Source organism: Pseudomonas sp. GW822-FHT02D10 (assembly GCF_058802345.1).
This window is the reverse complement of sequence record NZ_JBXAOB010000004.1, coordinates 114840-172510: the sequence shown is the minus strand read 5'-3', so window position 1 is coordinate 172510 and position 57671 is coordinate 114840. Positions and strand designations below refer to the sequence as shown.

Below are 57671 nucleotides of genomic sequence, written 5' to 3'. Positions count from 1 at the left end.
GCAGTCGGCTTGCGATCCAGTTGCAGGCGGGCCTGATCCAGCGTGGTGCCAAAACCCGTGAGTTTGTCGACCTTGAAGTCTGCGCCGCTGAGCAGTTGCTTGGCGCTACCGCCAAGATCCTGTCCGGCGTAGCGGTCAATCAGGGCTTTCCATGGCTCGACATCCAGCTCCGACAGCACGCCACGAATGCGCAGGCCTTTATCGCCAGGCAACAGCGCATTGCCTTTACCCAGGAACAACTCGCCACGGCCATCGGCAAAATTTCCGCTCGGTGCCGCAAAGGTGAAGTCCGCGAGATCACCATAGTCGAACCAGTAACGCCGTTCCGGTCCTTGCAGGGTCATGCGTAGCACCGTGTCGCGACCTTGCGCGGCGGACATGCCGAACGGTGCTGGCAAATCGACTGCAACGCCCTTGAGGTTGGAACTGACCATCAACTGGCTGTCGGCACCGTCGAGGTTGAGCTGCAACTGATAAGGAATATTCCCGGAAACCGGCAGCGACTGAGTGACGCTCAGCCACTCGGCGAGTTTTTTCACCGTTACCTGGCCGTTGGCGGTTACCCGGGTGTTGAATTTTCCGGGGCTGCCATCGGCATAAATCTGTGCACTGACCGGCCGTTCAAAGGCCTGTGCCGTAATGTTCTGGCCACTGAGTCCCTTGGCACTGTCGAAGCGGAAATCACCTTTGAGCTGCGTCAGTTCAAGCACAGGGTCGCTCAGCTTCAGACGCGATTTGGCGGTTTTGAAGTCAACCACAATCTTCGGATCTTCGCTCTTGGCCAAGGGGATATCCAGTTTCAGATTGCCTTGCAACTCACCTTCACCCTGCCAACCGGCGAAGGTCGAGCCGGTGCCGATCGGTGCGTCCTGAAGAATCTTCAGGCCATCCCCCAGACCACCGGCGAAAGTGCCGTCGAGGAACAGGTGCGGGTTCTGTCCAGCGGGCGCATGGGGGATGTTGACGTAGATATCGCGAACCTGGGTATCGAGCAACTGGCCCTTGCTGGCCAGAATGCGCACGCCACTGTCCTCGATGAACACATCGCCGCTGACCTTGCCGACATGTGGCCAGCCCGGCTGGAAGGCCAGTTCGGCGTCATGCACTTTGAAGAACAGACTGATACTGCGCGCCGCATCGATGGCATCGTGGTTCAGCGACCCCTGATACTGGAAGAAACCTTCATCCACCGCGCCCTTGAGAATCGCCGTACGCAGCCATTCATCGAGCGCGGGGCTCAAGACCTTGGGCAGGTACTTGGCGGTGTAGCGTCCATCACCTTCCAGCAGACCGACCCGCAGGTCCATGTAGTCTTCCTGGGTCTGATCGAAATGCAGGCGAATCAGGAAGTCGCCGGCAATCTTGCCCTCTTCGCCCAGTACCTTCAGGTACGGAGCGATCAGGGTGAAACCTTGTTGATCGAGTTTCCAGGTCAGCCGGGCATTGGCCTGAATGTACTGCCATGGCTTGGCAAAAATCGGGTCCAGGTGCAAGGAAAAATCCTTGCTGTCCATGCGCAACTCACCCTGGCCGAGGTCACCGCTGATGCTTCCGGAAACGTTACGCGCCGCCGGAGCACCGTGATAAGCATCGAACCCGACACGCTCAAGATTGGCGGCGAAGCTGAATTTGCTGTCATCGGTAGCCTCGGGCCGGAGGTCGATCAGCACGTTGCGCAACGTACCGGTGACCTTGAGCCGCTCGACCACCGTGGCGAAGTCTTTGGGCAGTGGCCCCAGCGCATTCAGCAACGGTGTGATCGGGGTGAGGTCGAAATGATCGGCTTGCAGATGCCAGAGCTCGGAGGTTGTTTCAGTGGTCGCGGTCTGCTGAAGTTGCAGACGGGTTTCCCAGCGGGTTTCCCCCAGGCTCATGGCCAGAGAATCGAAAGACACCTGGAACCCTTGGGTATTGCGCTGAAAATACCCGTTGAGCGCCAGATTGTTGATCTGGATCGGCTTGCGCTCGGCGTAGGCACCGTTGAGTTGCGGCGCGTTGAGACGAATGGCTGCGCTTTGCAGGACCCCCTTGCTCCAGTTCGCCCACAGTTCGCCACCCGCCTTGATCTCGGAAAAATTCCATTGCCCGGTCAGGCTCTCGGGCAACCATTTCGACCAATCACTTTGCGGCAAGCTCAGATAGGCATCGACTTCGGCCTCTTTCCACTGATCGGCACGAATCCGGCTGCGCAGGCTCATGGCCAGCGGCTGGCCATCAGGTAAGGTCAACCGGGCATCGAGGCGCTGCTGGCTGATACCGGTTTTAAGGTTCAGGCCGACATAGGTCAAAGTCAGCGGCACGTGGCCGATCGGCAGCAAGGTGATCTGACTGTCGAGCACCGACAACTGCGCCACCCTCTGCAGACGGTTGAGCAGTTGTTCGGGGTTCAGCGGCTGATCCTGCTGCACCGGCAGGCCTTCGAGCGCCCATTGCCCCCGCGGGCCTTCCTTGAGGCTGATCTTCAGGCCGTTGAGTTCCAGGTGTGCGATCCGCACCGCGCGCGCCAGTAAGCTGGCCCAGATATCCGGCACCACCCGCACCTGATCCAGGTGCAAGGCATTGGCACCGTCACCGACCACCACGTCATGGGCCAGCAGAATCGGCGCCATGCCACTCCAGCGGCCTTCCAGGCTGCCGATGTGCAACGGCATACCCAGCGCTTCGCGGGCCTTGGCTTCGACCTCCGCACGATACTCGGCCACCAGCGGAATAAACTCGCGACCGAGGCTGCCGTACAGCGCCGCCAGCACCAGCAATAACGCACAAAGCCCGAGCGCCCAGCGGATCGATGCGGTGAAAAGGCGGATCAGACGGTCCATGTCAGTTGGCTCCCATGGCGAAATCGTGCAGCAAGCTGAGGCCAGCCGTTAGTAATGAAACACAGCGGATCAGAGCAGCACCACGTCGTATTGTTCCTGGGAGTACATGGTTTCTACCTGAAAACGAATAGTTCGTCCGATAAAACCTTCAAGTTCCGCGACATTGCCTGACTCTTCGTCGAGCAACCGGTCGACCACTTTCTGATTGGCCAACACACGATAGCCTTCAGCCTGATAGGCGCGGGCTTCACGCAAGATCTCCCGGAAGATTTCATAACACACGGTTTCCGGGGTCTTGAGCTTGCCACGGCCCTGGCAACTGCTGCACGGCTCGCAGAGCACCTGCTCGAGACTTTCGCGCGTGCGCTTGCGCGTCATCTGCACCAGGCCCAACTCGGTGATGCCGATGATGTTGGTCTTGGCGTGATCGCGCTCCAGCTGTTTCTCAAGCGTACGCAGCACCTGGCGCTGATGCTCCTCATCTTCCATGTCAATGAAGTCGATGATGATGATCCCGCCCAGATTGCGCAGGCGTAGCTGCCGGGCAATCGCGGTGGCCGCTTCCAGGTTGGTTTTGAAGATAGTCTCTTCAAGATTGCGGTGCCCGACGAAAGCGCCCGTGTTCACATCAATGGTGCTCATGGCCTCTGCCGGATCGACCACCAGATAGCCGCCGGACTTGAGCGGCACTTTGCGCTCCAGGGCTTTTTGAATTTCGTCCTCGACGCCATACAGATCGAAAATCGGCCGCTCGCCCGGATAGTGTTCCAGACGGTCAGCGATTTCCGGCATCAGCTCGGCAACGAACTGCGTGGTTCTCTGGAAGGTTTCCCGCGAGTCGATGCGGATTTTCTCGATCTTCGGGCTGACCAGATCGCGCAAGGTGCGCAGGGCCAGGCCGAGGTCTTCGTAGATCACGCTCGGTGCGCTGACCGTCTTGATCTGCGCGCCAATCTGATCCCAGAGGCGCCGCAGGTAGCGGATGTCCATCAGGATTTCATCGGCACCGGCGCCTTCAGCGGCAGTGCGCAGAATAAAACCGCCCGCCTCCTTGATGCCTTCCTTCGCGACACAATCGGTGACCACCTGTTTGAGGCGTTCGCGCTCGGTTTCATCCTCGATTTTCAGCGAAATACCGACGTGAGCCGTGCGCGGCATGTACACCAGATAGCGCGAGGGAATCGACAGTTGGGTCGTCAGACGCGCGCCTTTGGAACCGATCGGATCCTTGGTGACTTGCACCACCAGGCTCTGGCCTTCATGCACCAGTGCACTGATGCTTTCCACCGCGGGGCCTTCACGCAGGGAGATTTCCGAGGCGTGGATAAAGGCTGCCCGGTCCAGACCGATATCGACGAATGCCGCCTGCATACCTGGCAGAACGCGAACGACCTTGCCTTTATAGATGTTGCCGACAATCCCGCGACGCTGGGTGCGCTCGACATGAACCTCTTGCAGGACACCGTTTTCGACCACCGCCACGCGCGATTCCATCGGCGTGATGTTGATCAGAATCTCTTCACTCATGGCAAGGTCTCGTTCAGGCATATTCACGATTATGGCCGCATCAAGTCAGTACGACGCTGGGTGCGCGATAAGGTTTTGCCAACAGGGTATGCCGAAATGGCCGAGTAGCTCGAAGGTTTCGCACAGCGGCAGGCCGACCACGGCGGAGTAACTGCCGGTGAGTTCTGCGACAAACACCGCGCCGAGGCCTTGAATTCCGTAGCCGCCAGCCTTGTCCCGTGGCTCGCCGCTGGCCCAGTAGGCCGCTGCCTCTTTATGACTGATGAAGCGAAAACGCACCAGGCTGCGCACCACGCGTGATTCGCAGTATTGGCCATCAAGCACGGCGATGGCGGTCAGCACTTCATGTTCACGCCCCGACAGGCTCATCAACATGCTCAGCGCTTGCGCTTCGTCGAGCGGTTTGCCAAGAATCTGCCCATCGAGCACCACGGCGGTATCGGCACCCAACACACAAACGGGTGCACCCGGTTCGCTAACCGCCAACTGTGCACGACCGGCCTCGGCCTTGACGCGCGCCAGACGCTCGACATAGGCCGCAGGGGACTCGTCAGTCAAAGGGGTTTCATCGATGTCCGCGCTGATGGCGGTGAACGGCACGCCGATCTGCGTGAGCAGTTCACGCCGACGCGGCGAACCTGAGGCGAGGTAAAGCGGATTCATCAAGACATCTCCCTGTCGAGGTGCGGGCTAATGCCTGACCGATTCAGTTGATTTTGTAGCGGCGGCTCAACCCACGCAATCCGAAGCTGACCCAAGGCCAGAGCAAGGCGCTGATCAGCGCAGGCAACAGCACGGCCAGCGTCTGACGGTTACCGGTCAAGGCGCTGAGCCACAGTTGCAGCAGTTGCGCGAGACCCAGGATCACCAGGATCACCAGGCTTTGCTGCCACATCGGAAACATCCGCAAACGCGGTCGCAGCGTCATGATCAAAAAGGTGATCAGGGTCAGAATCAGCGCGTTGTGTCCCAACAAGGTGCCGAACAGCACGTCTTGCGCCATGCCCAGACACCAGGCCGTAAGCATCCCGACTTTCTGCGGCACTTCCAATGCCCAATACGCCAATGGCAGCGCAAGAAACATTGGACGCAGGATCTCGACGTGCGGGAACGGTACGATACTGAGCAACAAGGCGATGACAAACGTCAGCCAGATCATCCAGCCATTACGAGGTCGGGTACTGGCCATTATTCTCTACCCTGAGTGGTGGCTTCAGGCGGTTTGGCCGCTGCCGGCTTGACGACCGCCGCGGGTGGTTTGGCTGCTGCGGGATGCGCAGCTGGCTTGGCCGGGGTCGAAGGCTTGCTCGCCGGCTTGGCCGCTGCGGGTGTTGCCGTTGCTGGCACAGCTGCTGTGGCAGCTGGCACCGGGACAACAGTGGCGGCAGGTTTAGGCACGGTGGCAGGCACGATGGCCGCGCCGGGATGCTGATCCGCATCCTGGGCCTGAGCCGCTTCGTTGGCGCGCTCTTCCGGGGTACGGCCATCGCTGAACACCAGCAACATGTAACGACTGCGGTTGAGTGCAGCGGTCGGCACCGCGCGCACGATGGCGAACGGCTGGCCAGAGTCGTGGATGACTTCCTTGACGGTCGCCACCGGGTAACCGGCCGGGAAGCGCTGGCCGAGGCCGGAGCTGACCAACAGATCGCCTTCTTTAATGTCAGCCGTGTCCGCAACGTGACGCAACTCCAGACGTTCCGGGTTGCCGGTGCCACTGGCAATCGCCCGCAAGCCGTTACGGTTCACTTGCACGGGAATGCTGTGGGTGGTGTCGGTCAGCAACAATACACGCGAGGTGTAAGGCATCAGTTCGACCACCTGGCCCATCAGACCCCGGGCATCGAGCACCGGTTGACCGAGTACCACGCCGTCGCGCTCACCTTTGTTGATGATGATGCGATGGGTGAAGGGGTTGGGATCGACGCCGATCAACTCGGCCACTTCGACCTTCTCGTTGACCAGTGCGGACGAGTTGAGCAACTCGCGCAACCGAACGTTCTGCTCGGTCAAGGCCGCAAGCTTCTGCATGCGCCCCTGCAGCAGCAGGTTTTCAGTCTTGAGTTTTTCGTTTTCGGCTACCAGCTCGGTACGGCTGCCAAATTGACTGCTCACACCCTGCCACAACCGCTCCGGCAGGTCGGTGATCCAATAGGCGTCCATCAAGACCAGCGACATCTGACTGCGCGCAGGCTTGAGCACTTCAAAGCGGGCATCGACCACCATCAGCGCGACCGATAGCACGGCCAGCACCAGAAAGCGCACGCCCATTGAGGGACCTTTGGCGAAAAGCGGTTTAATAAGCCGCTCCTCCCAGGCAAATGTTCTCTTTATTCATACGGCATCAAACCGGCCTGGATGCAGACTGACAGAAGATAAACGCCAACAGGCAGCACTGCAAAGTGCTGCCTGCGCGCGAACAGCATAGAAGCATCCGGCGAAATTATTCGCTCGAGAGCAGGTCCATGGTGTGTTTATCCATCATTTCCAATGCACGGCCACCGCCGCGAGCAACGCAGGTCAGCGGGTCTTCGGCAACGATCACCGGCAGACCGGTTTCCTGGGCCAGCAACTTGTCGAGGTCACGCAGCAAGGCGCCACCACCGGTCAGTACCAGGCCACGCTCGGCGATATCCGACGCCAGTTCCGGCGGCGACTGCTCCAATGCGCTTTTCACGGCCTGAACGATGGTTGCCAGGGACTCTTGCAGAGCTTCCAGCACTTCATTGGAGTTCAGGGTGAATGCACGTGGAACGCCTTCAGCCAGGTTACGGCCGCGAACGTCGACTTCGCGAATTTCACCGCCCGGGTAGGCCGTACCGATTTCCTGCTTGATGCGCTCGGCGGTGGATTCGCCGATCAGGCTGCCGTAGTTGCGACGCACGTACGTGATGATCGCTTCATCGAAGCGGTCGCCGCCAACCCGTACGGATTCGGCATAAACCACACCATTGAGGGAGATCAGCGCGATTTCAGTGGTACCACCACCGATATCGACGACCATCGAACCGCGAGCTTCTTCTACCGGTAGGCCGGCGCCGATCGCAGCAGCCATTGGCTCTTCGATCAGGAACACTTCACGGGCACCGGCACCCAGCGCCGATTCACGGATGGCACGACGCTCAACCTGAGTGGACTTGCATGGAACGCAGATCAGCACACGAGGGCTAGGCTGCAGAAAACTGTTTTCGTGAACCTTGTTGATAAAGTACTGCAGCATCTTTTCGCAGACGCTGAAGTCGGCGATGACGCCGTCCTTCATCGGACGAATGGCAGCAATGTTGCCCGGTGTACGGCCGAGCATGCGCTTGGCCTCGGTGCCGACAGCAACGACACTTTTCTGATTACCGTGGGTCCGAATGGCCACAACCGATGGTTCATTCAGGACGATACCGCGCTCGCGCACGTAAATAAGGGTGTTGGCAGTGCCCAGGTCAATGGAAAGATCGCTGGAAAACATGCCACGCAGTTTCTTGAACATGGGAAAGGGACCCTAGGCAACGCGTGGGTAAAAAAGTGCGGCAAACTCTAACAACGACAGGGATTTTGGGCAAGGCGCCAATATGTTAAATTGGCCGCTTTTCTGTGCACCAACCCCCACAATCGCGGCCTTATGACCGTAGAAATGCGGTAGTGTTCCGACAATCTAACACACGGACAGCGTCCGTTCTGTTTTCCACTGGAGAATCCCATGGTGCTTGAACGCTCCGACGTGGAAAAAATCGCTCATCTGGCCGGCCTTGGCCTCAATGATGCCGATCTTCCACACATCACTTCCGCCCTGAACAGCATTCTCGGGCTGGTTGACGAAATGCAGGCGGTCAATACCGACGGTATCGAGCCGCTGGCCCACCCACTGGAAGCCAGTCAGCGCCTGCGTGCAGACGTCGTGACCGAGTCCAATCACCGCGAGGCCTATCAGTCCATCGCACCAGCGGTCGAAAACGGCCTGTATCTGGTTCCGAAAGTCATCGACTAAAGGGAAAGAGCCTGCAATGCATCAATTGACTCTGGCCGAGATCGCCCGCGGACTCGCCGACAAAAAGTTTTCCTCCGAAGAGCTGACCAAAGTGCTGCTGGCGCGTATCGCCCAGCTCGACCCTCAGCTCAACAGTTTCATCAGCGTCACCGAAGAGCTCGCACTGACGCAGGCGAAAGCCGCTGACGTACGCCGGGCCAACGGTGAGAGCGGCGCCCTGCTCGGCGCGCCGATCGCCCACAAGGACCTGTTCTGCACCCAGGGCATTCGCACCAGCTGCGGCTCGAAGATGCTCGACAACTTCAAGGCCCCGTATGACGCCACTGTGGTCGCCAAGCTGGCCGCTGCCGGGGCCGTGACCCTGGGCAAGACCAACATGGACGAATTCGCCATGGGCTCGGCCAACGAGTCGAGCTACTACGGCGCAGTGAAAAACCCGTGGAACCTGGAACACGTTCCAGGCGGTTCGTCCGGCGGTTCGGCGGCAGCGGTTGCCGCTCGTCTGTTACCTGCGGCGACCGGCACCGACACCGGCGGCTCGATCCGACAGCCGGCAGCGCTGACCAACCTCACCGGCCTGAAACCGACGTACGGTCGTGTTTCGCGCTGGGGCATGATCGCTTACGCCTCCAGCCTCGATCAGGGCGGCCCGTTGGCGCGTACCGCTGAAGACTGCGCGATCCTGCTGCAAGGCATGGCCGGTTTCGACCCGCAGGATTCCACCAGCATCGACGAACCCGTGCCGGATTACAGCACCAGCCTCAATGGCTCGCTGCAAGGCCTGCGCATCGGCGTGCCGAAGGAATACTTCAGCGCCGGTCTTGACCCGCGCATCGCCGAATTGATCCACAACAGCGTCAAAGAGCTGGAAAAGCTCGGTGCGGTGGTCAAGGAAATCAGCCTGCCGAACATGCAGCACGCAATTCCTGCGTACTACGTGATTGCCCCGGCCGAAGCCTCTTCCAACCTGTCGCGTTTCGACGGCGTACGTTTCGGCTACCGCTGCGAAGACCCGAAAGACCTGACCGATCTGTACAAACGTTCGCGCGGCGAAGGTTTCGGCCCGGAAGTGCAGCGCCGGATCATGGTTGGCGCCTACGCGCTGTCGGCCGGTTACTACGACGCCTACTACCTGAAGGCACAAAAGATCCGTCGCCTGATCAAGAACGACTTCATGGCTGCCTTCAATGAGGTCGACATCATCCTCGGCCCAACCACGCCGAACCCAGCCTGGAAACTCGGCGCCAAGAGCAGCGACCCGGTCGCTGCGTACCTGGAAGACGTCTACACCATCACCGCCAACCTTGCGGGCCTGCCGGGCTTGTCGATGCCAGCCGGTTTCGTCGATGGTTTGCCGGTCGGCGTGCAATTGCTCGCCCCGTATTTCCAGGAAGGCCGTCTGTTGAACGTCGCCCACCAGTATCAGCTCAACACTGACTGGCACACCCGCACCCCGACAGGCTTCTGAGGAGAAACACATGCAATGGGAAGTCGTGATCGGGCTGGAGATTCATACCCAGCTCGCCACCCAATCGAAGATTTTCTCCGGTAGCGCCACCACGTTTGGCGCAGATCCGAACACCCAGGCCAGCCTGGTAGACCTGGGCATGCCCGGCGTACTGCCGGTACTGAACCAGGAAGCGGTGCGCATGGCGGTGATGTTCGGCCTGGCGATTGACGCCGAAATCGGCCAGCACAACGTGTTCGCCCGTAAAAACTACTTCTATCCGGACCTGCCGAAGGGCTACCAGATCAGCCAGATGGAATTGCCGATCGTCGGCAAGGGCCACCTGGACATCCCGTTGGAAGACGGCACGGTCAAACGCGTCGGCATCACCCGCGCGCACCTGGAAGAAGACGCCGGTAAAAGCCTGCACGAAGAATTCCACGGCGCCACCGGCATCGACCTGAACCGTGCCGGCACGCCGCTGCTGGAAATCGTTTCCGAGCCGGACATGCGCAGCGCCAAGGAAGCCGTGGCCTACGTCAAAGCGATCCACGCCTTGGTGCGTTATCTGGGCATCTGCGACGGCAACATGGCCGAAGGCTCGCTGCGTTGCGACTGCAACGTATCAATCCGTCCAAAAGGCCAGGTTGAGTTCGGCACGCGTTGCGAGATCAAGAACGTCAACTCGTTCCGTTTCATCGAGAAGGCGATCAACACCGAAGTGCGTCGTCAGATCGAGCTGATCGAAGACGGCGGCAAGGTGATCCAGCAGACGCGCCTGTACGACCCGAACAAAGACGAAACCCGCGCCATGCGCAGCAAAGAGGAAGCCAACGACTACCGTTACTTCCCCGATCCGGACCTGTTGCCAGTGGTGATCGAAGACTCGTTCCTCGATGACATCCGCGCCACCCTGCCGGAACTGCCACCGCAAAAACGCGAACGCTTCCAGGAGCAGTTCGGCCTGTCGGTCTACGATGCCAGCGTCCTGGCGTCGAGCCGCGAGCAAGCGGATTACTTCGAAAAAGTCGTGAGCATCGCCAGTGACGCCAAACTGGCGGCCAACTGGGTCATGGTCGAACTGGGCAGCCTGCTGAACAAGCAAGGCCTGGAAATCGATGAGGCACCGGTGTCGGCCGAGCAGTTGGGCGGCATGCTGTTGCGCATCAAGGACAACACCATCTCCGGCAAAATCGCCAAGACCGTGTTCGAAGCCATGGCCAGCGGCGAAGGCAGCGCAGACGAGATCATCGACAAGCGCGGCTTGAAGCAAGTCACCGACAGCGGCGCGATCTCTGCCGTACTCGATGAAATGCTCGCAGCCAACGCCGAACAGGTTGAACAGTATCGCGCGGCAGACGAAGCCAAACGCGGCAAGATGTTCGGCTTCTTCGTCGGTCAGGCAATGAAAGCCTCCAAAGGCAAAGCCAACCCGCAACAAGTCAACGAACTGCTGAAAAGCAAGCTCGAAGGCTGACCGGAATGGAGCCAGATTTAAAGCCTGGCTCAAATTCCTGTGGGAGAGAGCCTGCTCGCGATGACGGTTCGGCACTCAATGCAAAGTTGACTGTCAGAATGCATTCGCGAGCAAACGGAGCGCCGCCCGGCCCTCTCCCACATTTGTTTCAGGGAAGCCTTTTATGAAACGTCTACTTGGCGCGTGCGCCCTGCTTTCTCTGCTGGCCGGTTGCGCCAGCACGGATGTCATCGATCCACACGGCTACGACAAGACCGGCGTGGCCTCGTACTACGGCGCCAAACACCAAGGTAAACGCACCGCCAGTGGCGAGCGTTTCAACCAGCATTCCCTGACCGCTGCCCATCGCCAGTTACCATTTGGCACCCGGGTGAAGGTCACCAACCTGAACAACGATAAATCCTGTGTAGTGCGTATCAACGATCGCGGACCGCACACCCGTGGGCGCCTGATCGACCTGTCTCACGAAGCGGCCGCGCGATTGGGCATGCTGGGCAGCGGCACCGCACCGGTTCGTGTGCAATCCCTCGACAACTGACAGACGGAGCACCGATCATTTTCGGACTTGCCGACTTGCCACTGCTCAGCGTGCTTCAACTGCTCAGTGGTCTGGTACTGCTGATCGCCGGCGCCGAGTTGCTGGTCCGCGCCGCCGCGCGCCTGGCCGCACACTTGCAGGTGCGCCCGCTGATCATCGGCCTGACCGTCGTGGCTCTGGGCAGCAGTGCGCCGCAAATGGCGGTGAGCCTGCAAGCGACCCTTATGCAAAACACCGACATCGCCGTCGGTAGCGTCATTGGCAGCAACATCTTCAACATCCTCGTCACCCTCGGACTCTCGGCGCTGATCATCCCGTTGCGGGTCTCCCGGCAATTGGTACGCCTGGACATCCCGGTGATGATTGGCGCCAGCCTGCTGGTGTTCGCCCTGGCCTGGAATGAACGACTGACACCGCTCGACGGCACGATTCTGTTAGCCGCGCTGGTGCTTTACCTCGGGTTGCTGCTGCGCCAGTCGCGGCACTCGGTGCGCCCGCACAGCACGAAGGCTGACGACGGCAGCCAATCCCGCGCTCCGTGGTTGAGCAGCGTGTTGCTGATGCTCGCCGGTCTGGCGCTGCTGGTGTTTGCCGGGCATCTGCTACTCAGCGCAGCGGTCGAGGTGGCAACCGAACTCGGCTTGTCGGAACGGATCATCGGCCTGACCATCATTGCCGTCAGCACGTCGCTGCCGGAACTGGCGACCTCGCTGATCGCCGCCCTGCGTGGTCAGCGCGACATCGCGGTGGGTAACGTGATTGGCAGCAACCTGTTCAACTTGCTGGGTGTGCTGGGCTTCACCGCGTTGGTTGCGCCGACACCGCTGTCGGTATCACCCAATGCGCTGGATTTCGACTTGCCGGTGATGCTCGCTGTCAGCGTGCTGTGTTTGCCGGTGTTCTATTCAGGCTATCGAATTACCCGCGCCGAAGGCCTGCTGTTTCTGGCCTTGTACCTGGCGTATGGGCTGCATGTCGTGTCGTTTACCACAGGCATGCCGCTGGCCGGCAAACTTGAACACCTGATGCTGTTTTTCGTCCTGCCGGCGCTGGTGGCGTTTTTGCTGTTTACGTCACTGCGCGCCTGGCGCCTCCAACACCACAAGAGGGAATCGCCATGACCGACAAACCCGGCTCCAGCAAACCGACCGGCATTGAAGTGCGCCGCCAGGTCATGGGCGACGCCTTCGTCGACCGTTCCATGGGCAATGCCACCGAGCTGACCCGGTCGTTTCAGGAGTTCGTCAACGAACACGCCTGGGGTGCGGTGTGGAACCGTGACGGTCTTGCGCTGAAAACCCGCAGCCTGATCACCCTCGCGGCCCTGACCTCGCTCAAGTGCCCGCAAGAACTCAAAGGCCACGTGCGTGGCGCACTGAACAATGGCTGCACGGTCGACGAGATCCGCGAAACACTGATGCACTGCGCGGTCTACGCCGGCGTGCCAGCGGCGATGGAGGCGTTCCGCGCGGCGCAGGAAGTGATCGATAGTTACCAGAAGCCCGAGTAAGACGCCGGCATCTGGGGTGCCTGCAAGATTGCTATCGCGAGCAAGCTCGCTCCCACAGTGGATTTTTGGTGTACGCAGATTTTGTGTTCCACACAGATCAAATGTGGGAGCGAGCTTGCTCGCGATTGGACCTGAAGGGCAATGAAGATCTATCGGCTAAATCCACCCGCCCCACTGCAACACAAAGATCCCGAGGTTGGTGGTGACCGCCGCCATCAACGTGGTGATGACGATGATCGCCGCCGCCAGTTCATGGTTGCCATTGGCCGCCCGGGCCATGACAAAACTGGCGGCGGCGGTCGGGCTGCCGAAGTACAGGAACAAAATCCCCAACTCTGCCCCGCGAAAACCCCAGAACCAGGCCCCGAGCGTGGCCAGAATCGGCAAGCCGACCATCTTCACCAGGCTTGAACTCAACGCCAGATCACCGCTCTTGCGCAACGCCGCCAGCGACAGCGTGCCGCCAATGCAGATCAACGCCAGCGGCAAGGTCATCTGCGCCAGGTAGCTGCCGGAAGTCTCCAGCCAGCCGGGCAAGCCAATCCGGAAATAGGCGAACGGCGCGGCTGAAAGCACGCTGAGGATCAACGGATTGCTGAGCACACTTTTGAAGATGCTCCACGGATCGGATTTGATCACCGGGCTGTACACCGCCAGAACGATGGTCGACAGCGTGTTGTAAAACAGGATCACCAGCGCCGCGAGAATCGCCCCGAGGGAAATCCCATAAGCGCCGTACATGCTCGCCGCCAGCGCCAGACCGATCACCCCGTTGTTGCCGCGAAACGCGCCTTGGGTGTAGATCCCTCGATCCTCTCGCGGGCACCGCCAGATCGCCCACCCCCAGGCAATGGCGAAACACACCAGGGTCGCCAGCGAGAAATAGATCAGCAGCGCCGGTTTCAAGGCCGCGTGCAGGTCGGCGTGCGTAATCCCGAGAAACAGCAGCGCCGGCATGGTGACGTTGAACACCAGCGACGAGGCGGTGTGGATAAAGTCGTCATTGATCCAGTGGATGCGCTTGAGCAGCACGCCCAAAAACAACATGGCAAAGACTGGCGCGGTGATGGTCAGCGTTTCGAGAAAAATTGCCAGCATGCCGGGTGAACCTTGAGGGGCGTCGTTAGGGGGCTAATGATAAGCCAGTGCTGACCTTTTAAGATCAAAAGATCGCAGCCTTCGGCAGCTCCTACGGGATGTGCGCCGATCCAATGTAGGAGCTGCCGAAGGCTGCGATCTTTTCCCTGACGACTCGATCTCAGGTAATCGGCGCCGGATTGAACAAGGTAATGTCGTTATGCAGTTTGTGCTGCTCCGCCCACGTCTGCTTCCTGCCGCTGGCCACGTCCAGATAGAAGTGGAACAACTCCCAGCCCAACTCCTCGATGGAAGCGCGCCCCGTGGCAATCCGCCCGGCATCGATGTCGATCAGATCCGGCCAACGTTGCGCCAACTCGGTTCGGGTCGAGACCTTGACCACCGGCGCCATCGCCAGACCATAGGGCGTGCCACGCCCGGTGGTGAACACATGCAGGTTCATCCCGGCCGCCAGTTGCAAGGTGCCGCAGACAAAATCACTGGCCGGCGTCGCACAGAAAATCAGCCCTTTGCGCTTGAACCGTTCGCCGGGACCGAGCACGCCATTGATCGCGCTGTTGCCGGATTTGACGATCGAGCCCAGAGATTTCTCGACAATGTTCGACAACCCGCCCTTCTTGTTACCCGGCGTGGTGTTGGCACTGCGGTCCGCTTCGCCCTTGGCCAGGTAACGGTCGTACCAATCCATTTCGCGCACCAGTTCCTGGGCGACTTCCTTGGTTTCCGCCCGCGAGGTCAGCAAGTAGATCGCGTCGCGCACTTCGGTGACTTCGGAAAACATCACCGTCGCCCCGGCCCGGAGCAGCAAATCCGAGGCAAAGCCCAGCGCCGGGTTGGCGGTGATTCCGGAAAACGCATCGCTGCCGCCGCACTGCATACCGAGGATCAACTCGGACGCCGGCACGGTTTCGCGGCGGCGCTGGTCAAGTTTCTTCAGGCGGACTTCAGCCAGCGCCATGATCTGCTCGATCATCTCGCTGAAACCGTGACTGGAATCCTGCAAGCGATACAGCCACGGCTCGCTGAGATCCACCGAACGGTCGTTCTCGTGCATCACCTGCCCGGCCTGCAATTTCTCGCAGCCCAGACTGATCACCAACGCTTCGCCACCCAGGTTCGGGTTGCGCGCCAGGTTGCGCACGGTGCGGATCGGGATGTAGGCGTCGGTGGCGGTGATCGCCACGCCGCAGCCGTAGCTGTGAGTCAGCGCGATCACGTCATCGACGTGCGGGTACCTGGGCAGCAACTCGTCCTTGATGCGCTTGACCGCATGGTCGAGCACACCGGTGACGCATTGCACGGTGGTGGTGATCCCCAGAATATTGCGCGTACCAACGGTGCCGTCGGCGTTGCGATAGCCCTCGAACGTGAAGCCTTCCAAGGGTGCTTGTGCGGCCGGCACCTCGGTGGACAGCGGCAGGCTGTCCAGCGGTGGCGCGGTAGGCATGCGCAGTTGATCTTCCTTGACCCAGCTCCCCCGCGGGATCGGCTGCAAGGCGTAACCGATGGTCTGGCCGTAGCGAATCACCTGACCGCCTTCGGGGATGTCTTCCAGCGTCACCTTGTGGCTCTGCGGCACGAACTCCACGGTCACCAAGCCGTCCGGGAATTCAGTGCCGGCCGGTACGCCCTGGTCATTGACCACGATCACCACGTTATCGCGCTCGTGCAGCCGGATGTAGCGCGGCGAGTCGGAATGTTCAATCAACTGCATGACGCCGCTCCTCAGGAATGCGCTTGAGACAATTTGTTAGTCAGTTCGGAGCCATTGGCGGGTGGCTCTTTGAGCACCACGCGTTTGATCGGTCCGACGATCACCAGGTAACTGAACACCGCGACCAGTGCATTGCAGCCGACAAACACCAGAGCCCATTTGAACGACCCGGTGGTACTGATGATGTAGCCAATCACGATCGGTGTAGTGATCGAAGCGATGTTGCCGAACATGTTGAACAGGCCGCCACTCAAGCCCGCGATCTGTTTTGGCGACGTGTCGGAAACCACCGCCCAACCCAATGCGCCCACACCTTTGCCGAAGAATGCGAGGGCCATGAAGCCCACGACGATCCATTCAATGTCCACGTAGTTGCAGGCCACGATGCTGGTCGACAGCAACAACCCACCGATGATCGGCGCCTTGCGGGCGAAGGTCAGCGAGTGGCCCGTACGCAGCAGGTAGTCGGAAATGATCCCGCCCAAGACACCACCGATGAAGCCGCAGATTGCCGGCAGCGAAGCAATGAAACCGGCCTTGAGAATGGTCATGCCGCGCTCCTGCACCAGGTACACCGGGAACCAGGTCAGGAAGAAATAGGTGATGCCGTTGATGCAGTACTGGCCCAGGTACACGCCGAGCATCATGCGGTTGCTCAGCAGTTGGCGCACGTAATCCCACTTCGGACCGTCGACGCGTTTGCCCTTGTCCTGATCCATATCGACCAGGCCGCCGTTGTCGGCGATGTGCTTGAACTCGGCGTCGTTGATCATCGGGTGCTGGCGCGGGCTGTGGATAACTTTCAGCCAGACCAGCGAAAACACCATGCCGATCCCGCCCATCACCATAAACACATGCTGCCAACCGAAGCTGTAGACAATCCAGCCCATCAGCGGCGCAAAGATCACGGTGGCGAAGTACTGCGCCGAGTTGAAAATCGCCGAAGCAGTACCGCGCTCGGCGGTCGGGAACCAGGCCGCAACAATGCGTGCGTTACCGGGAAAGGACGGCGCCTCGGCCAGGCCCACCAGAAAGCGCAGCATGAACAGCGCGACGATCGCGGTGGAGACGCCGAACTCACCGACATAGCCTTGCAGCACGGTGAACAGCGACCAGGTGAAGATGCTCAGGGCATAGACTTTTTTCGAACCGAAGCGGTCGAGCAGCCAGCCGCCGGGGATCTGACCGGCCACGTAGGCCCAACCGAATGCGGAGAAAATGTAGCCGAGGGTGACGGCGTCGATGCCCAGGTCCTTTTGCAGGCTGGAGCCCGCAATGGCGATGGTGGCACGGTCGGCGTAGTTGATCGTGGTCACCAGAAACAGCATGAGCAGGATTAAATAGCGGACGTGGGTCGGCTTGGTCGCTTGCATGTAGATGTACTCCCACTGATTATTTTTATGCGCGGGTGAATCTTTTATATCCGCGTAGGAGCTGCCGCAGGCTGCGATCTTTTGATCTTGATTCCTGGCGTCCTTGAGGACGCTGAAGATCAAAAGATCGCAGCCTTCGGCAGCTCCTACATCGGTTGGCGGTATCCGGCAGCGGTGTTGCGTGTTACGAACCGATGTAGGCAGTTTTCACCACGGTGTAGAACTCCTGCGCGTAGCGACCTTGCTCCCGCGACCCATAGGATGAACCTTTTCGACCACCAAAGGGCACGTGGTAATCGACGCCGGCGGTCGGCAGATTGACCATCACCATCCCGGCCTGGGAGTGGCGCTTGAAGTGGTTGGCGTACTTCAGCGAAGTGGTGGCGATGCCCGCCGACAAGCCGAATTCGGTGTCATTGGCCATGGCCAGCGCCGCGTCGTAATCGGCCACCCGAACAATGTTCGCCACCGGACCGAAGATCTCTTCGCGGCTGATACGCATCGCAGCTTCGCTGTCGGCAAACAGCGTAGGCGCGAGGAAATAGCCTTCGGTATCGCAGGTCACCAGGCCACCACCGCTGACCAGTCGTGCGCCTTCGGACTGGCCGATGTCGATGTACTTCAGGTCCTGTTCCAGCTGCGCTTGCGAGACCACCGGACCGATATCGGTACCGGTTCTCAAAGCATGACCGACCTTGATCGACTTCATCCGCTCGGCCATGGCCTCGACGAATTTGTCGTGAATCCCGGCGGTGACAATCAAGCGGCTCGAGGCCGTGCAACGCTGGCCGGTGGAGTAGAACGCGCTCTGCACCGACAGCTCGACAGCTTGTTTGAGATCGGCATCGTCGAGAATGATCTGCGGGTTCTTACCGCCCATTTCCAACTGCACCTTGGCCTGACGCGACACGCAGTTGACCGCGATCTGCCGACCCACGCCAACGGAACCGGTGAAGCTGATGCCGTCGACTTTCGGGCTGTTGACCATGGCGTCGCCGATCACTCGACCACTGCCCATCACCAGGTTGAACACCCCGGCCGGGAAACCGGCGCGGGAAATGATTTCGGCCAAGGCCCAGGCGCAACCGGGCACCAGTTCCGCCGGCTTGAGCACCACGCAGTTGCCGTAGGCCAACGCCGGGGCGATCTTCCACGCAGGAATGGCAATCGGGAAGTTCCACGGAGTGATCAGACCCACTACGCCAAGGGCTTCGCGGGTGACTTCAACGTTGACGCCCGGACGCACCGACGGCAGGTAATCGCCGGACAGGCGCAGGCATTCACCGGCGAAAAACTTGAAGATGTTGCCGGCACGGGACACTTCGCCGATGGCTTCGGGCAGGGTCTTGCCCTCCTCCCGCGCCAGCAAGGTGCCGAGCTCTTCGCGACGCGCGAGGATTTCGCTGCCGACTTTATCCAGCGCATCGCTGCGCGCCTGAATGCCTGAGGTCGACCAGGCCGGGAAGGCGGCGCGAGCGGCGTCGATGGCGGCGTTCACCTGGGCCAGGTCAGCCTTGGCGTATTCGCCAATGACATCGGACAACTCGGACGGGTTGATATTGGTCGAGTAGTCGGCACCCGCGACCCATTGGCCGCCGATGAAGTTGTCGAATCGTTTTACGTCTGCCACGAAGCCTCTCCTTACGCAGAAGGCCGCTGACTGCTCAACGGCCCAGGTTGATTCAGCGGGTTATTGCGCACCTTGCTTGTCGATCAACGCGGCCAGCGCTTCGTACTCGTCTGGCAGCAGATCGGTCAGCGGGGCGCGTACAGGACCTGCGTCGTAGCCGACGATTTTTGCCCCGGCCTTGACGATACTCACCGCGTAACCGGCCTTGCGATTGCGGATGTCCAGGTACGGCAGGAAGAAGTCGTCGATCAGTTTGCCAACGGTAGCGTGATCGTCACGGGCAATCGCCTGGTAGAAATCCATCGCGGTTTTCGGGATGAAGTTAAACACCGCCGAGGAGTAAACCGGTACACCCAACGCCTTGTACGCAGCGGCGTAAACCTCTGCGGTCGGCAGACCACCGAGGTAGCTGAAGCGATCACCGAGGCGGCGACGGATCGACACCATCAACTCGATATCACCCAGGCCATCCTTGTAGCCGATCAGGTTCGGGCAGCGCTCGGCCAGACGTTCCAGCAGCGGCGCGGTCAGGCGGCAGACGTTGCGGTTGTAAACCACCACGCCGATCTTCACCGATTTGCACACGGCTTCAACGTGGGCGGCAACGCCGTCCTGGCTGGCTTCGGTCAGGTAATGCGGCAGGAGCAACAGGCCTTTGGCGCCCAAACGCTCGGCTTCCTGTGCGTATTCGATAGCCTGACGCGTAGAACCGCCGACACCGGCAAGGATCGGCACGCTGCTGGCGCAGGTGTCGACCGCAGTCTTGATGATTTCCGAGTATTCACTGGCCGCCAGGGAGAAGAACTCACCGGTGCCGCCTGCGGCGAACAAGGCCGAAGCGCCGTACGGCGCCAGCCATTCGAGACGCTTGATGTAGCCCGCGCGATGAAAATCGCCCTGAGCATTGAAATCGGTGACCGGGAAGGACAGCAAGCCGGAGGAGAGGATGGACTTCAGTTCTTGTGGATTCATTATTCGAACACCCTGGGACGCACGTTGTGATGAGAAAACCCGTTCAGCCTTGGCCGAAGTTGTAAGTCATCGTACAACTTAAAATACAATCGTCAACTGCAATTCATCTTTTTTAGGCGAACCACTTTCCCTAAACGTGCGGACTCAGGACGGATGGGGGCTGGTGAGCTACAGCGCAACGATCACCGGGGAGCCGGGAAACTGGCGGTGAGGGTGGATCGTTCGATTCTCAAGACTGGCTGAAGTTATAGCGAACAGGCTGCCGACCCCATCGCGAGCAAGCTCGCTCCCACATTTGATCTCCGGTGTTCACAAATAATGTGTTCACAGAAAATCTCATGTGGGAGCGAGCTTGCTCGCGATAGCAGTCTGTCGGGCGACAAATTCCTTGCGCCTGGACCTCCAAACCTACCCCCGCTGCGCCTCTGCCTCTTCATGGGCTTGGCGCAGTCGTTCGCGGCTGTTGGTCAGGTGCAAACGCATGGCTGCGCGGGCGGCGTCCGAATCCTGGCGGGCGATGGCGTCGTAGATTTCTTCATGCTCGCGAGCCAGGCGATTCATGTAGTGCTGATGGTCGTCATGGGCCAGACGCGCGGAATTGAGCCGGGTGCGCGGAATGATGCTGGTGCCCAGGTGGGTCATGATGTCGGTGAAGTAGCGGTTGCCGGTGGCCAGGGCAATCTGCAAATGGAACTGGAAGTCCGACGCCACCGCATCGCCTGCGTGGGCTGCGCTTTCGTTCAAGGCGTCCAGTGCCGCACGCATCAAGGCCAACTGCTCGGGGCTGCGGCGTTGTGCGGCGAGGCCGGCAGACTCGACTTCGAGGCTGATGCGCAACTCCAGAATCGCCAGCACATCACGCAGGGTCACCACGGTGGCCGGGTCGATGCGAAAACCGCTTGGGCTCGGCGTGTCGAGCACAAACGTGCCGATGCCGTGACGGGTTTCAACCTGCCCTGCCGCCTGTAAACGCGAGATCGCTTCGCGCACCACGGTGCGGCTGACGCCGTGAGCCTCCATGATCGCCGACTCGGTGGGCAACTTGTCGCCACGTTTGAGCAGGCCGTCGCGAATCTGCTCGGACAGCACCGTCACCAGCTCCTGCGCGAGGCTGCGGCGCTTGCGCGGGAGACGGGGGGCGTCGATCGGATTTTCCATGGTAAACGTCTATCTCAAGCAAACGGTTGAGAACGCATCATAGCGCAGCGCAGTTGTACGATCACTGCCGAGCTACAACACCCCCTCGTAGGAGCTGCCGAAGGCTGCGATCTTTTGCCTTTAAAAGATCAGATCAAAAGATCGCAGCCTGCGGCAGCTCCTACGGGAGGGGGAAAGCGCCTACGCGGTAACGGTCTGCTCCAGCAGGTGGCCGTTGTCGATACGCACATGCCGTGGGTGGAAGCGTTTCAGGCTGCTGCGATGGCCGACGCTGACAATACTCAGGCCCGGCAGATGATCGATCAACGCCTGATACAGCGACGCTTCATCCTCTTCGTCCATCGCCGAGGTCGCTTCGTCCATGTACAGCCATTGCGGCGCGTAGAGCAGTGCGCGGGCAAATGCCAGACGTTGCTGCTCACCCGGCGACAACAGGCGTTGCCAGTGATTGGCTTCGTCGAGACGCGACACCAGATGCGGCAGGCGGCAGGTTTCCAGCACCTGCACGTAGCGCTCGTGCGGGTAGGTGTCGCCGGACTGTGGATAACTCAGGGCTTCACTTAGGCTGCCAATCGGCAGATAGGGCTTTTGCGGCAGGAACAGATAGCGTGCGGCTGGAAGGCGAATATTGCCGTGACCCGCAGGCCAAAGCCCGCCCATTGCCCGCAGCAAGGTACTTTTGCCACTGCCGGAGCGACCACTGAGCATCAGCCGGTCGCCTTGTTCCACGGTCATGTTGGCGTTGGTCAGCAAATGACGACCGTCGGCCAGGTTCAGACTCAAATTATGCACCGCCAGCGTATCACCGTGGCTCTGCACATCAATTGCCGGAGCACGATGTTCATTGTCGAGCATGGCCTGACGGAAGCTCACCAAACGGTCACAAGTGGCTTTCCAGACTGCAATGGACGCGTAAGCATCGATAAACCAGCTGAAGTTTTCCTGAACATTGCTAAACGCAGAGTTGATTTGCATCAGCTCGCCCAACTGGATCTTGTCGGCGAAATAACGCGGCGCCGCGACCATAAAGGGGAACACAATCGCGATCTGCGAGTACCCGGCAGTAAAGAACGTCAGGCGCTTCGTCACCCGCATCAGCGCCCAGTAGTTGGTCCACACCTTGCCGAAACGTGTGCTCAAGCGCTGGTTTTCATTAGTCTCGCCGTCATATAAGGCAATGCTTTCAGCATTTTCGCGTACCCGGACCAAAGAAAAACGCATGTCGGCTTCGAAACGTTGCTGTTGATTGTTTAGCGGGATCAAGCTGCTACCGATCACTCGGGTCAACCAACTACCGATCGCTGCATACAGGAAGGCACACCAAAACATGTAGCCGGGAATGTTGATACCGAATACTTCGAGACTGCCCGACACGCCCCAGAGAATGATCGAAAAGGACACCAGACTGACCACTGTCCGAAACAACCCCAACGTCAAGCTCAGGGTATCGCTTGTAAAGTTTTTGAGGTCCTCGCTCAGTCGCTGGTCCGGGTTATCGGTATGCCCGCCGGACTCCATCTGATAATAGTTCTTGTGATCGAGCCAACGATTGAAGTGCTGCTCGGTCAACCAGCGCCGCCAACTGATGGTCAGCATCTGGGTCAGGTAAAGACGATACACGGCCCCCAGAATGGCCACCGCAGCAATCCCGCAGAAATACAGGATCAGGCTCCAGAACGCGGTCCCGTCTTTCTGCTGCAAAGCGTTATAGAAGTCTTTGTACCAATTGTTCATCCAGACCGAAATACCAACGCTGAACAACGACAGCCCTATCACTGCGACCAGCAACACCCAGGCCTTACCCTTTTCCTCACTGCGCCAATAAGGCGAGGTGAGTTGCCAGACACGGCGAAAAAACTGCCCGCGCACAGCGTCGTTGACCGCGGAATATTCAGCGTTCTGATTCATGGTTCAGACTCGATAAAGAAAAGAACAGGCACGAACCGATCATAGATGATCGGCTCGGGTTATCGCGAGGTCTGCTGATAACCGTTCAGCGCCGGTTCAGCGGCGAACGGGACGTTTCTGTAGTTTGCGCTGCAGAGTGCGCCGGTGCATGCCCAAGGCGCGGGCAGTGGCGGAGATGTTGCCTTCGTGTTCGGTCAGCACGCGCTGGATGTGTTCCCATTGCAGGCGGTCCACCGACATCGGGTTTTCCGGCACCAGGGTGTCGAGGTCGGCGTGCTCGGAAAGCAGCGCCGCCAACACGTCATCGGCGTCCGCTGGTTTGCACAGGTAATTGCAGGCGCCGCGCTTGATCGCTTCGACGGCGGTGGCAATGCTCGAGTAACCGGTGAGGATCACCACGCGCATTTCCGGGTCGAGTTCGAGCAGCTTGGGCAGCAGCACCAGGCCCGAATCGCCGTCCATTTTCAGATCCAGCGCGGCAAAGTCAGGCAGATCGGCCTGAGCGATGGTCAGGCCTTCTTCGGCAGAGCCTGCGGTGCTGACCCGAAAGCCACGGCGGCTCATGGCGCGAGCCATGACGCGGGTGAATGTTGCGTCGTCGTCTACCAGCAACAAATGCGGCAGGTCTTCGCCTTCGACTTGGATCTCGTCACTCATGTTCGTCTCCTCGGGCGACACGGGGCAGGCGCAGCTCGGTGAGCGTACCGCCTTCCTCATGACTGTAGAGTTTCACTGAGCCGCCAGCGCGTGTCACGCTGGCCTTGCTCAAAAACAGGCCCAGGCCGAAACCTTTGCCCTTGGTGGTAAAAAACGGTTTGCCGATCTGTTCGGCAATCGCCAGCGGCACACCGGCGCCATGGTCGCGAATGCTGATGGTCAGCTCGAAGGCATCCCAATTCAGCGTCACTTCCAGTCCTTCGGGGCAGGCATCGGCGGCGTTGTTCAGTAAATTCAGCAAGGCCTGGGTCAGGTCCGGCGGCGGCGCCAGACGCGGTTCATCGCCAAGCCCCAGGCGCCGCAAGCGATAGGTCGCTTCGGGACGCATCAGGTGCCAGCGGTTGAGGGCTTCATCGAGCCAGACGCTGACGCCCTGCATCTCCACCGCCAGCCGACGATTGGCTTCGGCGGCGCGAACCAGCTGCTGCAAGGTCTGTTTGCACAGCTTCACCTGATCCTGCAGCACCCTCAAGTCATCTTGCAGCAACGGGTCGTGATGGTCTTGCTGCATTTCCTTGAGCAGCACGCTCATGGTCGCCAGCGGCGTACCCAATTCGTGGGCGGCACCGGCAGCCTGGGTCGCAACGGCCAGCAGTTGCTGGTCGCGCAGGCCTTCTTCACGGCGAATCGCCCGTAGTTCTTCCTGACGACGCAGCTCTTCGGCCATCCGCGCGGCGAAAAAGGTGATCACCGCCGCGGCCAAAGCAAAGCTCAGCCACATGCCGTAGATCTGCATCTTTTCCCGGTACATCGGGAACGTTTCCAGCGGGTAAAACTGCGCCAGCAACAAGGTGTACATCGCCAGCGCGATGCCGGAGAGAACCACCGAATAGCGCCACGGCAGCGTGACGGCGGCGATGGTCAGCGGCACCAGATAATAGGAAACGAACGGGTTGGTCGAACCTCCGGAGAAATATAGCAGCGCACTGTGGATAAACAGGTCACAGGCCAGTTGCACGGCGTATTCGAGCTCGGTCACCGGCCACGAGGTGCGTAAGCGGATCGCGGTAAAGGCACACAGCAGCATCGAACAACCGAGGGTCGCTGCCAATTGAAACCACGGCAGCGGAAGCAGGTTGAACCAGTAGGCGAGCCCCACCGAACCGGCCTGAGCGGCCAGCACCAGGGTGCGGATGAATGTCAGTCGCCAGAGGTTCTGGCGAGTCGCGGAAAGCAGTTGTACGGGGGCGAGCATGAGCTCTCCTGATGAGCGCTCCAGGCGGATCGCGTCGAGTATAACCAAGCGAGGGGTCCGACAGGCAAAAGTGCGGCAAAGCGCCACAGCTTCGGCCCGGATCATCTGTATAGAAGTTGTAAGCGGGTGAACCCGACAATAAAAGCTAGAGTCTGATGGTTTCACGCAGGTTCGGACCACAACCCCTGCGCATCATCCAAGGAGCTTCCATGAACACATTGCGCCGCAGCGCCGCCCTTCTCGCCCTCAGTGCCGGTACCCTCGCCAGCGTGCCGGCATTGGCCGCCGACGAACTTCACTACAACCAGATTTCCCTGCGCGCCGAAGTCAGCCAGGAAGTGGCCCGCGACCTGATGATCGTGACCCTCTACACCGAAGAACAAAACACCGACCCGGCGAAACTCGCCGCCGACGTCAGCACCACCCTGAACAAGGCGCTCGGCCTGGCCAAACAGGTCAAGGACATCACCCTGCGTCAGGGCAGTCGTAACAGCTACCCGATCTACGACACCAAGGGCCAGAAAATCACCGGCTGGCGTGAGCGCGCCGAACTGCGCCTGGAAAGCTCGAACTTCGCTGCGCTGTCCAAGCTCACCGGCGAACTGCTGACCGACCTGAAAATGGGCGGCATGGACTTCGCCATCGCCACCCCAACCCGCAAGGCCAGCGAAGACGCGCTGCTCAAAGAAGCCGTCAGCGCCTTCAAGGCCCGCGCCCAACTGGCCACCGATGCACTGGGCGGCAAGGGTTACAAAATCGTCAACCTGAACCTCAACAGCAACGGTTATCCACAGCCTTACTTGCGCGCGCCAATGATGATGAAAGCCGCAAGCATGGACTCGGCACCGGTGACCCCAGATGTCGAGGCCGGGACCAGCAAGGTCGGCATGACTGCCGATGGCTCGATTGAAGTGTTGATGCCTTGATTCGATAACCCGAACACAAAAACGGCGATCACCAAAGTGATCGCCGTTTTTTATTGCTCGTTGTGAGCCAGTCAGTTTTCATGCTGATTGATCCACCGCCATCGTCGGAACGCCGCCCGGAGCCGGCTCGCTCCCACATGTTGAACGGTATGCAGCCGCGCGAGACTGCTCGGCCATAAGGCCGCCAAAGCCTACAAACAGTCTGAATATGCCGAGATAGAGGGGTCCCCCTCACAAACGGATATTTCCGCGCCCCCCATCAACAACGCTACTCTCAGGGAAATACCGCTGCCAAACCCTCGGGGACTCCATGGATAGAACCACCGTCAAACCACTTCTGCTTGCCCTCACCCTCGCCACCCTCGCCCCATTCGCCCAAGCCGCGACCACCCTGATCTACTGCTCCGAAGCCAGCCCTGCCGGCTTCGACCCGAGCCAGTACACCAGTGGCACGGATTTCGATGCCTCGGCTGAAACCGTGTTCAACCGTCTCACCCAATTCAAACGTGGCGGCACGGAAGTCGAGCCGGGGCTGGCGACGAGTTGGGAGGTCGCCAGCGACGGCCTGACCTACACCTTCCACCTGCGCGACGGGGTGAAGTTTCATACCACCGACTACTTCACCCCGAGCCGCGATTTCAACGCGGACGATGTGCTGTTCACCTTCCAGCGCTTGCTCGACCCCGAGAATGCCTTTCGCAAGGCCTACCCCGCCGAGTCGCCGTACTTCACCGACATGGGCCTGAACACCACGATCAAAAGTGTCGACAAGGTCGACGAGCACACCGTGCGCTTTCGCCTGAACAACATTGATGCCGCATTTGTGCAGAACCTGGCGATGAGCTTCGCATCGATCCAGTCCGCCGAGTATGCCGCGCAGTTGCTCAAGGAAGGCAAAGCTGCCGACCTCAACCAGAAGCCGGTCGGCACCGGGCCATTTGTGTTCAAGCGTTATCAGAAGGACTCGCAGATCCGCTACAGCGCCAACCGCGCCTACTGGAAACCCGAGGACGTGAAACTCGATAACCTGGTTTTCTCGATCACCCCGGACGCCGCCGTACGCCTGCAAAAGCTCAAGACCGGCGAGTGCCAGGTCAGCGGTTACCCGCGCCCGGCCGACATCGAAGTGATGGAACAGGACCCGAACCTGCGGGTACTCAAGCAAGCCGGTTTCAACCTTGGTTTCCTCGCCTACAACGTAACCCACCCGCCGCTGGATCAGCTCAAGGTTCGTCAGGCGCTGGACATGGCGATCGACAAGCCCGCGATCATCAAGGCCGTCTATCAAAGCGCCGGGCAACTGGCGCAGAACGCCCTGCCGCCGGCGCAATGGTCTTATGACCCGAACATCAAGGACGCGCCCTACGACCCGACCAAGGCAAAGGCGCTACTGAAAGAAGCAGGGGTTGCACCCGGTACCACCATCAATTTATGGGCGATGACCGTGCAACGCGCGTCCAATCCGAACGCGCGGATGTCGGCGCAAATGATCCAGCAGGACTGGGCCAAGGTCGGCATCACGGCCAACATCGTCAGCTATGAATGGGGCGAGTACATCAAGCGCGCCAAAAACGGCGAGCACGACGCGATGATCTACGGCTGGACCGGCGACAACGGTGACCCGGATAACTGGCTAGGTGTGCTGTACAGCTGCGCCGCGGTGAAAGGTAGCAATTACGCCAAGTGGTGCGACCCGGCTTACGACACATTGATCCAGCAGGCCAAGGTGTCTACTGACAAGCAGCAGCGGGTCAAACTGTACCAGCAGGCACAGCACATCCTTAAACAGCAGGTGCCCATCACGCCAATTGCGAATTCGACTGTTTTTCAGCCTCTGCGCAAGGAAGTTTCCGACTTCAAGATCAGCCCGTTCGGCCTCACACCGTTCTACGGGGTGGGTATAAATAAGTAACACCGCGCTCCGGCCGGGTGCGACAGGCGCCCTGGCCGCACCTCCATGGTGCGTCGCTTGCACCGAAAAAAACGACCGCAAACGGTCAAATGCGTCAACTTTTATACATATGCGACATTAAGGTACGTTCGTTCCACTGTTTAAGGCTTGTAGCCGTTCGGCATCTTGCATTGGGTATGGGCCCTGCATAAGTATCCGCAGGTCGACTCACGAGGTCGTCCTCTAATTCCAAAAATGACAACAAATCATGAGGCCACCATGCTTAAACACGCGGTCATTCCGTTTTTAGTCGGCGCCAGCTTGTTAGCTAGCGCTCCTTCCGCCTTCGCTGCGACTAACCTGGTGTTTTGCTCCGAAGGGAGCCCGGCCGGTTTCGATCCTGGTCAGTACACCACCGGAACCGACTTCGACGCCTCTGCAGAAACCATGTTCAACCGTTTGAGCCAGTTCGAACGTGGCGGCACCGCCGTTGTTCCTGGCCTGGCCACCAGCTGGGACATTGCCCCGGATGGCCTGACTTACACCTTCCATCTGCGCGATGGGGTGAAGTTCCACACCACGCCGTATTTCACACCGACCCGTAATTTCAACGCCGACGACGTGCTGTTCACCTTCAATCGCATGATTGACAAGGACATGCCGTTCCGTAAGGCCTATCCGACCGAATTCCCGTACTTCACCGACATGGGGATGGACACCAACATCACCAAGGTCGAGAAAGTCGACGACAAAACCGTCAAGTTCACCCTCAAAGAAGTTGATGCCGCGTTCATCCAGAACATGGCCATGAGCTTCGCCTCCATCCAGTCCGCCGAGTACGCCGACAAGCTGCTCAAGGAAGGCAAACCGGGTGACATCAACCAGAAGCCGATCGGCACTGGCCCGTTCGTGTTCAAGAGCTACCAGAAAGACTCCAACATCCGTTACACGGGTAACAAGGACTACTGGAAGCCGGAAGACGTCAAGATCGACAACCTGATCTTCGCCATCACCACCGACCCGTCGGTGCGTATCCAGAAGCTCAAGAAAAACGAATGCCAGGTCACCCTCTTCCCGCGTCCGGCCGACCTCAAGGCCCTGGGTGAAGACAAAGAGCTGAAGCTGCCACACCAGGCCGGTTTCAACCTGGGCTACATCGCCTACAACGTGATGCCGGTGCTCAAAGGCCGTACCGACGCCAACCCGCTGGCCAACCTCAAGGTCCGTGAAGCGCTGGACATGGCGGTGAACAAGCCGCAGATCATCGATTCGGTTTACCAGGGCGCTGGTCAATTGGCGGTCAACGCCATGCCGCCGACCCAATGGTCTTACGACACCACCATCAAGGATGCCAAGTACGATCCTGAGAAAGCCAAGGAACTGCTCAAGGAAGCCGGCATCAAGCCTGGCACCGAGATCACCCTGTGGGCCATGCCGGTTCAGCGTCCGTACAACCCGAACGCCAAGTTGATGGCTGAAATGCTGCAGTCCGACTGGGCCAAGATCGGCCTGAAGGTCAACATCGTCAGCTACGAATGGGGCGAGTACATCAAGCGTTCCAAAGGTGGCGAGAACCAGGCGATGATCATCGGCTGGAGCGGCGACAATGGTGACCCGGACAACTGGCTCGGCACCCTGTTCGGCTGCGATGCCATGAACGGTAACAACTTCTCGAAATGGTGCGACAAGCCTTACGACGCACTGATCAAGCAAGCCAAATCCACCCCGGATGTGGCTAAACGCACCGAGCTGTACAAGCAGGCGCAACACCTCCTCAAAGATGCAGTCCCGATGACACCTATCGCACACTCGACGGTGTATCAACCCATGCGCAACACCGTACAGGACTTCAAGATCAGCCCGTTTGGCTTGAACTCCTTCTACGGCGTCAGCGTCAGCAAGTAAGGTTTTGCAATGGCGACGTCCTTGACGTCGCCATTGCCTTATCTGCCAAGACAGCTGGAAATCGCCTACTTCCCAAACCACTGCGGACTACTGCAGCGGGTTTAGGACGTGTCGCCTTTTCCTACCTGTTTTTCAGCCTCTACGCATTTACCGCCAGACCTTCGACTCATACCGTCGGGGGTACGGTCGTTTTTTCGCTGCGGCCGGCAACTGCTGAACCCATGGCATTGATTCAGTGATACCTGCACGTCCCCGGACGGGACGACGGCTCACTGTTACACCTAAAAAGAGAGGGAGCGTCATGCGCCATACCTTGGTTTTATCCGCATTACTGGGCACCGGTCTGTTGGCCGCCACGTCAATCAGCCAGGCCGCCAACAACAGCCTGGTGTTTTGCTCCGAGGGCAGCCCGGCAGGTTTCGACACCGCGCAGTACACCACTGCGACCGACAACGACGCCGCCGAACCGTTGTATAACCGGCTGGCCGAGTTCGAAAAAGGCGCCACCAGTGTCGTACCGGGGCTGGCCACCCGTTGGGATATTTCCGAGGATGGTCTCAAGTACAGGTTCCACCTGCGCGAAGGGGTGAAATTTCACACCACCAAGTACTTCACGCCGAGCCGCGATTTCAACGCCGACGACGTGTTGTTCACCTTCAATCGCATGCTCGATACCGAGCATCCATTCCGTAAGGCTTACCCGACCGAGTTTCCGTACTTCAACGGGATGAGCCTCAACAAGAACATCGCCAAGGTCGAGAAGACCGGGCCGCTGACCGTGGTCATGACCCTGAACTCGGTAGACGCCGCGTTCATTCAGAACATCGCGATGAGTTTCGCCTCGATTCTCTCCGCCGAATACGCCGACCAGTTGCTCGCATCCGGCAAGCCGAGCGAGATCAACCAGAAGCCGATCGGCACCGGGCCGTTCGTGTTCAAGAGCTACCAGAAAGATTCCAACATCCGTTACACCGGCAACAAACACTACTGGGACCCGAGCCGGGTCAAGCTCGACCAACTGATTTTCGCCATCAACACCGACGCGTCGGTGCGCGTGCAGAAGCTCAAGAAAAACGAATGCCAGGTCACTCTGCACCCACGCCCCGCCGATGTCGAAGCGCTGAAAAACGACCCCACGCTGCAACTCATCGAGAAGCCCGGTTTCAACCTTGGCTACATTGCCTACAACGTACGGCATAAGCCCTTCGACCAGCTCGAAGTGCGCCAGGCGCTGGACATGGCGGTGAACAAGCAAGGGATCCTCAAGGCGGTGTACCAGGGCGCTGGACAACTGGCGGTCAACGCCATGCCACCGACCCAGTGGTCCTACGACGAAACAATCAAAGACGCCGCCTACAACCCGGAAAAAGCCAAGGAATTGCTCAAGGCTGCCGGGGTCAAGGAAGGCACCGAGATCACTCTCTGGGCGATGCCCGTGCAGCGTCCATACAACCCGAACGCCAAGCTGATGGCAGAAATGCTCCAATCGGACTGGGCAAAAATCGGCCTGAAAGTGAAGATTGTCAGCTACGAATGGGGCGAGTACATCAAGCGCACCAAGAATGGCGAGCACGACGTCAGCCTGATCGGCTGGACCGGCGACAACGGGGACCCGGACAACTGGCTGGGCACCCTGTACGGCTGCGACGCGATTGGCGGCAACAACTACTCCATGTGGTGTGACCCGCAATACGACAAGCTGATCAAGCAAGCCAAGATTGTCACCGACCGTGAGCAACGCACGGTGCTCTACAAACAGGCTCAGCAATTGCTCAAGCAGCAAGTGCCGATCACCCCTGTCGCCCACTCGACGGTCAACCAGCCGTTGAGCGCCAAAGTCGAAGGATTCAAGGTCAGCCCCTTCGGCCGTAACGTGTTCTCGGGTGTCAGCATCGACCAATAACTGATTAGCCAGAACCCTGAGGGAGATTTTCGCCCTCACGCAAAGGTGTTGCCTGAATTCGGCAAACAAGCCTCATGCAAACGTTTGCGATGCCTGAATGAGTTCAAAACCAAATAGCCGGATCACAAAAAAAAGACCGGCATTAAAAAAGAAAGAAAGGAGCTTCACCCATGAAACTGAGCAGCACCGCGTTATTGGCCTTGGCCATCAGCAGCGTCACCGCCACGGCTTACGCAGAAACCCAAAGCCAGGATTTCAACCCGGTTACGGTCAAAACCACCAGCGCCCAGTCCGAAGCCACCGGCTTCGTCGAAGGTCAGAAGATCGACGGCAGTACCCGTAACTGGTACGCCAACGAACAACTGCAGCGTGGCGGCAAGTTCACTTACCGCAAAGATGGTGTGGCGACGCCAACCGATCGCCGTATCAACTGGGTTCAGGGCACTATCGTCAATTACAACTCCGGCTTCACTCAGGGCACCGTCGGGATCAGCACCGAAGTGGCTGCCTACAACGCCATCGCACTGGATCGTGATCACAAGGATCTGGCGTCCAACAACGGTGGCGCACCGGGCTCTCGTCCAGGCGCAGGCAACAACCGTACCCTGACCAAAGAAGGTGGCGATGCACAAGACCAGTGGAGCAAGCTGGGCCTGGCCAACGTCAAGGCTCGCGTCTCCAACACCACCCTGACGGCTGGCCGCCAGAACTTCAGCAGCCCGATGGTCGATGTGATCGGTAACCGTGCCCTGCCTTCGAGCTTCGAAGGTCTGGCAATCCACAGCGAAGAGCTGAACAACCTGGCCTTCGACCTGGCCACATTCGATCGCAACTCTCCGCGTACCGAAGAGAGCCAGCGTAAATTCCGCTCCGAATACTCCGACAGCATTATCGAAGTCGATCACGTGAACACCGCGGGTATCACTTACCAGCCGTTCACCAGCGTGAAAACCAGCCTGTGGGCCACCCAGGCCGAGGACATGTGGAACCAGTACTACTTCGGCGCCAACCATGTATTGGGCGACAGTTCGGTGCTGAGCCTGACCAGCGACCTGAACTACTACAAAACCAAGGACACGGGCAAAAGCAAACTCGGCAAGATCGACAACGATGCCTACTCCCTGTCGTTCGGCCTGACCCACCAGGCCCACAGCCTGACGTTCTCCTGGCAGCAAATTGTCGGTGACGAGTACTTCGACTACCTGCACGAAACCAACGGCATCTACCTGGCCAACTCCCTGCTGTCGGACTTCAACGGCCCGAACGAGAAGTCCTTCCAGGTCGCCTATGGTCTGAACATGGCGGAATACGGCGTGCCAGGCCTGAAGTTCAACATCTACCAGGCGCGTGGCTGGGGTATCGACGGTACTCACTACAAAGGCGGCGCCTACAACAGCGTGCTGGCGATGGACGGCGAACACCACTACGAATACGGCATTGGTGCTACGTACGCCGTACAGAGCGGTCCGCTCAAGGCCACCAAGATTCGCGCGACTTACACCGCGCACCGTGCGAGCGAAAACCAGGCTGACGGCAGCCTCAACGAGTTCCGTCTGGTCACCACCGTTCCATTCAACATTCTCTAAACACCAGTCGAGCGGCTGACTCAGTGACGAGTCGGCCGTTCTGCGATTCTGGTCCAACTGATTGCAGAGGGGTTATTGATGAAAATGCTTCCTTTAAAAGCGGCAATTGCCGCCGCGCTGCTGAGTGTCGCTGTCGGCGCCTTGGCCAAACCCTTGGTGGTCTGTACCGAAGCCAGCCCGGAAGGCTTCGATATGGTCCAGTACACGACTGCAGTCACAGCCGATGCGGTGGCCGAAACCATCTTCAACCGTCTGGTTGACTTCAAGCCCGGTACCACTGAAGTCGTTCCGGCATTGGCCGACTCCTGGGAGATCAGCGAGGACGGTCTGACCTACACGTTCCACCTGCGCAAAGGCGTCAAGTTTCACACCACCGATTACTTCAAGCCGACCCGCGACATGAATGCCGACGACGTGGTCTGGAGTTTCCAGCGTCAGCTGGACCCGAACCATCCGTGGCACACCAAGTCGAGCGTGGGCTTCCCGTACTTTGAAAGCATGGGCTTCAAGGAGCTGCTCAAAAGTGTTGAGAAGGTCGACGACAACACGGTCAAATTCAGCCTGACCCGCCGTGAAGCGCCGTTCCTCGCGGACATCGCCATGGCCTTCTCCTCGATCTACTCCGCCGAGTACGCCGACCAGTTGCTCAAGGCCGACAAGACCGGCGACCTGAACAACAAACCGGTAGGTACCGGCCCGTTCATCTTCCAGCGTTACGCCAAGGATGCTCAGGTCCGCTTCAAGGCCAACCCGGAATACTTCCGTGGCAAGCCGCCGGCTGACGCGCTGATTCTGGCCATCGCCACCGACAACAACGTACGCTTGCAAAAACTCAAGGCCAACGAGTGCCAGGTTGCGCTGTACCCTAAGCCCGATGACATTCCGAGCATCAAGAAAGACACCAACCTGAGCGTCGATGAACTGGATGCGATGACCGTCTCGTACATCGCCATGAACACCACCCACAAGTACATGAGCGACGTGCGGGTACGTAAAGCCATCGATATCGCGTTCGACAAGGAAGCCTATGTCAACGCGCTGTTTGGCAAAGGCAATGCCTCGGTGGCGGTGAACCCGTACCCACCGACCCTGCTGGGTTACAACAAGACCCTGCAAAACCCGAAACGTGACCTGGACAAGGCTCGCGCCCTGCTCAAGGAAGCCGGCGTGCCGGAAGGCACCGCGTTTACCCTGTTCACCCGTAACGGTGGCGGCCAGACCAACCCGAACCCGATGCTCGGCGCACAGATGATGCAATCGGACCTGGCCAAGGTCGGGATCAAGCTCGACATTCGCGTCATGGAGTGGGGCGAAATGCTCAAACGCGCGAAAAACGGTGAACACGATATGGTGTCTGCCGGATGGGCAGGCGATAACGGCGACCCGGATAACTTCCTGACGCCTATGCTCAGTTGCGAGGCGGCAAAAAACGGCGAAAACTACGCCCGCTGGTGCAATGAGAAGTTCCAGACGCTGATCGATGACGCCCGGGCTAAAGTAAACCCGGCCGAACGCTCAGCGCTCTATGAACAGGCCCAGGAGGTTTTCAATCAGGACCAGCCATGGATCAGCATGGCGCACACCAAAATGTTTACGGCCATGCGCAAGAACGTCGAGGGCTATCACATTAGCCCCCTGACCACTAACAACTTCGCTACCACCCAAGTGAAGTAGATAAGAAAACACCCGGCAACGTTGACCCCAACGCTGCCGGGAACGCCTAACCGGCTGATGAGGTACACCAGAAGATGTTTAGTTTTATTGCCCGCCGATTGGGATTATTGATCCCCACGTTCTTCGGCATCACCTTGCTGACTTTCGCGTTGATTCGCATGATTCCCGGCGACCCCGTGGAAGTCATGATGGGAGAACGTCGGGTCGATCCCGAAATGCATGCTCAGGCAATGGAACGCCTTGGTCTGAACAAACCGCTGTATGCCCAATACCTGGACTACATCGGCAAACTGGCCCACGGTGACCTGGGTGAATCCCTGCGGACCCGTGAAAGCGTATGGAGCGAGTTCACCTCGCTGTTCCCGGCAACCCTGGAACTGTCCTCGGCGGCCCTGCTGTTCGCCGGCGTTCTCGGCCTGTTGGCCGGGGTGATCGCGGCGCTGAAGCGAGGATCGCTGTTCGACCATGGAGTCATGGGCATCTCCCTTGCGGGGTATTCGATGCCGATCTTCTGGTGGGGTCTGATCCTCATCATGTTCTTCTCGGTTTCCCTGGGCTTGACCCCGGTGTCCGGGCGGATCGACCTGCTTTACGACATCGAGCCAAGAACCGGCTTCATGCTCATCGACACCCTGCTGGCCAATGACACCGGCGCGTTCTTCGACGCCCTGCACCACCTGATTCTTCCGGCCATCGTGCTCGGTACCATTCCTTTGGCGGTGATCGCCCGGATGACCCGTTCGTCGATGCTCGAAGTCCTGCGTGAGGATTACATCCGCACCGCCCGGGCCAAAGGCCTGTCGCCGTCGCGCGTGGTGTTCGTTCACGGCCTGCGCAACGCCTTGATCCCGGTACTGACCGTGGTCGGCCTGCAAGTCGGCACATTGCTGGCCGGTGCGGTTCTGACCGAAACCATCTTCTCCTGGCCCGGTATCGGCAAATGGCTGATCGAAGCCATTGGCGCCCGGGACTACCCAGTGGTGCAAAACGGAATTCTGTTAATCGCCTGCCTGGTGATTCTGGTCAACTTTGTAGTGGATATTCTTTATGGCTTCGCAAACCCACGCATCCGTCACCAGCGCTGAGACCCTACGCATGAGTACTCCAACGACCTCCGTAGCAGTCGACCAAAGCCTGCTTTATCCATCCCCGTACAAAGAGTTCTGGCAAGCCTTCTCCAAGAACAAGGGCGCCGTCGCCGGCCTGTTCTTCATGCTGCTGGTTATTTTTTGCGCGATCTTCGCCCCGTGGGTGGCTCCCCATAACCCGAGCGAGCAGTTCCGCGACTTCCTGCTGACCCCGCCAGCCTGGCTGGCAAATGGGCAGATGCAGTACCTGCTCGGCACCGATGAACTGGGTCGTGACCTGCTGTCGCGCCTGATCCATGGTTCGCGCCTGTCCTTGATGATCGGCTTGTCGTCGGTGGTCATGTCGCTGATTCCAGGGATCCTGCTGGGGCTGTTCGCCGGATTCTTCCCGCGCCTGCTTGGCCCGACCATCATGCGTCTGATGGACATCATGCTGGCCCTGCCGTCCTTGCTGCTGGCTGTGGCGATCGTCGCCATCCTCGGCCCTGGCCTGATCAACACCGTGATCGCCATCGCTATCGTGTCCCTGCCGTCCTATGTTCGTCTGACCCGCGCTGCGGTGATGGGCGAACTGAACCGCGACTACGTGACCGCCGCGCGCCTGGCCGGTGCCGGTCTGCCACGTCTGATGTTCATCACCGTGCTACCGAACTGCATGGCGCCGCTGATCGTTCAGGCGACCCTGAGTTTCTCCTCGGCGATTCTCGATGCCGCGGCACTGGGCTTCCTCGGCCTTGGCGTACAACCGCCAACCCCTGAGTGGGGCACCATGCTGGCTTCGGCTCGCGACTACATCGAACGCGCCTGGTGGGTCGTCAGCCTGCCGGGTTTGACCATTTTGCTCAGCGTGCTGGCAATCAACTTGATGGGCGACGGCCTGCGCGATGCGCTGGACCCGAAACTCAAGAACGCCGCCTGAGGAGATTCAAATGTCACTGTTAGAAATCAAGAATCTCAACGTTCGCTTCGGCGACAAGAACGCCGTTCCGGTGGTCGATGGCCTCGACATTTCCGTGGACAAGGGTGAGGTCCTGGCCATCGTTGGCGAGTCGGGGTCCGGCAAGTCCGTGACCATGATGGCGCTGATGGGCCTGATCGAACATCCGGGGATCGTCACCGCCGACGCCCTGAATTTCGACGGCAAGAACATGCTCAAGCTCAGCAACCGTCAGCGTCGGCAAATCGTCGGCAAAGACCTGGCCATGGTCTTCCAGGACCCGATGACCGCACTGAACCCGAGCTACACCGTCGGTTTCCAGATCGAAGAAGTGCTGCGTCTGCACCTGAAAATGTCCAGCAAGGCCGCCCGCAAGCGCGCCATCGAGTTGCTGGAAAAAGTCGAAATCCCGGGCGCCGCGAGCCGTATGGATGCCTACCCGCACCAACTGTCCGGCGGTATGAGCCAACGTGTGGCGATTGCCATGGCGATTGCCGGCGAACCGAAACTGCTGATCGCCGACGAACCGACCACCGCGCTGGACGTGACGATCCAGGCGCAGATCATGGACCTGCTGCTGGCGCTGCAAAAAGAGCAGAACATGGGCCTGGTGCTGATCACCCACGACCTCGCCGTGGTGGCCGAAACCGCTCAGCGCGTGTGCGTGATGTACGCCGGCCAGGCGGTAGAAGTCGGTCAGGTGCCGCAGTTGTTCGACATTCCGGCGCACCCGTACAGCGAAGCGCTGCTCAAGGCCATTCCCGAACACAGCCTGGGCTCCTCGCGTCTGGCCACGCTGCCGGGCATCGTTCCCGGCCGTTATGACCGTCCGCAAGGCTGCCTGCTGTCGCCGCGCTGCCCGTACGTGCAGGACAGCTGCCGTCAACAACGTCCAGGCCTGGACCCGAAAAGCAACAGCCTCGCCCGCTGCTTCTATCCTTTGAATCAGGAGGTGGCGTAATGGCCGTCGTTCTCACCGCCCGTGACCTGACCCGTCACTACGAAGTCTCCCGCGGCCTGTTCAAAGGCACCGCGCTGGTACGCGCACTCAACGGCGTGTCGTTCGAACTCGAAGCCGGCAAGACCCTCGCTGTTGTAGGCGAATCCGGCTGCGGAAAATCGACCCTGGCCCGCGCCCTGACGCTGATCGAGGAGCCGTCTTCCGGCTCGTTGAAAATCGCCGGGCAAGAAGTGACCGGTGCCAACAAGGCCGAACGCAAACAGCTGCGCAAAGACGTGCAGATGGTGTTTCAGAGCCCTTACGCCTCGTTGAACCCACGGCAGAAAATCGGCGATCAGCTTGCAGAGCCACTATTGATCAACACCAAGCTTTCCGCAGCTGAACGCCGTGAAAAAGTCCAGGCGATGATGAAGCAGGTTGGCTTGCGTCCTGAGCACTATCAGCGTTATCCACACATGTTCTCGGGTGGTCAGCGCCAGCGGATTGCGCTGGCGCGCGCCATGATGCTGCAACCCAAAGTGCTGGTCGCGGACGAACCGACCTCGGCGCTGGACGTGTCGATCCAGGCTCAGGTGCTCAACCTGTTCATGGACCTTCAACAAGAGTTCAACACCGCCTACGTGTTCATCTCCCACAACCTGGCAGTGGTGCGTCACGTCGCCGATCAGGTGTTGGTGATGTACCTCGGCCGTCCGGTGGAAATGGGCCCGAAAGAAGACATCTACACCCGTCCTCTGCACCCGTACACCCAGGCCCTGCTGTCGGCCACACCGACGATCCACCCGGACCCGACCAAGCCGAAAATCAAGATCGTCGGCGAACTGCCAAACCCGCTGAACCCGCCGTCCGGCTGCGCTTTCCACAAGCGCTGCCCGTACGCCACCGAACTGTGCAGCAAAGAAGAGCCGGCCCTGCGCCAGCTCGACAGCCGCCAGGTGGCCTGCCATTACGCCGAGCAATTCGTCGACGGCGCAGCATAAAAAATGTGGGAGAGGGCTTGCTCACTCCCACAGGGATTGTGTTGCACACAGAGTTAAAGCGTTGACCAAACCCCTTCTACTTCGATTGCGCATCAGTCGGGTAGAGGGGTTTCTTTTTTCAGTGCATCGCTCTTCCTGTCACCAGACAGAGAGACGCTGACAGCATCAATTCGGAAGTACCGGCGACACGGGCCATACTAGCTGTCGTGCGGCGTTTCACTACTACACAACAAACCAACACCATCGAACAGTGACTGGGTGTCGTCCTCGGCGATCAACCACTTACAACCGCACTGCTCCAGCATGTAAGCGCGCCGGTCCCGTGGAAGATCGCGATCGAGTGGCAGATAGGCGGCCCCTACCTTGAAGAGTCCAATCATCGATACCAGAAAGCCCAGACCACGCTCCAAGCCAATGGCTACGATATCACCCCGCGCAACCGAGGCAGCGCTGAGCATGTGGGCAAAGCTGTCAGAGATCTCATCGAGGTCGCGATAGCTCAGGCTGTCACGGCCATCTGACGCTGCGGTGGCGTGCTGAAACCGCCGAACTTGATCGGTGAATAAATCCAGAAAATTTTCCATATCATCCATTTCTTATGGTTTAAATTTCAGCGGCTTTTTCTTTCAGGATCCTTCCCGAAGGTATTTTTTGACCCCCAAATGCCAAAGTAATCGAGACAACAATACGAAACCGAGAGTCGCCAATAACGCACCAAGCAAGGACCAGCCTGTCGTCATTCCCATCGCGGATTGCGCGGGCACTTCCATGATGAAAAAGACAGGCACCACCGTCATGATCACTACCTGGATCCACTCCGGGTAAGCACCGGATGGAAACCGGCCTGTGGTCAGGAACATGAACAACAGATGAGAAATGTTACTGGTCTTCTTGGTCCAGAATGCCAGGCTCGCAATGCTGAACCAGACCGCATAAACCAATGCACATGCCAGCATTATGAAAATGAAAAAAGCCCCCAGCGTCTTTGCAGTCAGATGCCCCTGTGCATAACTCCCACCCAACATCAGCCCTAATCCCAGCACCACGCCGAAAATATGCCAAAGACGCAACTGTCCGAAAGCCAAAATGGTCTGAATATCAATCGGTTTTGATAAGTATGTATCGATGGATTTGCTGATAATTAACCGTGAAGCAGCCTCACAGTTTGGCAAGACAACCATTTGTACAAAAGAGCGAATCAGAATGAACGCACCGTACAGAACAATTGACTGCTCCTTGTTCCAACCACCGATTTTTTCGACATTACCAAAAAATATCTCGATCACTACATAGACGGACAAAGCCAGAAGAGCTGTATTCAACAGGCTTACAAATACCGGCACCCGGTCTTTCAGGTTTGCTTGCAATCTTGCTGACAAGAGCGCTCTAACAGCGCTTACCGTCTTTATTAACCGAACACCGAGTAGCGCTTGACACCCCGAGTCCAAATTAAACGGGTCAGTAAAGACAGAGCCACTACCAGAGCAACCTGAAACAACAGTCCGTTCATCAACTGCTCAGGACTCAACTCCCCCATGATGATTCGAATAGGAAAGTTAATGATGTAGGGAAACGGTGACCACTCAAGAATTGATTGCATCCACCCGGGATAAAGTGACAACGGCGCCAGAACCCCACCAAACAACGTGAGCATATAAGTCAATACCAAATCGAACGCACTTGCCTGATCCGACCAGAACGCCGCCAGCCCACCAATAAAATAGAGTAAATAGTTAATGGCAAAACCCAGGACAATTCCCAGCAGCGCAGGAAACAGGTAAGCCATATTCAAATAGGCACCTGCTTGAGAAAAAACGAACACCCCCGCCACCAGGAAAAAGATCGGTATCACCCTGACAAGTGCTGAGGCCAGCTCATTCAAAAAATAGTAAAGACCAGTATTGAATGGTTTTAAAAGAAGACTTCCTATATCACCCGAGTGAATATCGCTCTCGACCTCTTCAGCGGCGGTACTTGAAACGATTTCGCCGATCAGGAAAACAAGTGCAAAGTAGGCCGCAAACTTTGCTGGAGTAAAACCATCCAGCGCGGCATCCTTCGCAATCCCCATCCAGATGACCATCATGAAAAGTGGTACTAAAGAGGCCAGCAGCAGTACGAACAACTCCGCACGATGTGCAACTTTACGGCGAATGGCTGTACGGGCAACGCCCGCGACTTTCATTATAAGCTGGCTCATGCGACGCACTTCCCGGACGCCCCCTCAACCCGCGCGGCGGCCTCTGCCTGTGAGGCCATGAACAGCTTCAGCAGGGCTTCTTCGATAGGCGGATCACTGATGGAAATATCTATTACCGACTGCTCCGCCAATACCCGCGAGCAAACGGAAACCACATCCGACGCAGCCACCATAAGCTCATGCACAAAGCCGTCGCCGGAGCGGACCAGCCCATACTTGCCAAGTGTCGCAGCCATTACGGCCTCGGACAATTCCACCGTGACGATGCGGTGATTGGACATACGTTTGCGCAATGACTCCAGGGTGTCATCTAACGAAATCCTGCCGTCCGACACAACAATGACTCGCTCACATAAAGCTTCGATATCCTGCATGTAATGCGATGTCAAAAGCACGCTTACATTTCGCTCGCGACTGTAGTCCCGAATGAAAGACCGGACTATTTTCTGAACCCCGACATCAAGTCCGATAGTTGGCTCATCCAGAAATAGAACTTTTGGCTCATGAAGCAACGAGGCAACTAGTTCGCACTTCATTTTCTCGCCAAGAGAAAGGGTGCGCACCGGCGCCTTGGCCAGTTTAGACACTTGCAACAGTTCATCCAAATAACCGTAGATCTGCTTGAACTGCTCGTCAGGAATTTCAAATATCTTCTGGTTCAGCCGAAAGGTTTCCATCGCGGGCAAATCCCAAATCAATTGCTGACGCTGCCCCATAATCAGGGAGATTGATTTCAGAAATTCTTTATTTCGCAGCTGTGGCGTATAGCCCAACACTGATACTTGGCCCGCCGTTGGATAGAGCAAACCCGAGAGCATTTTCAGTGTTGTTGTTTTGCCCGCACCATTGGGGCCGAGGAAACCTACAACCTCACCTTGATTGACAGTAAATGAAATATCGTCAACGGCAGTCTTTTCAAAGGAAGCAGGAGAAACAAGGTTTTTCAGCCAACCAAGCGCCCCCTCTGAGCGCTCTTTGATCCGATAAGTCTTTGACAAATTTCTTACACTTATACAGTCCATTGCTTATTTCACCTTGAAGAAAATGAGCTATCCATCGCGCATATCGTCTCAACGTTAACTTAAGTATCACGCCCCCGTCTCTGGCGTCAAGAAGCGTTAATAAACGTATGAAACTTTCCACCCCACCCCACTGACCACACATTGGTATTGCTGAGTATCCTCATGATCACTGAATACAGTAGTGGCCTAGTGAAGCTACTCCGCAGATCCGCAGACTAGAAGACGAAATTACGCCCCCCCATAGCGATATGGCCGCTTGCTTACACATATCCAAAGTACTCAATACACGCCAGTTACAACGAAATATTTTCTGACACTAATCGTCTAAGATTCTATTGTCGAGTGTAAAAGCCCCAGTAACTCAAAAAGAGAGTCAAGCCACGAACCAAGGAAAAAAAGCTTACAGAAAAACCTTATTCGCAACTGGTTTGGGCTTTCCCAATGAGCAAAAGCTGTCGTTTATCAGGGCGCGTGGTTGATTAGTTAATCGCTCCGTCCCCTACGCCACCGAGCGCTTCAGCAAAGAAGAGCCGGCCCTGCGCCAGCTCGACAGCCGCCAGGTGGCCTGCCATTACGCCGAGCAGTTCGTCGTATAAGCCGGGCATGAGAAAGCGCCCTCTCAGGGCGCTTTTTGAAACGTGTTGACCAAACCCCTCCTTCAGGACTGCGCATCAGTCCGACAGGAGGGGTTTTCTTTTGTCTGAATCCTTAAGAATCCTTAACCTTGGGTATCGTCTTCGGAATCGTCGGAGGACGGGTCCTCATCGCTTTTACTGTCACCCTGATCACCAGTGGCGACCATCAAACCACTGCCCTGCACACTGTTTGCTGCCCAAAAACCCTGGTCCTGCACCGCGCCGCTGCTCGCCCACACTGCCGAAGTGCCCACCGACAGCAACACCAGCACTTTGATCAGTAAAACCACGCGTTGAAAAATGCTCATAGCTGATTCCATCCTTTCGTCTGTGAATCACGGGTAGCTACGGATCGTATGTCCAACGAGCGTAGCGCTGTCTGAAATCTAGTCTGGATAGACGGGATTCACCAGATAGGACGCTAACGAAGGGACGGAATGCGGTGGATGTAGAGATTGGTTTTGAATAAGGGTTATGCCGAAAAGATCCAGCGCGTAGCGTGTCAGAGGTTTCCGTTCGTGCGTGCCATTTTAATTCCCCGCAGGATCGAACAACATGTTGGGGGGCGGACCTCCCACATCAGGCCCCATTGTTTTCAACGGACAGATGATGATCACCACCACTTTTTCACCAATGCAATCACTCGCCGCTACGTTGCTGCCTCATGCGCTGGAACCCTCGGAGGACGGTGCTCACGATCTGTCGCACCTACAGAGGGTGTGGCGCAACGTCCGCTCGCTTCATGCGCAAGAAGGTGGCGATCTTGAGGCGCTGCTGGCAGCGGTGTTGTTGCACGATTGCGTGGCGGTGGAAAAGAACTCGCCGCTACGCTCACAGGCATCACAGCTAGCGGCGCAGAAGGCATCACGGGTGTTGGCGGACATGGCCTGGCACAGCACAAAAATCGCCGTCGTCGCCCATGCCATCGAAGCCCACAGCTTTTCCGCCAATATCGCCCCGACCTCGCTGGAAGCGAAAATCATGCAGGATGCCGACCGCCTCGACGCTCTGGGTATGGTCGGAGTCGCACGCATGTTCTACGTTGGCGGGCGCTTGGGTCGCGCGCTGTACGACCCGCAGGACCCCGAAGCCATCGAACGCGACTACGACGACAAACGCTTTTGCCTTGACCATTTCCAGACCAAACTGCTGCACTTGGCAAACGGTTTCCAGACCACCACGGGGCAGCGTCTGGCACAAATTCGTCATGAGCGGGTGAAAGGTTTTCTGGAACAGTTCAAAGAAGAGATCGGCATTGGCTGATCCACCGCACGCTCAAATGAGACCGAACGACTCAGACAAAGGCCATTGCCATGGAACTGTCGCAGGCACTACTGAGACTCGAACAGCGCCTCCAGTCGCAGGCAACCCGACACGATGCAGAAGAAATCTCACACCTGCTCGCAGACGACTTCGTCGAGTTCGGCGCCAGTGGCAGCATCTGGACCAAGTCTGAAATGGTCGAGCAGTTGCCTCATGAGGCGTTCATCCAGCGCACCATCAGCGAATTCACTGCCAAACAGCTGTCTGAATACACCGTCTTGGTGACCTACCACTGTCACACTGCCGCTATTGGCCAGCGCTGCTCCGCCAACAGCTTGCGCAGTTCGATCTGGCGTAGGCAGGGCGAGAATTGGCAGATGGTTTTCCATCAGGGAACACTTCTCCCTCAGCGATGAATGCCAGCTCGCTTTCTGTACCAAACCCGCGCAGTTGATGACTTCAGGCACAAAAAACCCCGCAGCTTTCGCAACGGGGTTTTCGGTGTTTCAACTCAACGCTTAGTGATGCTCACGCGTCGCACGGAATTTCACCTCCGGCCAGCGCTCTTCCATCAGCGCCAGGTTGACCCGGGTCGGGGCCAGGTAGGTCAGGTGACCACCGCCGTCGACCGCAAGGTTTTCCACGGCCTTGACGCTGAACTCTTCGAGCTTCTTCTTATCGCTGCAATCGATCCAGCGGGCGGAATAGACGGTGATCGGCTCGTAGGAGCACTCGACCTTGTATTCCTCTTTCAGGCGGCTGGCGACCACATCGAACTGCAGCACACCGACGGCGCCGAGGATGATGTCGTTGCTGCGCTCGGGGAAGAACACCTGGGTCGCGCCTTCTTCGGCCAGTTGCTGCAGGCCCTGGCGAAGCTGCTTGGACTTGAGTGGATCACGCAGGCGTACGCGGCGGAACAGTTCCGGGGCGAAGTGCGGGATACCGGTGAAGCCCAGGACTTCGCCTTCGGTGAAGGTGTCGCCGATCTGGATGGTGCCATGGTTGTGCAAACCGATGATGTCGCCGGCAAACGCTTCTTCCAGTTGCTCACGCTCGGAGGAGAAGAAGGTCAACGCATCGCCGATCCGTACGTCCTTGCCAGTGCGCACGTGACGCATCTTCATACCTTTTTCGTACTTGCCAGAGCAGATACGCATGAAGGCGATACGGTCGCGGTGTTTAGGATCCATGTTTGCCTGAATCTTGAACACGAAGCCGGCGAATTTCTCTTCAACCGGCTCGACGGTGCGCTCGTTGGCAACACGCGCCAGCGGCTTCGGCGCCCAGTTGACCACGGCGTCGAGCACGTGATCGACACCGAAGTTGCCCAGTGCAGTACCGAAGAACACCGGGGTCAGTTGGCCGTCGAGGAATTCCTGTTGATTGAATTCATGGCAGGCGCCCTGCACCAGTTCCAGCTGTTCGATGAAGCGCTCGTACTCGTCACCCAAATGGGCACGGGCTTCATCGGAGTCGAGCTTCTCGATGATTTTCACCTCGGTCCGCTCGTGGCCGTGGCCCGCGGTGTAGACGATGATGTAGTCGTCGGCGAGGTGATACACGCCTTTGAAATCGCGGTAGCAACCGATCGGCCAGGTGATCGGCGCAGCCTTGATCTTCAGGACGGCTTCGATTTCGTCGAGCAGTTCGATCGGGTCGCGAATGTCACGGTCGAGTTTGTTGATGAAGCTGACAATCGGCGTGTCACGCAGACGGCAAACGTCCATCAGGGCGATGGTCCGTGGCTCTACGCCTTTACCACCGTCGAGCACCATCAAGGCCGAGTCGACCGCCGTCAGGGTGCGGTAGGTGTCTTCGGAGAAGTCTTCGTGGCCCGGGGTGTCGAGCAGGTTGATCATGTGATCGCGATAAGGGAACTGCATGACCGACGTGGTAATGGAAATACCCCGCTGCTTTTCCATTTCCATCCAGTCGGAGGTGGCATGGCGGTCGGATTTGCGAGACTTCACCGTACCGGCAATCGCAATCGCCTTGCCCATCAGCAAGAGTTTCTCGGTGATGGTGGTTTTACCCGCATCGGGGTGGGAAATAATGGCGAAAGTGCGGCGTTTCGCGACTTCGGCGGCCTGTTTGGTCATGGGAAATCGCCTGGCAGGTGATTCAAAAAAGGGCGGCGAGTATAGCCCAAAACGCGGTCTACGGACCACCGTTCACCCTGTAGCAACTGCCGAGCCTGCGTTGGCCCTCGCCACAAAAGCGGTGCAAATCCCCTCCAAACTCCCCGGTCGGGGAACATCAACCTGTCATCAGGGTCGGTTACATAAGTGACTGACCGGGACCGCACGACGGAAGCGTGCAAAAACGCGACATTTTTTGTTGATCTCAACGCTCTCACGCCCTAAAGTTCGCGCCGAACGTCCATGCTGGAAACGATCCATCCGGCTCAAGTACTGACGACGAGACAGCAAGGTCACCCGCGGCGCAGCGCCAGGTTGACCTTTTTGCTTTCGGCGACATGCCTTGGGAAGTAGGCGAACCAAAGTGGGGATACGGAGGACGTTCATTTGCACCCATTTATTTATTCTGTTTGCCAGTAGGAGCTCCCAAGTATGTCGATCAACGTCGAAGACTATTTCGCGCGTGAAACCTTCCAGAAAATGAAGGCCTTCGCCGACAAACAAGAAACCCCGTTCGTGGTCATCGACACTGCGATGATTGCCCAGGCCTACGATGACCTGCGCGCCGGTTTCGAATTTGCCAAGGTTTACTACGCGGTCAAGGCCAACCCGGCCGTCGAGATCATCGACCTGCTGAAAGAGAAAGGTTCGAGCTTCGACATCGCCTCGATCTACGAGCTGGACAAGGTGCTGGACCGCGGCGTATCCCCGGATCGCATCAGCTACGGCAACACCATCAAGAAATCCAGGGACATTCGCTACTTCTACGAGAAGGGCGTGCGTCTGTATGCCTCCGACTCCGAGGCCGACCTGCGCAACATCGCCAAGGCTGCACCGGGCTCGAAAGTCTATGTGCGCATCCTCACCGAAGGCTCGACCACGGCCGACTGGCCTTTGTCGCGCAAATTCGGCTGCCAGACCGACATGGCCATGGACCTGCTGATCCTCGCCCGCGAACTGGGTCTGGTGCCTTACGGCATCTCCTTCCACGTCGGCTCGCAACAGCGCGATATCAGTGTTTGGGATGCCGCGATCGCCAAGGTCAAAGTGATCTTCGAGCGCCTGAAAGAAGAAGACGGCATCCAGCTCAAGCTGATCAACATGGGCGGCGGCTTCCCGGCCAACTACATCACCCGCACCAACAGCCTGGAAACCTACGCCGAAGAAATCATCCGTTTCCTCAAGGAAGACTTCGGTGACGACCTGCCGGAAATCATCCTCGAGCCAGGCCGTTCGCTGATCGCCAACGCCGGCATCCTGGTTAGCGAAGTGGTTTTGGTTGCGCGTAAATCCCGCACCGCCGTCGAGCGCTGGGTGTACACGGATGTGGGCAAGTTCTCCGGCCTGATCGAAACCATGGACGAAGCCATCAAGTTCCCGATCTGGACCGAGAAGAAAGGTGAGATGGAAGAAGTGGTCATTGCCGGCCCAACCTGCGACAGCGCCGACATCATGTATGAAAACTACAAATACGGCCTGCCGCTGAACCTGGCCATCGGTGACCGCCTGTACTGGCTGTCCACCGGCGCGTACACCACCAGCTACAGCGCCGTTGAGTTCAACGGCTTCCCGCCACTGAAGTCGTTTTACGTGTAAACGCAGATCGCTGTAAGCAAAAGCCCATGACCAGTCATGGGCTTTTGTGTCTCCGATCAGCAGCACCTCATCCCGTCAACTCAGCTGCCCGCCGCTGATAATCAGTGGCCAATGTCTGTATCTGCGGATCGCGCGCACTCAACAGGGCCGTGCCTGCCACGTTCAAGAATTTCAAATTTCCACCGGCCAATGCCTCGCGCAGCCAGCCCAGCGCGGCCTCGATCTGCCCTTGATCGGCCAGCACCGCCGCGTAACTGAACTGCCCCCGAAAGTCCCCACCCTCGGCCGAACGCCGATACCAGTCCACTGCGGCTAGAGGATCCGCCGGGCAGAATCGTCCCTCTTCTAGGTAACGCCCCAACAGGTTCATCGACTTGGCGTGGCCCCTTTCAGCCGCGCCGCGATAACAGGCCAACGCCTGCATCTGGTCTTCGACCACGCCACGACCGGTCGCGAGCAAATTGGCATAGTTGTACAACCCCCAATCCAGCCCGGCTTCAGCGGCCTGACGATAATGCCCCGCAGCGACCGTGGCATTGGCCACACAACCCCAACCATGTTCATGGCAGCGACCGAGCATGTTGCGCGCCATCAGGTGCCCGCCGTTGGCGGCGATCCCGAACCAGCGCACGGCCAGTGGCTGATCCTGCTCGATGCCCTGCCCGTCCAGCAGGATTTGCCCGAGCAAGGCCTGGCCGTCGAGGATTCCGGCCTTGGCGGCGATCAGGATCGCCTGAGCTGCGCGGGCCGGGCTTTCGGCGAGCATGGCGCTGAGTTGATCGCCGTTGAGGACTTCCTCGCGGCGCAGTCGATAGCTCACGGTTAAACCTCGACCCAGCGGCGCAGCAGGTTGTGATAGGTGCCGGTCAGGCGGATCAGCGACGGATGATCCGGCATGTCCTGGGTCAGCTGCTGGATCGCCTCGTCCATCTCGAACAGCAAGGCGCGCTGACTGTCTTCGCGAACCAGGCTTTGGGTCCAGAAGAACGACGCATAACGCGTACCGCGAGTGACCGTGTTGACCTTATGCAAGCTGGTGCCCGGATAGAGCACCAGATCGCCGGCCGGCAATTTCACCCGTTGAGTGCCGAAGGTGTCCTGGATTTCCAGCTCGCCACCGTCGTACTCGTCCGGGTCGCTGAAGAACAGCGTGGATGAGAGATCAGTGCGAACGCGCTCGATGCTGCCCTTGGGTTGGCGCACGGCATTGTCGATATGAAAGTCGAAACTGCCGCCTGCGGTGTAGCAGTTGAGCAGCGGCGGGAAGACTTTGTGCGGTAACGCCGCTGACATGAATCGCGGATGCTTCCACAACCGCTCGAGCATTGCCGCGCCGATTTCCTGCGCCAGCGGGTGGCCTTCCGGCAGTTGCAGGTTGTGCTTGGCCTTGGCCGACTGATAACCGGCGGTGATCTTGCCATCCGCCCAGTCAGCCTGCTCCAGAGCCTCGCGAATGCGCTGCACCTCTTCACGGGAGAATAGGCCGGGAATATGCAGCAGCATGGGGCGATACCTGAGGGCAAAGGAATGCCAATGATATTGATTCTTATTGGCTATGTAAAATCGGCATGACGGACGAGTCAGCAAAAAACGTAAGGAAAAACTGTAAAGAACGTAAGCTCGATGCAATTAGCAATATTTCGCAATTGATACAAATACGTATTTACCCTATATTCCGTCGCCTCAAATCCTTGGGGAGGGGAACTCACAATGTCACGCCAGCCACAACAAACACCGGTCAGCACACCACGCCTGCTCGCTTCTGCAATCGGTGTAGCGATCACCGCCAGCTCTGCCGGTCACATGGCTTTCGCCGCAGAAAATACCGACGAAAAAACGCCGCGCAATGCGATTTCCCTGGATGCCACCAGCGTCACCGGTGAAGCCCGGGACTCAACCTCCTACCAGGTCGAAAAAGCCTCTTCGCCCAAGTACACCGCGCCGCTGGTCGATACCCCGCGTTCGGTCACCGTGATTCCACAACAGGTCCTCAAGGACACTGGCGCCCTCAACATGCAGGATGCTCTGCGCACTGTTCCAGGCATCACTTTCGGTGCCGGTGAAGGCGGCAACCCACAGGGCGACCGCCCGTTCATCCGTGGTTTCGACGCCCAAGGCGACACCTACCTCGACGGCATGCGTGACACCGGCTCCCAGAGCCGTGAAATCTTTGCCGTTGAGTCGATCGAAGTCAGCAAAGGCCCGAACTCCGCGATTGGCGGGCGTGGCGCAGCCGGTGGCAGCATCAACCTGGTGAGCAAAAAGGCGCATCTGGGCGACTCGTTCAATGGCGGCTTCACCTGGGGCTCGGACCAGACCCAGCGCTACACCCTGGACAGCAACTACCAGTTCAGCGATACCGCCGCTGGCCGCCTGAACCTGTTGAGCCACGAAAGCAACGTCGCCGGCCGCGACAAAGTCGATTACGACCGCTGGGGCATCGCGCCGTCGCTGGCCTTCGGTCTGGGCACCGACACCCGCGTCAACCTCGACTACTACCATCTGCAAAGCAACGACCTGCCGGATTCAGGCATTCCGTACAGCGTACCGGCGTCGGGCAAGACCGCTGACCGCACCAAGAGCAACCCGGACAAACCTGATGCTGGCGGCGACAGCAGCAACTTCTATGGCTTGACCGACCGCGACTTCCGCAAGACCCGTACCGACACCGCAACCTTCGCCATCGAGCACGACCTGACCGACGCGCTGACCATCAAGAACACCCTGCGCCATGGCACCAGCATGCAGGATTACATCCTGACCCAGCCGGATGACAGCAAAGGCAACGTGAACAACGGCAGTGTCTGGCGTCGTGCCAACACCCGTGTCAGCAACGTGGCGACCACCACCAACCAGACCGATCTGTTTGGCAACTTCTACATCGCCGGCTTCAAGAACAGCTTCTCCACCGGTGTCGAGTTCTCCCGTGAAGAAGGCGAAAAATCTTCGTACAACGTCAACACCGATACCACGCCGGGATCGCCCGCGACATCGAGCACCCACTGCACGCCGTCGATGATCGGCGCGTCCAGCGGCTACAACTGCACCTCGCTGGCCAACCCGACCCCGAACGATCCGTGGAACGGCGCGATTTCGCGCAACTACGCTGGCACCGACACCACCGCCAACACACGTGCCCTGTACGTGTTCGACACCCTGGAACTGTCACCACAATGGCTGGTGAACATGGGCCTGCGTTACGACCACTTCGACACCCAGTTCAAGACCTTCACCGCCGCAGGTGCTACCACTGCCAAAGGCGCTGACACCAGCGAGTTCGTCACCGGTCAGTTGGGCGTCGTTTACAAACCGGCTGAAAACGGCAGCATCTACGCCTCTTACGCAACCTCGGCCACACCACCGGGTAACACCCTGGGCGAAGGCATGGACGGCAACCCGCTGTCGGGGACCACGGACCGCAACGGCAACCTGCTGAGCAGCGACATGGAGCCGGAAACCACCAAAAACTACGAAGTCGGCACCAAGTGGGACCTGCTCAACGATCGCCTGTCGTTGACCGCCGCCCTGTTCCGTACCGAGAAAGAGAACGCACGCGTTCAAGTCGATACCACTTCCTTCGAAAACGCCGGCAAAACCCGCGTTCAAGGGATCGAATTGTCGGCCAGCGGCAAGATCACCGACAAATGGCAAGTCTTCGCCGGCTACGCCTACATGGACAGTGAGCAAGTCGATGGCGGCCCGCTGAACCACGCCACCGATGGCAACCAACTGCCTAACACCCCGAAAAACAGCGCCAGCCTGTGGACGACGTACAACGTCACGCCGAAGCTGACTCTGGGTGGTGGCGCGTTCTACGTCGATGACGTGTTTGGCAGCGTGGCCAACACCACCCTGGTCGATTCCTACATTCGTTACGACGCCATGGCCAGCTACAAGTTGAGCAAAAACGTCGATCTGCAACTGAACCTGCAGAACCTGACCGACGAGACCTACTACGACAAAGCCTTCGCGACCCACTTCGCCAGCCAGGCGCCGGGCCGTACGGCATTGCTGAGCACCAACTTCCACTTCTGATCCAAGCGTGAAGTGCCAAGCCCCGCCCATTCTGATGAGCGGGGCTTTTATGTGTAAAAAGGAATGCTTCTCGACAACTCACGGCATAATGCGCGCCGTGAAAAACATTTTTAAACGAACAAGGCGGTCGACGTGTTGAAGAAAACCCTGTTCCAGCTGCATTGGTTCTTCGGCATCAGCGCGGGTCTGGTGCTGGCCTTGATGGGCATGACCGGTGCGGCAGTGTCGTTTCAGGATGAGATCCTGCGGGCGCTGAACCCGCAGGTCCTGCAGGTTGAGAAGCAGGTCGCCGGCGTGCTGCCGCCGGCCGATCTGGTGGCCAGGGTCGAAGCCAGTGAGGGCAAGAAAGTCGCGATGCTCTGGGTCGAAACCGAGAGCGGCTTTGCTGCGCGCGTGTTCTTCACCCCGCCACCGGGCGAGCGCCGTGGCCAGATGCGCTACGTCAATCCATATACCGGTGACTACATGGGTGACGCCGTCGGCCAGGGCTTCTTTGGCCTGATGCTGCAACTTCACCGTTTTCTGGCGATGGGCGACACCGGCCGGCAAATCACCGGTGCCTGCACACTGATTCTGATTTTCTTCTGCCTGTCCGGACTCTACCTGCGCTGGCCGCGTCAGGTGGCGAGCTGGCGTGCCTGGCTGACCCTCGACTGGGCGAAAAAAGGTCGCAGCTTCAACTGGGACCTGCACTCCGTCGCGGGCACCTGGTGCTTGCTGGCCTATTTGCTGGCAGCGCTGACCGGGCTGTCCTGGTCCTATGAATGGTACAACCAGGGTCTGAGCAAACTGCTGTCCGACGCGCCGCAAAACGAGCGCGTCAGACAGGGTCGTGGTACCCCGCCACCCGTCGGCCCCGCGCCGACCGCCGATTACAACGCGATCTGGAGCAGCATCTACAGCGCCGCCGGTCCAGGCCTGAGCGCCTACAATGTGCGCATGCCACCGGTGGCCGGACAACCGGCGACTGTGTTCTATCTGTTGAAAAACTCGCCCCACGACCGGGCGCTGAACCAGATCACCCTCGACCCGGCCACCGGCGTTATCAGCCGTCATGATCGCTACGGCGACAAGTGCTTCAAGGCGCAACTGTTGACCAGTATTTACGCGCTGCACGTCGGCAGTTATTTCGGCCTCGTCGGGCGAGTTGTGCTGACACTGGCCTCACTGACCATGCCGTTGTTCTTCATCACCGGCTGGTTGTTGTACCTGGACCGTCGACGCAAGAAACGTCAGATCAAAAACGCCCGCAAAGACCTGCTGCAAACCACCAGCGATGCACCGGCATGGTTGATCGGTTTTGCCAGCCAGAGCGGTTTTGCCGAACAGTTGGCCTGGCAGACCGCCAGCCAATTGCAGGCCGCGGGGGTGCCGGTGAAGGTGCAGCCATTGGCGGCTGTCAGCGAGCAGGATCTGTGTGAGTCGAGCAACGCGCTGTTCGTAGTCAGTACCTTTGGTGACGGCGAAGCACCGGACAGCGCTCGGGGTTTCGAGCGCCAGGTGCTGGGGCGGGCGCTGAGCCTTTCGAGCCTGAACTACGCCGTGCTTGGCCTCGGTGATCGGCAGTATCAACACTTCTGCGGCTTCGCCAAACGCTTGCACAGCTGGCTGTCGGAACACGGTGGCACCACGTTGTTCGCCCCGGTCGAAGTCGACGGTGGCGACCCTTACGCCCTGCGTCATTGGCAGCAGCAGCTCGGTCAACTGACCGGGCAGCCGCCCGTCGATACCTGGAAAGCCCCCAGCTACAGCAACTGGACCTTGAGCCAGCGTGAACGGCTCAACCCCGACAGCAGCGGCGCCGACGTTTACCGGCTGGGCCTGACGGCGCCCGACACCAGCAGTTGGCTGGCCGGCGACCTGGTTGAAGTGCTGCCGCGCAACTGCCGGGGAGCGATTGAACAGTTCCTTGAAGGGCTGGGCGTCGCGGGTGACACGCGGGTGCAACTCGATGGCTTGCAGGAACCCCTTGAACACGCCTTGGCCAGCCGTCAGCTACCCGAGAATCGCGTGCACCTGGTCGGCTTGCACGCTCAGGCGCTGGTCGATGCGCTGGTGCCATTAGCCATGCGCGAATACTCGATCGCCTCGATTGCCGCCGACGGCGTGCTCGAACTGCTGGTGCGTCAGGAATGTCATGCCGATGGCAGCCTGGGCATCGGCTCCGGCTGGCTGACCGAACACGCGCCATTGGGTTCTGCTATCAGTCTGCGAGTGCGGCGCAACAGCGGCTTCCATCTGCCGGCCACGCCCGTGCCAATGATTTTGCTGGGCAACGGCACCGGGCTGGCAGGTCTGCGCAGCTTGCTCAAGGCACGGATTGCCGAAGGTCAGACACGCAACTGGCTGCTGTTCGGCGAACGTAATCGCGAGCACGACTTCCTCTGTCGCGATGAGCTTGAGGGATGGTTGATCGAGGGTGATCTGGAGCGAATGGACCTGGCATTTTCGCGGGATCAGGCCGAGAAGATCTACGTTCAGGATCGCCTGCGCCACCGAGCCATCGAGCTGAAGAAATGGCTGGCGGACGGTGCATCGATCTACATCTGCGGCAGCCTGACAGGGATGGCGACAGGTGTAGATCAGGTGCTCAACGAGGTGCTCGGTGCCGATGAAGTCGAGCAGTTGATCGAGCAAGGGCGCTATCGCCGCGACGTCTACTGACAACACAAACCCAATGTGGGAGCGAGCTTGCTCGCGATGACGGTTCAACATTCAACATTGATGTTGTCTGTCCGACCACTATCGCGAGCAAGCTCGCTTCCACAGGGTTAGATGTCACGCGTTGGCGGGCTCCAATGCCAACTCGGTGACTTCCGGGCGTTTGACCACTGCGTAGACCACCGCCGTCAGCAGGCTCCCGGCGACAATCGCCAGCAGGTAGAGCAGCGCATGGTTGATCGCATTCGGGATCAGCATCACGAACAGCCCACCGTGAGGCGCCATCAGTTTGCAGCCAAAATACATCGACAGCGCACCGGCCAGTGCACCACCGGCGATGCTCGCCGGAATCACCCGCAACGGGTCCTTGGCAGCGAACGGAATCGCCCCTTCGGAGATAAAGCACAGCCCCAACACCAACGCCGCTTTACCGGCTTCGCGTTCGGTCTGGGCAAACTTGCGACGGGCGATGAACGTGGCAATGCCCAGGCCAATCGGCGGCACCATCCCGGCGGCCATGGTCGCGGCCATCGGTGCATAACTTTGCGATGCCAACAACCCCACCGAGAATGCATAAGCGGCCTTGTTGATCGGCCCGCCGAGGTCGACGCACATCATGCCGCCGAGCAATACCCCGAGCAGAATCGCGTTAGTGGTGCCCATGCTGTCGAGGAAATGAGTCAGGCCTGCCAGCAATCCGGCGACCGGTTTGCCTACCACGTAGATCATCACCAGACCGGTGAACAGACTCGCCAGCAACGGGATGATCAGGATCGGCTTCAGCGCTTCCAGACTTTGCGGAAGGCGCGCATAACGATTGATCGCCTGCGCCGCGTAACCGGCGATGAAACCGGCAATGATCCCGCCGATAAAACCGGCGCCCAGGGTACTCGCCAACAGACCGCCGATCATCCCCGGCGCCAGGCCCGGACGGTCAGCAATCGAGTAGGCGATGTATCCTGCCAGCAACGGCACCATCAACTTGAACGCGGTATCGCCACCGATCTGCATCAGTGCCGCCGCCAGCGTGCCCGGTTCCTTGAACGCAGTGATGCCGAAGACAAACGACAGTGCAATCATCAACCCGCCCGCCACCACCATCGGCAGCATGAACGAGACGCCCGTCAGCAGGTGTTTGTAGACCCCGGTTTTCTCTTGTTTGGCCGGGCCTTTGGCGCCGGTCGACGCGGTTTCTTGCGTGCCTTCGGCCAAGGCTTTGTTGAGCGTGGCCTCGGCCTGCTTCAGGGCGATGCCGGTGCCGCAGCGGTAAATTTTCTTGCCGGCGAAACGCTCGGTGGCGACTTCGATGTCCGCCGCCAACAGCACCACGTCGGCATCCGCAATGGCTTGCGCGCTCAGCGGATTGCGCGCACCGACCGAGCCCTGGGTTTCCACCTGCAAGTCGTAACCCAGACGTTTGGCCGCCTGCTGCAAGGCTTCGGCGGCCATAAAGGTGTGGGCCACACCGGTCGGACAGGCGGTGACCGCCACCAGACGCGGCGCAGTTTTGCTGACGGCAACCGGCTCGGCAACGGCCTGCGGCGCGACATAGATTTGGGCTTCCTCAGCACCACGGCGCAGCACCGCGTCGACGTCTTGCAGGGCCTGGGACGGCGTGCTCTGGAACACCCGTTTGCCGACAAACCGCGACATTTCCACCGTCCCGGTGCTGACCAACAACACCCACTCGGCGGCCTCCAGTGTCGCAGCGGACAACTGGCGTTCCGGGTGCGCGACGTCGTGCACTTCGACACTGGTGCTCCAGCCCTGACGCTGCGCTGCGGCATCCAGCAAACGGGCGCACAGCACGCTAGTGACCATGCCATTCGGGCAGGCAGTAATAATGGCTAACTTCATGACCAACCCTCTTATTGTTCTGTCAGGAGGCGCACGCGCACGCCCTGTTCGAGCTGCGCCAGTTGCGCGGCGTCGCCGATACCGAAACCGATCTGGGTGACCGCCATGGCGGCAATCGCCGTGGCGGTGCGCAAGGTCTGCTCAGGCGTATCGGCACTGAGCAAACCGTGGAGCATGCCCGCCAGCAACGAATCGCCTGCGCCCACCGTGCTGGCAACGCTGACTCTGGGTGGCGTGGCGTGCATCGCCGAACCCACACTGAACCAGTTCACACCGTCGGCACCGTGGGAAATCACCACGTGTTCGATACCTTGAGCGTGCAAGCGGTTCGCCGCTGAGGCTTGTGCGGTCACCGAAACCACCTCGCAGTCCAGCGCATCGGCCAGCTCTTCGGTGTTGGGTTTGATCAGCCACGGGCCAGCCGCCAGACCGGCGCGCAAGGCTTCGCCGCTGGTGTCCAGGGCGACTTTCAAACCCTTGGACTTGAGGCGCAGCAACAGTGCCTGCAACCAATGCGCACTGACGCCTCGCGGCAAACTGCCGGCGACCACCACCGCATCATGGCCGATAGCGATCTGATCCAGACGATCGAGCAACGCCTGCTGCGCGACCTCATTGACCAGCGGCCCCGGACCGTTGAGGTCGGTGATGCGCCCGTCCGCTTCCGCCAGTTTGATGTTGCTGCGGGTTTCCCCCGGCACGCGAATAAACGCATCGACAAAACCACGGCGGGCGAATAACGCTTCGAACGCCTGAAGATTGTCCTCACCGAGAAAGCCGCTGACGGTCAGCTGATGCCCGAGATCGGCAAGAACCTGTGCCACGTTCACACCTTTGCCTGCGGCGTGGGTGTGCATGGCATCGCTGCGATTGACCTGCCCCGGTTCCAGACGCGGTAACTGAACGGTGAGGTCCAGCGCCGGATTGAGGGTAAGCGTCAGGATTTTGGCCATTACAAAGCCTCCACTAATGCGCGCACTTCATTCGCGCTGCCCACGGCCAGAGCCTGCTGGGCCAGATGTTTTACCTGCGCAAGACTCAGCTCACGGACCCGTGCCTTGACCTCGCCGATGCTGCGCGCCGAGACGCTCAATTCGTCCACACCCAAGCCAACCAACACCGGCACGGCCAACGGGTCCGCCGCCAGTTCGCCACACACGCCGACCCATTTGCCATGGGCATGGGCGGCACGCACGGTGATGTCGATCAGTTGCAACACCGCCGGATGCAAGCCATCGGCCTGGGCCGACAGGGTCGGGTGACCGCGGTCGATGGCCAGGGTGTATTGAGTCAGGTCATTGGTGCCGACGCTGAAGAAGTCGACTTCTTTGGCCAGGACCGGCGCGAG

Annotated in this window: 47 protein-coding genes and 1 pseudogene (2 of these 48 cut by a window edge); 22 read left to right on the top strand and 26 right to left on the bottom strand. The window is 59.0% G+C overall.

From position 1 onward, the window contains the following. The 6 genes from AC1RPZ_RS08670 to mreB form a co-directional block, all read right to left on the bottom strand. A protein-coding gene (locus tag AC1RPZ_RS08670; RefSeq protein WP_493136641.1) for a YhdP family protein crosses the window boundary here: on the bottom strand, positions 1 to 2819 show its 5' portion. It extends 985 nt beyond the left edge of the window; 2819 of the gene's 3804 nt are visible here — the first part of the coding sequence; its start codon is at positions 2817 to 2819; its stop codon lies beyond the left edge, outside the window. A 69-nt stretch (positions 2820 to 2888) separates the two neighbouring features. Next, positions 2889 to 4346, bottom strand: coding sequence for a ribonuclease G (gene rng, locus AC1RPZ_RS08665; RefSeq protein WP_493136639.1), 1458 nt, complete (start codon positions 4344 to 4346; stop codon positions 2889 to 2891). 45 nt (positions 4347 to 4391) lie between these two features. Continuing rightward, the gene (locus AC1RPZ_RS08660; protein ID WP_493136637.1) at positions 4392 to 5009 is read right to left on the bottom strand and encodes a Maf family protein; all 618 of its coding nucleotides are present in this window, start codon (positions 5007 to 5009) and stop codon (positions 4392 to 4394) included. 43 nt (positions 5010 to 5052) lie between these two features. Beyond that, entirely contained in the window at positions 5053 to 5535 is a 483-nt protein-coding gene (mreD, locus tag AC1RPZ_RS08655; RefSeq protein WP_123424265.1) for a rod shape-determining protein MreD, read from the bottom strand. Then, a complete protein-coding gene (gene mreC / locus AC1RPZ_RS08650) occupies positions 5535 to 6599 on the bottom strand; it encodes a rod shape-determining protein MreC (RefSeq protein ID WP_493136839.1) in 1065 nt (354 codons plus the stop codon). Before mreC ends, mreD begins: the two co-directional genes overlap by 1 nt. A gap of 190 nt (positions 6600 to 6789) precedes the next feature. Next, positions 6790 to 7827, bottom strand: a complete 1038-nt coding sequence (gene mreB / locus AC1RPZ_RS08645) for a rod shape-determining protein MreB (protein ID WP_015093487.1) — start codon at positions 7825 to 7827, stop codon at positions 6790 to 6792. 210 nt (positions 7828 to 8037) lie between these two features. On the opposite strand from mreB, the gene gatC reads away from it, so the two are divergent. The 6 genes from gatC (at position 8038) to AC1RPZ_RS08615 (ending at position 13297) form a co-directional block, all read left to right on the top strand. Next, positions 8038 to 8325 carry an Asp-tRNA(Asn)/Glu-tRNA(Gln) amidotransferase subunit GatC gene (gene gatC, locus AC1RPZ_RS08640; RefSeq protein ID WP_493136635.1) on the top strand — a complete coding sequence of 96 codons (288 nt, stop codon included), beginning with the start codon at positions 8038 to 8040 and terminating at the stop codon, positions 8323 to 8325. 16 nt (positions 8326 to 8341) lie between these two features. Beyond that, positions 8342 to 9793, top strand: a complete 1452-nt coding sequence (gene gatA / locus AC1RPZ_RS08635; RefSeq protein WP_493136633.1) for an Asp-tRNA(Asn)/Glu-tRNA(Gln) amidotransferase subunit GatA — start codon at positions 8342 to 8344, stop codon at positions 9791 to 9793. Positions 9794 to 9803: 10 nt separating this feature from the next. After that, positions 9804 to 11249 (top strand): Asp-tRNA(Asn)/Glu-tRNA(Gln) amidotransferase subunit GatB, encoded by a 1446-nt coding sequence (gene gatB / locus AC1RPZ_RS08630; RefSeq protein ID WP_493136631.1) that lies wholly within the window; start codon positions 9804 to 9806, stop codon positions 11247 to 11249. Between the two features lie 163 nt (positions 11250 to 11412). Beyond that, complete coding sequence (locus AC1RPZ_RS08625; protein WP_493136629.1) at positions 11413 to 11787, top strand: septal ring lytic transglycosylase RlpA family protein; 375 nt, start codon at positions 11413 to 11415, stop codon at positions 11785 to 11787. A 50-nt stretch (positions 11788 to 11837) separates the two neighbouring features. Further along, the gene (locus AC1RPZ_RS08620; protein ID WP_493136838.1) at positions 11838 to 12908 is read left to right on the top strand and encodes a calcium/sodium antiporter; all 1071 of its coding nucleotides are present in this window, start codon (positions 11838 to 11840) and stop codon (positions 12906 to 12908) included. Continuing rightward, entirely contained in the window at positions 12905 to 13297 is a 393-nt protein-coding gene (locus AC1RPZ_RS08615) for a carboxymuconolactone decarboxylase family protein (RefSeq protein ID WP_493136627.1), read from the top strand. The genes AC1RPZ_RS08620 and AC1RPZ_RS08615 overlap by 4 nt, the downstream gene beginning before the upstream one ends. A gap of 156 nt (positions 13298 to 13453) precedes the next feature. Here AC1RPZ_RS08615 and AC1RPZ_RS08610 read toward each other — a convergent pair whose 3' ends face one another. From AC1RPZ_RS08610 to AC1RPZ_RS08570, 9 genes are all read right to left on the bottom strand, one after another. Next, positions 13454 to 14395, bottom strand: coding sequence for an AEC family transporter (locus tag AC1RPZ_RS08610; RefSeq protein WP_493136625.1), 942 nt, complete (start codon positions 14393 to 14395; stop codon positions 13454 to 13456). 160 nt (positions 14396 to 14555) lie between these two features. Next, positions 14556 to 16109, bottom strand: coding sequence for a galactarate dehydratase (gene garD / locus AC1RPZ_RS08605; protein ID WP_493136623.1), 1554 nt, complete (start codon positions 16107 to 16109; stop codon positions 14556 to 14558). Positions 16110 to 16120: 11 nt separating this feature from the next. Next, entirely contained in the window at positions 16121 to 17605 is a 1485-nt protein-coding gene (locus AC1RPZ_RS08600) for an MFS transporter (RefSeq protein WP_493136621.1), read from the bottom strand. 61 nt (positions 17606 to 17666) lie between these two features. After that, the gene (locus tag AC1RPZ_RS08595) at positions 17667 to 19112 is read right to left on the bottom strand and encodes an aldehyde dehydrogenase family protein (RefSeq protein WP_493136620.1); all 1446 of its coding nucleotides are present in this window, start codon (positions 19110 to 19112) and stop codon (positions 17667 to 17669) included. 60 nt (positions 19113 to 19172) lie between these two features. Then, positions 19173 to 20084 (bottom strand): 5-dehydro-4-deoxyglucarate dehydratase, encoded by a 912-nt coding sequence (kdgD, locus tag AC1RPZ_RS08590; RefSeq protein WP_493136618.1) that lies wholly within the window; start codon positions 20082 to 20084, stop codon positions 19173 to 19175. A 408-nt stretch (positions 20085 to 20492) separates the two neighbouring features. Continuing rightward, positions 20493 to 21242: a FadR/GntR family transcriptional regulator gene (locus AC1RPZ_RS08585; RefSeq protein ID WP_493136616.1), complete on the bottom strand. Its 750-nt coding sequence runs from the start codon at positions 21240 to 21242 to the stop codon at positions 20493 to 20495. Between the two features lie 180 nt (positions 21243 to 21422). Continuing rightward, the gene (locus tag AC1RPZ_RS08580) at positions 21423 to 23150 is read right to left on the bottom strand and encodes an ABC transporter ATP-binding protein/permease (RefSeq protein WP_493136614.1); all 1728 of its coding nucleotides are present in this window, start codon (positions 23148 to 23150) and stop codon (positions 21423 to 21425) included. Between the two features lie 96 nt (positions 23151 to 23246). Then, positions 23247 to 23807 (bottom strand): response regulator transcription factor, encoded by a 561-nt coding sequence (locus AC1RPZ_RS08575; protein WP_103315781.1) that lies wholly within the window; start codon positions 23805 to 23807, stop codon positions 23247 to 23249. Continuing rightward, the gene (locus AC1RPZ_RS08570; RefSeq protein ID WP_493136612.1) at positions 23800 to 25062 is read right to left on the bottom strand and encodes an ATP-binding protein; all 1263 of its coding nucleotides are present in this window, start codon (positions 25060 to 25062) and stop codon (positions 23800 to 23802) included. Before AC1RPZ_RS08570 ends, AC1RPZ_RS08575 begins: the two co-directional genes overlap by 8 nt. 209 nt (positions 25063 to 25271) lie before the next feature. Between AC1RPZ_RS08570 and AC1RPZ_RS08565 the strand changes: the two genes are divergently transcribed. From AC1RPZ_RS08565 to AC1RPZ_RS08520, 10 genes are all read left to right on the top strand, one after another. Next, positions 25272 to 25988: an SIMPL domain-containing protein gene (locus AC1RPZ_RS08565; RefSeq protein ID WP_493136610.1), complete on the top strand. Its 717-nt coding sequence runs from the start codon at positions 25272 to 25274 to the stop codon at positions 25986 to 25988. Between the two features lie 310 nt (positions 25989 to 26298). Next, positions 26299 to 27900, top strand: coding sequence for an ABC transporter substrate-binding protein (locus tag AC1RPZ_RS08560; RefSeq protein WP_493136608.1), 1602 nt, complete (start codon positions 26299 to 26301; stop codon positions 27898 to 27900). Between the two features lie 258 nt (positions 27901 to 28158). Continuing rightward, the gene (locus AC1RPZ_RS08555) at positions 28159 to 29784 is read left to right on the top strand and encodes an ABC transporter substrate-binding protein (protein WP_493136606.1); all 1626 of its coding nucleotides are present in this window, start codon (positions 28159 to 28161) and stop codon (positions 29782 to 29784) included. 301 nt (positions 29785 to 30085) lie between these two features. Next, complete coding sequence (locus AC1RPZ_RS08550) at positions 30086 to 31687, top strand: ABC transporter substrate-binding protein (protein WP_493136604.1); 1602 nt, start codon at positions 30086 to 30088, stop codon at positions 31685 to 31687. A gap of 170 nt (positions 31688 to 31857) precedes the next feature. Continuing rightward, positions 31858 to 33273, top strand: a complete 1416-nt coding sequence (locus tag AC1RPZ_RS08545) for an OprD family porin (RefSeq protein ID WP_493136603.1) — start codon at positions 31858 to 31860, stop codon at positions 33271 to 33273. 78 nt (positions 33274 to 33351) lie between these two features. Then, positions 33352 to 34947, top strand: a complete 1596-nt coding sequence (locus tag AC1RPZ_RS08540; protein ID WP_493136601.1) for an ABC transporter substrate-binding protein — start codon at positions 33352 to 33354, stop codon at positions 34945 to 34947. Between the two features lie 74 nt (positions 34948 to 35021). Further along, positions 35022 to 36032: an ABC transporter permease subunit gene (locus AC1RPZ_RS08535; protein WP_493136599.1), complete on the top strand. Its 1011-nt coding sequence runs from the start codon at positions 35022 to 35024 to the stop codon at positions 36030 to 36032. A 10-nt stretch (positions 36033 to 36042) separates the two neighbouring features. After that, complete coding sequence (locus AC1RPZ_RS08530) at positions 36043 to 36954, top strand: ABC transporter permease subunit (RefSeq protein WP_493136597.1); 912 nt, start codon at positions 36043 to 36045, stop codon at positions 36952 to 36954. A 10-nt stretch (positions 36955 to 36964) separates the two neighbouring features. Then, positions 36965 to 37933: an ABC transporter ATP-binding protein gene (locus AC1RPZ_RS08525; RefSeq protein ID WP_071551842.1), complete on the top strand. Its 969-nt coding sequence runs from the start codon at positions 36965 to 36967 to the stop codon at positions 37931 to 37933. Next, on the top strand, positions 37933 to 38913 hold the full coding sequence (locus tag AC1RPZ_RS08520) for a peptide ABC transporter ATP-binding protein (protein ID WP_493136595.1): 981 nt from the start codon (positions 37933 to 37935) through the stop codon (positions 38911 to 38913). The genes AC1RPZ_RS08525 and AC1RPZ_RS08520 overlap by 1 nt, the downstream gene beginning before the upstream one ends. 197 nt (positions 38914 to 39110) lie before the next feature. Here the strand turns inward: AC1RPZ_RS08520 and AC1RPZ_RS08515 are convergent, their stop codons facing one another. Genes AC1RPZ_RS08515 through AC1RPZ_RS08500 form a run of 4 tightly spaced genes read right to left on the bottom strand, consistent with a single transcriptional unit; the run spans position 39111 to position 42111 of the window. Then, on the bottom strand, positions 39111 to 39506 hold the full coding sequence (locus AC1RPZ_RS08515; protein WP_493136593.1) for an AMP-binding protein: 396 nt from the start codon (positions 39504 to 39506) through the stop codon (positions 39111 to 39113). A 33-nt stretch (positions 39507 to 39539) separates the two neighbouring features. Further along, positions 39540 to 40292: an ABC-2 family transporter protein gene (locus tag AC1RPZ_RS08510; RefSeq protein ID WP_493136591.1), complete on the bottom strand. Its 753-nt coding sequence runs from the start codon at positions 40290 to 40292 to the stop codon at positions 39540 to 39542. A gap of 29 nt (positions 40293 to 40321) precedes the next feature. After that, positions 40322 to 41113 carry an ABC transporter permease gene (locus AC1RPZ_RS08505; protein ID WP_493136589.1) on the bottom strand — a complete coding sequence of 264 codons (792 nt, stop codon included), beginning with the start codon at positions 41111 to 41113 and terminating at the stop codon, positions 40322 to 40324. Next, positions 41110 to 42111 (bottom strand): ABC transporter ATP-binding protein, encoded by a 1002-nt coding sequence (locus AC1RPZ_RS08500; protein ID WP_493136587.1) that lies wholly within the window; start codon positions 42109 to 42111, stop codon positions 41110 to 41112. Before AC1RPZ_RS08500 ends, AC1RPZ_RS08505 begins: the two co-directional genes overlap by 4 nt. Before the next feature lie 509 nt (positions 42112 to 42620). Between AC1RPZ_RS08500 and AC1RPZ_RS08495 the strand changes: the two are divergent. Beyond that, a pseudogene (locus AC1RPZ_RS08495) lies at positions 42621 to 42731 on the top strand (dipeptide ABC transporter ATP-binding protein); the annotation flags it as partial. Between the two features lie 122 nt (positions 42732 to 42853). Here AC1RPZ_RS08495 and AC1RPZ_RS08490 read toward each other — a convergent pair. Then, positions 42854 to 43078 carry a hypothetical protein gene (locus AC1RPZ_RS08490; protein ID WP_493136585.1) on the bottom strand — a complete coding sequence of 75 codons (225 nt, stop codon included), beginning with the start codon at positions 43076 to 43078 and terminating at the stop codon, positions 42854 to 42856. Positions 43079 to 43379: 301 nt separating this feature from the next. On the opposite strand from AC1RPZ_RS08490, the gene AC1RPZ_RS08485 reads away from it, so the two are divergent. Continuing rightward, the gene (locus AC1RPZ_RS08485; protein WP_493136584.1) at positions 43380 to 44033 is read left to right on the top strand and encodes an HD domain-containing protein; all 654 of its coding nucleotides are present in this window, start codon (positions 43380 to 43382) and stop codon (positions 44031 to 44033) included. Between the two features lie 50 nt (positions 44034 to 44083). Then, the gene (locus AC1RPZ_RS08480) at positions 44084 to 44449 is read left to right on the top strand and encodes a nuclear transport factor 2 family protein (protein ID WP_493136582.1); all 366 of its coding nucleotides are present in this window, start codon (positions 44084 to 44086) and stop codon (positions 44447 to 44449) included. A 102-nt stretch (positions 44450 to 44551) separates the two neighbouring features. Here the strand turns inward: AC1RPZ_RS08480 and AC1RPZ_RS08475 are convergent, their stop codons facing one another. Beyond that, positions 44552 to 46135: a peptide chain release factor 3 gene (locus tag AC1RPZ_RS08475; RefSeq protein WP_493136580.1), complete on the bottom strand. Its 1584-nt coding sequence runs from the start codon at positions 46133 to 46135 to the stop codon at positions 44552 to 44554. A 471-nt stretch (positions 46136 to 46606) separates the two neighbouring features. Between AC1RPZ_RS08475 and AC1RPZ_RS08470 the strand changes: the two genes are divergently transcribed. Then, positions 46607 to 47770 (top strand): type III PLP-dependent enzyme, encoded by a 1164-nt coding sequence (locus AC1RPZ_RS08470; RefSeq protein WP_493136578.1) that lies wholly within the window; start codon positions 46607 to 46609, stop codon positions 47768 to 47770. Between the two features lie 67 nt (positions 47771 to 47837). Here the strand turns inward: AC1RPZ_RS08470 and AC1RPZ_RS08465 are convergent, their stop codons facing one another. After that, positions 47838 to 48590, bottom strand: coding sequence for a tetratricopeptide repeat protein (locus AC1RPZ_RS08465; protein ID WP_493136576.1), 753 nt, complete (start codon positions 48588 to 48590; stop codon positions 47838 to 47840). 2 nt (positions 48591 to 48592) lie between these two features. Further along, positions 48593 to 49273, bottom strand: a complete 681-nt coding sequence (locus tag AC1RPZ_RS08460) for a Fe2+-dependent dioxygenase (RefSeq protein ID WP_493136575.1) — start codon at positions 49271 to 49273, stop codon at positions 48593 to 48595. Between the two features lie 207 nt (positions 49274 to 49480). Here AC1RPZ_RS08460 and AC1RPZ_RS08455 point away from each other — a divergent pair, with 207 nt between their 5' ends. Next, complete coding sequence (locus tag AC1RPZ_RS08455) at positions 49481 to 51805, top strand: TonB-dependent receptor (protein WP_493136573.1); 2325 nt, start codon at positions 49481 to 49483, stop codon at positions 51803 to 51805. Between the two features lie 132 nt (positions 51806 to 51937). Continuing rightward, positions 51938 to 54469 carry a PepSY domain-containing protein gene (locus tag AC1RPZ_RS08450; RefSeq protein WP_493136571.1) on the top strand — a complete coding sequence of 844 codons (2532 nt, stop codon included), beginning with the start codon at positions 51938 to 51940 and terminating at the stop codon, positions 54467 to 54469. A gap of 114 nt (positions 54470 to 54583) precedes the next feature. On the opposite strand, the gene AC1RPZ_RS08445 is transcribed toward AC1RPZ_RS08450, so the two are convergent. The 3 genes in view from AC1RPZ_RS08445 to ptsP are tightly spaced (at most 11 nt apart) and all read right to left on the bottom strand, a layout consistent with a single transcriptional unit that may run on beyond the window. Next, on the bottom strand, positions 54584 to 56323 hold the full coding sequence (locus AC1RPZ_RS08445) for a PTS fructose-like transporter subunit IIB (protein ID WP_493136570.1): 1740 nt from the start codon (positions 56321 to 56323) through the stop codon (positions 54584 to 54586). An 11-nt stretch (positions 56324 to 56334) separates the two neighbouring features. Then, positions 56335 to 57276 carry a 1-phosphofructokinase gene (gene pfkB / locus AC1RPZ_RS08440; RefSeq protein ID WP_493136568.1) on the bottom strand — a complete coding sequence of 314 codons (942 nt, stop codon included), beginning with the start codon at positions 57274 to 57276 and terminating at the stop codon, positions 56335 to 56337. Further along, positions 57276 to 57671, bottom strand: partial view of a phosphoenolpyruvate--protein phosphotransferase gene (gene ptsP / locus AC1RPZ_RS08435; protein WP_493136567.1) — the end only. 2466 nt of this gene lie beyond the right edge of the window; only the last 396 of its 2862 coding nucleotides appear in the window; its start codon lies off the right edge, out of view; it ends in the stop codon at positions 57276 to 57278. Before ptsP ends, pfkB begins: the two co-directional genes overlap by 1 nt.

Coding starts and splice junctions, on each gene's coding strand:
- gatB (WP_493136631.1), top strand. CDS start 9,804: ATGCAATGGGAAGTCGTGATCGGGCTGGAGATTCATACCCAGCTCGCC.
- AC1RPZ_RS08545 (WP_493136603.1), top strand. CDS start 31,858: ATGAAACTGAGCAGCACCGCGTTATTGGCCTTGGCCATCAGCAGCGTC.
- kdgD (WP_493136618.1), bottom strand. CDS start 20,084: ATGAATCCACAAGAACTGAAGTCCATCCTCTCCTCCGGCTTGCTGTCC.
- garD (WP_493136623.1), bottom strand. CDS start 16,109: ATGCAGTTGATTGAACATTCCGACTCGCCGCGCTACATCCGGCTGCAC.
- AC1RPZ_RS08475 (WP_493136580.1), bottom strand. CDS start 46,135: ATGACCAAACAGGCCGCCGAAGTCGCGAAACGCCGCACTTTCGCCATT.
- AC1RPZ_RS08585 (WP_493136616.1), bottom strand. CDS start 21,242: ATGGAAAATCCGATCGACGCCCCCCGTCTCCCGCGCAAGCGCCGCAGC.
- AC1RPZ_RS08540 (WP_493136601.1), top strand. CDS start 33,352: ATGAAAATGCTTCCTTTAAAAGCGGCAATTGCCGCCGCGCTGCTGAGT.
- AC1RPZ_RS08550 (WP_493136604.1), top strand. CDS start 30,086: ATGCGCCATACCTTGGTTTTATCCGCATTACTGGGCACCGGTCTGTTG.
- AC1RPZ_RS08580 (WP_493136614.1), bottom strand. CDS start 23,150: ATGAATCAGAACGCTGAATATTCCGCGGTCAACGACGCTGTGCGCGGG.
- AC1RPZ_RS08515 (WP_493136593.1), bottom strand. CDS start 39,506: ATGGATGATATGGAAAATTTTCTGGATTTATTCACCGATCAAGTTCGG.
- AC1RPZ_RS08480 (WP_493136582.1), top strand. CDS start 44,084: ATGGAACTGTCGCAGGCACTACTGAGACTCGAACAGCGCCTCCAGTCG.
- AC1RPZ_RS08575 (WP_103315781.1), bottom strand. CDS start 23,807: ATGAGTGACGAGATCCAAGTCGAAGGCGAAGACCTGCCGCATTTGTTG.
- AC1RPZ_RS08470 (WP_493136578.1), top strand. CDS start 46,607: ATGTCGATCAACGTCGAAGACTATTTCGCGCGTGAAACCTTCCAGAAA.
- AC1RPZ_RS08615 (WP_493136627.1), top strand. CDS start 12,905: ATGACCGACAAACCCGGCTCCAGCAAACCGACCGGCATTGAAGTGCGC.
- mreB (WP_015093487.1), bottom strand. CDS start 7,827: ATGTTCAAGAAACTGCGTGGCATGTTTTCCAGCGATCTTTCCATTGAC.
- AC1RPZ_RS08505 (WP_493136589.1), bottom strand. CDS start 41,113: ATGAGCCAGCTTATAATGAAAGTCGCGGGCGTTGCCCGTACAGCCATT.
- AC1RPZ_RS08610 (WP_493136625.1), bottom strand. CDS start 14,395: ATGCTGGCAATTTTTCTCGAAACGCTGACCATCACCGCGCCAGTCTTT.
- AC1RPZ_RS08660 (WP_493136637.1), bottom strand. CDS start 5,009: ATGAATCCGCTTTACCTCGCCTCAGGTTCGCCGCGTCGGCGTGAACTG.
- AC1RPZ_RS08460 (WP_493136575.1), bottom strand. CDS start 49,273: ATGCTGCTGCATATTCCCGGCCTATTCTCCCGTGAAGAGGTGCAGCGC.
- AC1RPZ_RS08455 (WP_493136573.1), top strand. CDS start 49,481: ATGTCACGCCAGCCACAACAAACACCGGTCAGCACACCACGCCTGCTC.
- gatC (WP_493136635.1), top strand. CDS start 8,038: ATGGTGCTTGAACGCTCCGACGTGGAAAAAATCGCTCATCTGGCCGGC.
- mreD (WP_123424265.1), bottom strand. CDS start 5,535: ATGGCCAGTACCCGACCTCGTAATGGCTGGATGATCTGGCTGACGTTT.
- AC1RPZ_RS08570 (WP_493136612.1), bottom strand. CDS start 25,062: ATGCTCGCCCCCGTACAACTGCTTTCCGCGACTCGCCAGAACCTCTGG.
- AC1RPZ_RS08445 (WP_493136570.1), bottom strand. CDS start 56,323: ATGAAGTTAGCCATTATTACTGCCTGCCCGAATGGCATGGTCACTAGC.
- AC1RPZ_RS08525 (WP_071551842.1), top strand. CDS start 36,965: ATGTCACTGTTAGAAATCAAGAATCTCAACGTTCGCTTCGGCGACAAG.
- rng (WP_493136639.1), bottom strand. CDS start 4,346: ATGAGTGAAGAGATTCTGATCAACATCACGCCGATGGAATCGCGCGTG.
- pfkB (WP_493136568.1), bottom strand. CDS start 57,276: ATGGCCAAAATCCTGACGCTTACCCTCAATCCGGCGCTGGACCTCACC.
- AC1RPZ_RS08490 (WP_493136585.1), bottom strand. CDS start 43,078: ATGAGCATTTTTCAACGCGTGGTTTTACTGATCAAAGTGCTGGTGTTG.
- AC1RPZ_RS08485 (WP_493136584.1), top strand. CDS start 43,380: ATGATCACCACCACTTTTTCACCAATGCAATCACTCGCCGCTACGTTG.
- gatA (WP_493136633.1), top strand. CDS start 8,342: ATGCATCAATTGACTCTGGCCGAGATCGCCCGCGGACTCGCCGACAAA.
- AC1RPZ_RS08520 (WP_493136595.1), top strand. CDS start 37,933: ATGGCCGTCGTTCTCACCGCCCGTGACCTGACCCGTCACTACGAAGTC.
- AC1RPZ_RS08560 (WP_493136608.1), top strand. CDS start 26,299: ATGGATAGAACCACCGTCAAACCACTTCTGCTTGCCCTCACCCTCGCC.
- AC1RPZ_RS08565 (WP_493136610.1), top strand. CDS start 25,272: ATGAACACATTGCGCCGCAGCGCCGCCCTTCTCGCCCTCAGTGCCGGT.
- AC1RPZ_RS08555 (WP_493136606.1), top strand. CDS start 28,159: ATGCTTAAACACGCGGTCATTCCGTTTTTAGTCGGCGCCAGCTTGTTA.
- AC1RPZ_RS08530 (WP_493136597.1), top strand. CDS start 36,043: ATGAGTACTCCAACGACCTCCGTAGCAGTCGACCAAAGCCTGCTTTAT.
- AC1RPZ_RS08535 (WP_493136599.1), top strand. CDS start 35,022: ATGTTTAGTTTTATTGCCCGCCGATTGGGATTATTGATCCCCACGTTC.
- AC1RPZ_RS08625 (WP_493136629.1), top strand. CDS start 11,413: ATGAAACGTCTACTTGGCGCGTGCGCCCTGCTTTCTCTGCTGGCCGGT.